Annotated in this window: 54 protein-coding genes (1 of these 54 running past the window's edge); 32 read left to right on the top strand and 22 right to left on the bottom strand. The window is 68.0% G+C overall.

The features are described 5' to 3' along the window. On the bottom strand, window positions 1–2543 hold the 5' portion of the coding sequence (locus ACCD11_RS13710; RefSeq protein ID WP_413314288.1) for a valine--tRNA ligase. Its footprint begins 337 nt before the window's first position; only the first 2543 of its 2880 coding nucleotides appear in the window; its start codon is at window positions 2541–2543; its stop codon lies beyond the left edge, outside the window. A gap of 105 nt (window positions 2544–2648) precedes the next feature. Here ACCD11_RS13710 and yaaA point away from each other — a divergent pair, with 105 nt between their 5' ends. The 10 genes from yaaA (at window position 2649) to ACCD11_RS13660 (ending at window position 12302) form a co-directional block, all read left to right on the top strand. Further along, on the top strand, window positions 2649–3431 hold the full coding sequence (gene yaaA / locus ACCD11_RS13705) for a peroxide stress protein YaaA (protein WP_413314287.1): 783 nt from the start codon (window positions 2649–2651) through the stop codon (window positions 3429–3431). Then, window positions 3431–4273 (top strand): 2OG-Fe(II) oxygenase, encoded by an 843-nt coding sequence (locus ACCD11_RS13700; RefSeq protein ID WP_007830330.1) that lies wholly within the window; start codon window positions 3431–3433, stop codon window positions 4271–4273. Before yaaA ends, ACCD11_RS13700 begins: the two co-directional genes overlap by 1 nt. An 11-nt stretch (window positions 4274–4284) precedes the next feature. Next, window positions 4285–5187, top strand: a complete 903-nt coding sequence (locus ACCD11_RS13695) for an alpha/beta fold hydrolase (RefSeq protein WP_007830331.1) — start codon at window positions 4285–4287, stop codon at window positions 5185–5187. Then, the gene (gene queF, locus ACCD11_RS13690) at window positions 5184–6050 is read left to right on the top strand and encodes an NADPH-dependent 7-cyano-7-deazaguanine reductase QueF (RefSeq protein ID WP_413314285.1); all 867 of its coding nucleotides are present in this window, start codon (window positions 5184–5186) and stop codon (window positions 6048–6050) included. Before ACCD11_RS13695 ends, queF begins: the two co-directional genes overlap by 4 nt. A gap of 124 nt (window positions 6051–6174) precedes the next feature. Further along, the gene (locus tag ACCD11_RS13685) at window positions 6175–7080 is read left to right on the top strand and encodes an SDR family NAD(P)-dependent oxidoreductase (protein WP_007830334.1); all 906 of its coding nucleotides are present in this window, start codon (window positions 6175–6177) and stop codon (window positions 7078–7080) included. Window positions 7081–7159: 79 nt separating this feature from the next. Next, entirely contained in the window at window positions 7160–8050 is an 891-nt protein-coding gene (locus ACCD11_RS13680; RefSeq protein ID WP_413314284.1) for a LysR substrate-binding domain-containing protein, read from the top strand. Between the two features lie 17 nt (window positions 8051–8067). Then, window positions 8068–8955 (top strand): LysR family transcriptional regulator, encoded by an 888-nt coding sequence (locus ACCD11_RS13675; protein ID WP_413314283.1) that lies wholly within the window; start codon window positions 8068–8070, stop codon window positions 8953–8955. 99 nt (window positions 8956–9054) lie between these two features. Beyond that, window positions 9055–10209, top strand: a complete 1155-nt coding sequence (locus ACCD11_RS13670; RefSeq protein WP_413314281.1) for a mandelate racemase/muconate lactonizing enzyme family protein — start codon at window positions 9055–9057, stop codon at window positions 10207–10209. Between the two features lie 82 nt (window positions 10210–10291). Then, window positions 10292–11296, top strand: coding sequence for a Bug family tripartite tricarboxylate transporter substrate binding protein (locus ACCD11_RS13665; protein WP_413314280.1), 1005 nt, complete (start codon window positions 10292–10294; stop codon window positions 11294–11296). A 298-nt stretch (window positions 11297–11594) separates the two neighbouring features. Continuing rightward, window positions 11595–12302, top strand: coding sequence for an arylmalonate decarboxylase (locus tag ACCD11_RS13660; RefSeq protein ID WP_413314279.1), 708 nt, complete (start codon window positions 11595–11597; stop codon window positions 12300–12302). Between the two features lie 6 nt (window positions 12303–12308). On the opposite strand, the gene ACCD11_RS13655 is transcribed toward ACCD11_RS13660, so the two are convergent. Genes ACCD11_RS13655 through ACCD11_RS13645 form a run of 3 tightly spaced genes read right to left on the bottom strand, consistent with a single transcriptional unit; the run spans window position 12309 to window position 15651 of the window. Next, window positions 12309–13670: an MmgE/PrpD family protein gene (locus ACCD11_RS13655; RefSeq protein ID WP_413314278.1), complete on the bottom strand. Its 1362-nt coding sequence runs from the start codon at window positions 13668–13670 to the stop codon at window positions 12309–12311. An 18-nt stretch (window positions 13671–13688) separates the two neighbouring features. Next, window positions 13689–14852 carry an acyl-CoA dehydrogenase family protein gene (locus tag ACCD11_RS13650; protein WP_007830338.1) on the bottom strand — a complete coding sequence of 388 codons (1164 nt, stop codon included), beginning with the start codon at window positions 14850–14852 and terminating at the stop codon, window positions 13689–13691. A gap of 16 nt (window positions 14853–14868) precedes the next feature. Then, on the bottom strand, window positions 14869–15651 hold the full coding sequence (locus ACCD11_RS13645) for a citryl-CoA lyase (RefSeq protein ID WP_413314277.1): 783 nt from the start codon (window positions 15649–15651) through the stop codon (window positions 14869–14871). 107 nt (window positions 15652–15758) lie between these two features. Between ACCD11_RS13645 and ACCD11_RS13640 the strand changes: the two genes are divergently transcribed. Genes ACCD11_RS13640 through ACCD11_RS13630 form a run of 3 tightly spaced genes read left to right on the top strand, consistent with a single transcriptional unit; the run spans window position 15759 to window position 20622 of the window. Further along, the gene (locus ACCD11_RS13640) at window positions 15759–18086 is read left to right on the top strand and encodes an acyl-CoA dehydrogenase (protein ID WP_413314276.1); all 2328 of its coding nucleotides are present in this window, start codon (window positions 15759–15761) and stop codon (window positions 18084–18086) included. A 43-nt stretch (window positions 18087–18129) separates the two neighbouring features. After that, on the top strand, window positions 18130–19116 hold the full coding sequence (locus ACCD11_RS13635; RefSeq protein ID WP_413314275.1) for a Bug family tripartite tricarboxylate transporter substrate binding protein: 987 nt from the start codon (window positions 18130–18132) through the stop codon (window positions 19114–19116). Window positions 19117–19119: 3 nt separating this feature from the next. After that, a complete protein-coding gene (locus ACCD11_RS13630) occupies window positions 19120–20622 on the top strand; it encodes a class I adenylate-forming enzyme family protein (protein WP_413314274.1) in 1503 nt (500 codons plus the stop codon). Between the two features lie 2 nt (window positions 20623–20624). On the opposite strand, the gene ACCD11_RS13625 is transcribed toward ACCD11_RS13630, so the two are convergent. Next, window positions 20625–20759 (bottom strand): hypothetical protein, encoded by a 135-nt coding sequence (locus tag ACCD11_RS13625; RefSeq protein WP_413314273.1) that lies wholly within the window; start codon window positions 20757–20759, stop codon window positions 20625–20627. A gap of 171 nt (window positions 20760–20930) precedes the next feature. Between ACCD11_RS13625 and ACCD11_RS13620 the strand changes: the two genes are divergently transcribed. After that, the gene (locus tag ACCD11_RS13620; protein ID WP_007830343.1) at window positions 20931–21611 is read left to right on the top strand and encodes a hypothetical protein; all 681 of its coding nucleotides are present in this window, start codon (window positions 20931–20933) and stop codon (window positions 21609–21611) included. Here the strand turns inward: ACCD11_RS13620 and ACCD11_RS13615 are convergent. Then, entirely contained in the window at window positions 21554–22741 is a 1188-nt protein-coding gene (locus ACCD11_RS13615; protein ID WP_413314272.1) for a DNA topoisomerase IB, read from the bottom strand. The two genes, ACCD11_RS13620 and ACCD11_RS13615, sit on opposite strands and share 58 nt — an antisense overlap. A 147-nt stretch (window positions 22742–22888) precedes the next feature. Between ACCD11_RS13615 and ACCD11_RS13610 the strand changes: the two genes are divergently transcribed. After that, the gene (locus ACCD11_RS13610; RefSeq protein ID WP_413314271.1) at window positions 22889–23935 is read left to right on the top strand and encodes a purine-nucleoside phosphorylase; all 1047 of its coding nucleotides are present in this window, start codon (window positions 22889–22891) and stop codon (window positions 23933–23935) included. A 6-nt stretch (window positions 23936–23941) separates the two neighbouring features. On the opposite strand, the gene ACCD11_RS13605 is transcribed toward ACCD11_RS13610, so the two are convergent. Both ACCD11_RS13605 and dinB read right to left on the bottom strand, forming a co-directional pair. Further along, window positions 23942–24625 (bottom strand): TIGR02117 family protein, encoded by a 684-nt coding sequence (locus tag ACCD11_RS13605; protein ID WP_413314270.1) that lies wholly within the window; start codon window positions 24623–24625, stop codon window positions 23942–23944. Window positions 24626–24632: 7 nt separating this feature from the next. Continuing rightward, window positions 24633–25850, bottom strand: coding sequence for a DNA polymerase IV (dinB, locus tag ACCD11_RS13600; RefSeq protein WP_413314269.1), 1218 nt, complete (start codon window positions 25848–25850; stop codon window positions 24633–24635). Window positions 25851–25988: 138 nt separating this feature from the next. Here dinB and ACCD11_RS13595 point away from each other — a divergent pair, with 138 nt between their 5' ends. Next, window positions 25989–26828, top strand: a complete 840-nt coding sequence (locus ACCD11_RS13595) for an RNase A-like domain-containing protein (RefSeq protein ID WP_413314268.1) — start codon at window positions 25989–25991, stop codon at window positions 26826–26828. Window positions 26829–26852: 24 nt separating this feature from the next. On the opposite strand, the gene ACCD11_RS13590 is transcribed toward ACCD11_RS13595, so the two are convergent. From ACCD11_RS13590 to ACCD11_RS13580, 3 genes are all read right to left on the bottom strand, one after another. After that, a complete protein-coding gene (locus tag ACCD11_RS13590) occupies window positions 26853–27473 on the bottom strand; it encodes a hypothetical protein (protein ID WP_413314267.1) in 621 nt (206 codons plus the stop codon). A gap of 86 nt (window positions 27474–27559) precedes the next feature. Beyond that, a complete protein-coding gene (locus ACCD11_RS13585; RefSeq protein WP_413314266.1) occupies window positions 27560–29050 on the bottom strand; it encodes a TRAP transporter large permease subunit in 1491 nt (496 codons plus the stop codon). Beyond that, a complete protein-coding gene (locus ACCD11_RS13580; protein WP_413314265.1) occupies window positions 29051–29572 on the bottom strand; it encodes a C4-dicarboxylate ABC transporter substrate-binding protein in 522 nt (173 codons plus the stop codon). It lies immediately after the preceding gene. 2 nt (window positions 29573–29574) lie between these two features. Here ACCD11_RS13580 and ACCD11_RS13575 point away from each other — a divergent pair, with 2 nt between their 5' ends. Next, complete coding sequence (locus ACCD11_RS13575) at window positions 29575–30231, top strand: putative glycolipid-binding domain-containing protein (RefSeq protein WP_413314264.1); 657 nt, start codon at window positions 29575–29577, stop codon at window positions 30229–30231. A 35-nt stretch (window positions 30232–30266) separates the two neighbouring features. Here ACCD11_RS13575 and ACCD11_RS13570 read toward each other — a convergent pair whose 3' ends face one another. Then, the gene (locus tag ACCD11_RS13570; RefSeq protein WP_413314262.1) at window positions 30267–31220 is read right to left on the bottom strand and encodes a GlxA family transcriptional regulator; all 954 of its coding nucleotides are present in this window, start codon (window positions 31218–31220) and stop codon (window positions 30267–30269) included. 109 nt (window positions 31221–31329) lie between these two features. Here ACCD11_RS13570 and ACCD11_RS13565 point away from each other — a divergent pair, with 109 nt between their 5' ends. After that, window positions 31330–32334: an SLAC1 anion channel family protein gene (locus ACCD11_RS13565; protein WP_413314260.1), complete on the top strand. Its 1005-nt coding sequence runs from the start codon at window positions 31330–31332 to the stop codon at window positions 32332–32334. A 3-nt stretch (window positions 32335–32337) separates the two neighbouring features. Here ACCD11_RS13565 and ACCD11_RS13560 read toward each other — a convergent pair whose 3' ends face one another. Beyond that, the gene (locus ACCD11_RS13560) at window positions 32338–33195 is read right to left on the bottom strand and encodes a class I SAM-dependent methyltransferase (RefSeq protein WP_413314259.1); all 858 of its coding nucleotides are present in this window, start codon (window positions 33193–33195) and stop codon (window positions 32338–32340) included. Between the two features lie 78 nt (window positions 33196–33273). On the opposite strand from ACCD11_RS13560, the gene ACCD11_RS13555 reads away from it, so the two are divergent. After that, complete coding sequence (locus ACCD11_RS13555; RefSeq protein WP_007830370.1) at window positions 33274–33699, top strand: helix-turn-helix domain-containing protein; 426 nt, start codon at window positions 33274–33276, stop codon at window positions 33697–33699. Here the strand turns inward: ACCD11_RS13555 and ACCD11_RS13550 are convergent, their stop codons facing one another. Further along, window positions 33700–34482: an IclR family transcriptional regulator gene (locus tag ACCD11_RS13550; RefSeq protein ID WP_007830371.1), complete on the bottom strand. Its 783-nt coding sequence runs from the start codon at window positions 34480–34482 to the stop codon at window positions 33700–33702. A gap of 187 nt (window positions 34483–34669) precedes the next feature. Between ACCD11_RS13550 and ACCD11_RS13545 the strand changes: the two genes are divergently transcribed. From ACCD11_RS13545 to ACCD11_RS13510, 8 genes are all read left to right on the top strand, one after another. Beyond that, entirely contained in the window at window positions 34670–35557 is an 888-nt protein-coding gene (locus ACCD11_RS13545) for an amidohydrolase family protein (protein WP_413314258.1), read from the top strand. Then, on the top strand, window positions 35554–37068 hold the full coding sequence (locus ACCD11_RS13540; RefSeq protein WP_413314257.1) for a sugar ABC transporter ATP-binding protein: 1515 nt from the start codon (window positions 35554–35556) through the stop codon (window positions 37066–37068). Before ACCD11_RS13545 ends, ACCD11_RS13540 begins: the two co-directional genes overlap by 4 nt. Window positions 37069–37085: 17 nt before the next feature. After that, window positions 37086–38123 (top strand): ABC transporter permease, encoded by a 1038-nt coding sequence (locus tag ACCD11_RS13535; protein ID WP_413314256.1) that lies wholly within the window; start codon window positions 37086–37088, stop codon window positions 38121–38123. Window positions 38124–38158: 35 nt separating this feature from the next. After that, entirely contained in the window at window positions 38159–39112 is a 954-nt protein-coding gene (locus ACCD11_RS13530; protein WP_007830384.1) for an ABC transporter substrate-binding protein, read from the top strand. Window positions 39113–39133: 21 nt separating this feature from the next. Then, a complete protein-coding gene (locus ACCD11_RS13525; RefSeq protein ID WP_413314255.1) occupies window positions 39134–40411 on the top strand; it encodes an L-fuconate dehydratase in 1278 nt (425 codons plus the stop codon). An 18-nt stretch (window positions 40412–40429) separates the two neighbouring features. Then, window positions 40430–41206 carry an SDR family oxidoreductase gene (locus ACCD11_RS13520; protein WP_413314254.1) on the top strand — a complete coding sequence of 259 codons (777 nt, stop codon included), beginning with the start codon at window positions 40430–40432 and terminating at the stop codon, window positions 41204–41206. A gap of 29 nt (window positions 41207–41235) precedes the next feature. After that, entirely contained in the window at window positions 41236–41565 is a 330-nt protein-coding gene (locus tag ACCD11_RS13515) for an L-rhamnose mutarotase (protein WP_413314253.1), read from the top strand. 77 nt (window positions 41566–41642) lie between these two features. Next, window positions 41643–42083, top strand: a complete 441-nt coding sequence (locus ACCD11_RS13510; protein ID WP_413314252.1) for a helix-turn-helix domain-containing protein — start codon at window positions 41643–41645, stop codon at window positions 42081–42083. A gap of 85 nt (window positions 42084–42168) precedes the next feature. Here ACCD11_RS13510 and ACCD11_RS13505 read toward each other — a convergent pair whose 3' ends face one another. Together ACCD11_RS13505 and ACCD11_RS13500 are read right to left on the bottom strand one after the other, a co-directional pair. Then, window positions 42169–43326 (bottom strand): alpha-hydroxy acid oxidase, encoded by a 1158-nt coding sequence (locus ACCD11_RS13505; RefSeq protein ID WP_056586547.1) that lies wholly within the window; start codon window positions 43324–43326, stop codon window positions 42169–42171. A 112-nt stretch (window positions 43327–43438) separates the two neighbouring features. Next, window positions 43439–44323 (bottom strand): LysR substrate-binding domain-containing protein, encoded by an 885-nt coding sequence (locus ACCD11_RS13500; RefSeq protein WP_007830396.1) that lies wholly within the window; start codon window positions 44321–44323, stop codon window positions 43439–43441. 119 nt (window positions 44324–44442) lie between these two features. Between ACCD11_RS13500 and ACCD11_RS13495 the strand changes: the two genes are divergently transcribed. Beyond that, entirely contained in the window at window positions 44443–46104 is a 1662-nt protein-coding gene (locus ACCD11_RS13495; protein ID WP_413314251.1) for an L-lactate permease, read from the top strand. Here the strand turns inward: ACCD11_RS13495 and ACCD11_RS13490 are convergent. After that, a complete protein-coding gene (locus ACCD11_RS13490) occupies window positions 46082–46690 on the bottom strand; it encodes a TetR/AcrR family transcriptional regulator (protein ID WP_413314250.1) in 609 nt (202 codons plus the stop codon). The genes ACCD11_RS13495 and ACCD11_RS13490 overlap by 23 nt on opposite strands. 85 nt (window positions 46691–46775) lie before the next feature. Here ACCD11_RS13490 and ACCD11_RS13485 point away from each other — a divergent pair, with 85 nt between their 5' ends. Then, window positions 46776–47210: a DUF1348 family protein gene (locus ACCD11_RS13485; protein ID WP_007830401.1), complete on the top strand. Its 435-nt coding sequence runs from the start codon at window positions 46776–46778 to the stop codon at window positions 47208–47210. A 21-nt stretch (window positions 47211–47231) separates the two neighbouring features. After that, entirely contained in the window at window positions 47232–47675 is a 444-nt protein-coding gene (gene cynS / locus ACCD11_RS13480) for a cyanase (protein WP_413314249.1), read from the top strand. Here the strand turns inward: cynS and ACCD11_RS13475 are convergent. Next, window positions 47669–48427: an SDR family oxidoreductase gene (locus ACCD11_RS13475; RefSeq protein WP_413314248.1), complete on the bottom strand. Its 759-nt coding sequence runs from the start codon at window positions 48425–48427 to the stop codon at window positions 47669–47671. The two genes, cynS and ACCD11_RS13475, sit on opposite strands and share 7 nt — an antisense overlap. Window positions 48428–48676: 249 nt before the next feature. Then, complete coding sequence (locus ACCD11_RS13470; protein WP_007830406.1) at window positions 48677–49270, bottom strand: nucleotidyltransferase family protein; 594 nt, start codon at window positions 49268–49270, stop codon at window positions 48677–48679. Between the two features lie 120 nt (window positions 49271–49390). Between ACCD11_RS13470 and ACCD11_RS13465 the strand changes: the two genes are divergently transcribed. Both ACCD11_RS13465 and ACCD11_RS13460 read left to right on the top strand, forming a co-directional pair. After that, the gene (locus ACCD11_RS13465) at window positions 49391–49951 is read left to right on the top strand and encodes a nucleoside 2-deoxyribosyltransferase (protein ID WP_413314247.1); all 561 of its coding nucleotides are present in this window, start codon (window positions 49391–49393) and stop codon (window positions 49949–49951) included. A gap of 56 nt (window positions 49952–50007) precedes the next feature. After that, entirely contained in the window at window positions 50008–50880 is an 873-nt protein-coding gene (locus ACCD11_RS13460) for an alpha/beta fold hydrolase (protein WP_413314246.1), read from the top strand. 30 nt (window positions 50881–50910) lie between these two features. On the opposite strand, the gene ACCD11_RS13455 is transcribed toward ACCD11_RS13460, so the two are convergent. From ACCD11_RS13455 to ACCD11_RS13445, 3 genes are all read right to left on the bottom strand, one after another. Next, entirely contained in the window at window positions 50911–51246 is a 336-nt protein-coding gene (locus tag ACCD11_RS13455) for a DUF1161 domain-containing protein (protein WP_042672985.1), read from the bottom strand. Between the two features lie 23 nt (window positions 51247–51269). Continuing rightward, window positions 51270–53507: an NADP-dependent isocitrate dehydrogenase gene (locus tag ACCD11_RS13450; protein ID WP_413314245.1), complete on the bottom strand. Its 2238-nt coding sequence runs from the start codon at window positions 53505–53507 to the stop codon at window positions 51270–51272. Between the two features lie 150 nt (window positions 53508–53657). Further along, on the bottom strand, window positions 53658–54614 hold a 957-nt coding region (locus ACCD11_RS13445), incomplete at its 5' end, for a LysR family transcriptional regulator (protein WP_413314244.1).

Below are 54614 nucleotides of genomic sequence, written 5' to 3'. Positions count from 1 at the left end.
GAATCGCGCAGGAAGGCCGCGCCTTCGGCGTCGTCGGCCACCGCGTAGAGCGGCAGTCGCGTGGCCGGCGACACGTTCATCTCGCCACGCAGCGTGCGGCATGCATCGACCAGCGCCTTCAGCCGCGCCACGTGCGCCTCGGCCGCCTCGTCGATCTTCTCGGGCTGGCTCTTCGGATAGGCGGCGACCATGATCGACTCGCCCTCACGTCCTGCAACCGCCGATACCTTCTGCCACAGCTCTTCCGTGATGAACGGAATCACCGGATGCGCGAGGCGCAGCAGCGTCTCGAGCGTGCGGATCAGCGTGCGGCGCGTGGCGCGCTTCTGCGCCTCGTCGCCGGTCTGGATCTGCACCTTGGCGATTTCCAGGTACCAGTCGCAGAACTCGTCCCAGGCGAACTGGTAGATCGCGGTGGCCACGTTGTCGAGTCGGTATTCCTCGAAGCCCCTGGCCACCTCGGCCTCGACGCGCTGCAGCTGCGACACGATCCAGAAATCGGCGCGGCTGAACTTCAGGTAGCCGTGGGCCTTGCCACCCACCTTGCAGTCTTCCTTCGTGTGTTCCAGCAGGCCGCAGTCCTGGCCTTCGCAGTTCATCAGCACGAAGCGCGTGGCGTTCCACAGCTTGTTGCAGAAGTTGCGATAGCCCTCGCAGCGCTTCGAGTCGAAGTTGATGCTGCGGCCCAGCGAGGCCAGCGACGCGAAGGTGAAGCGCAGCGCATCGGCGCCGAAGGCCGGAATGCCGTCCGGAAACTCCTTCTGCGTGTTCTTGCGCACTGCGGGTGCCGTCTCGGGCTTGCGCAGGCCCTGCGTGCGCTTGTCGAGCAGCGCGGGCAACTGGATGCCGTCGATCAGGTCCACCGGGTCGAGCACGTTGCCTTCCGACTTGCTCATCTTCTTGCCATGCGCGTCGCGCACCAGGCCGTGGATGTACACGTCCCTGAACGGCACCTTGCCGGTGAAGTGCTTGGTCATCATGATCATCCGGGCGACCCAGAAGAAGATGATGTCGTAGCCTGTCACCAGCACGGTCGAGGGCAGGTACAGGTCGAGGTCTTGCGTCTTCGCGGGCCAGCCCAGCGAGGAGAAGGGCACCAGCGCCGCCGAGTACCAGGTGTCGAGCACGTCCTCGTCGCGCACGAGCTTCTTGCCCGGCGCCTTGGCCTGCGCGTCGGCCGCGGTCTCGGCCACGTACACATTGCCTTCCTCGTCGTACCAGGCCGGAATCTGGTGGCCCCACCAGAGCTGGCGCGAGATGGTCCAGTCCTGGATGTTCTCCATCCAGTGGTTGTAGGTGTTGACCCAGTTCTCGGGCACGAAGCGCACCTCGCCCGACTTCACCACGTCGATGGCCTTCTGCGCGATCGACTGGCCGTCGGCGCCGGGGCGCGTCATGGCCACGTACCACTGGTCGGTGAGCATCGGCTCGACGATGGCGCCCGAGCGCGCGCAGCGCGGCACCATCAGCTTGTGCTTCTTCACCTCGACCAGCAGGCCCAGCGCGTCGAGGTCGGCCACGATGGCCTTGCGCGCCACGAAGCGGTCCAGGCCGCGGTACTTCTCGGGGGCGTTGTCGTTGATGGTCGCGTCGAGCGTGAGTACGCCGATCATCTCGAGCTTGTGGCGCTGGCCGACGGCGTAGTCGTTGTAATCGTGCGCGGGCGTGACCTTCACCACGCCGGTGCCGAATTCCTTGTCGACGTAGTCGTCGGCAATGATCGGGATCAGCCGGTCGACCAGCGGCAGCTTCACGCGCTGGCCGATCAGGTGTTTGTAGCGCTCGTCTTCCGGATGAACCATCACGGCCGTGTCGCCGAGCATGGTCTCGGGCCGGGTGGTGGCCACGGTCAGCGTGCCGCTGCCGTCTTCCAGCGGATAGGCGATGTGCCAGAGCGAGCCGTCTTCCTCTTCGCTTTCGACTTCGAGGTCGCTCACCGAGGTCTTGAGCACCGGGTCCCAGTTGCCCAGGCGCTTGCCGCGGTAGATCAGGCCTTCTTGATACAGCTTCACGAAGGTGTGCGTGACCACCTTCGAGAGATCGTCGTCCATCGTGAAATATTCGCGGCTCCAGTCCACCGTGTCGCCCATGCGGCGCATCTGCTCGGTGATGGTGTTGCCCGACTTCTCTTTCCATTCCCACACGCGCGCCACGAAGTTCTTGCGGCCCAGGTCATGGCGGCTGAGCTTTTGCTCCTGCAGCTGGCGCTCCACCACGATCTGCGTGGCGATGCCCGCGTGGTCGGTGCCCGGCAACCACAGCGTGTTGTCGCCCTTCATGCGGTGGTAGCGCGCGAGGCTGTCCATGATCGTCTGGTTGAACGCATGGCCCATGTGCAGCGTGCCCGTCACGTTGGGGGGCGGCAGCTGGATCGCGAACGATTCGGCGCCTTCCTTGGGTTGCTGCGTGCCTCTGAAGCCGGCCTTGGCGTAGCCGCGCTTCTCCCATTCGGGGCCCCAGTGCGCCTCGATGGCGGCGGGCTCGAACGATTTGGAAAGGCTGTCCAGGCCAGGCTGGGCGGGAGAAGTGGTGGGTTCGCTCATGGGAATACGGAACGGCCCTTCAGGGAGCCGTGGGGAGGCAGGGTGGGATAGCCCGCGATTTTACCGGCGCGGCCCGGCGTCACGGCAGCCACTGATAATTCCGCCATGCTGTTCCTGCTTTCCCCTGCGAAGTCGCTCGACTACGACACTCCGGTTCCCTCTGAAATCCCCGCCACTCAACCCCATTTCGAATCTCCGCGCGGCCCCTCGGTCGAGCTGATCAGGCTGCTGCGCGAGAAGTCGCCCCAGCAGATCTCCGAGCTGATGCACCTGTCGGACAAGCTCTCCGCCCTGAACGTGGCCCGCTACCAAGCCTGGTCCGGCAAGAGCACCGAGAAGAACGCCCGCCAGGCCGCCTTCGCCTTCGACGGCGACGTCTACGGCGGCCTCGATGCCCGCACGCTCACCAAGGGGCAGTTGGCCTGGGCGCAGGACCACGTCTGCATCCTCAGCGGCCTCTACGGCCTGCTGCGCCCGCTCGACCTGCTGCAGCCCTACCGCCTCGAGATGGGCACGCAACTGGCCAATCGCCACGGCAAGGACCTTTACGCCTTCTGGGGTTCGCGCATCGCCGAGCACCTCAACGAGCGCCTCGCGGCCGACCGCACGCCGGTGGTCGTCAACGTCGCCTCGCAGGAGTACTTCAAGTCGGTCGACAAGAAGGTGCTCAAGGCCCGTGTGGTCGAATGCGTGTTCGAGGAGTGGAAGGGCGACAGGTACAAGATCGTGAGCTTCTTCGCCAAGCGCGCGCGCGGCCTGCTGGCCCGCTGGGCCGTGCAGCACAAGGCGGCGACGCCCAAGGCACTGGAAAAGTTCGACCTCGAGGGTTATGGTTTCGATGCAGAAGCATCGACAGCCGAAAGGCTGGTGTTCAGGAGGAAAGTCTGATGTCGCAACCGATCAGTCCGGAACTGCGCGAGTGGCTGGTGGCCCAGCTCGCGGCCGGGCACTCGGTGCCAGCGCTGCGCGCTTCCATGCGCGCGGCCGGCTGGCACGATGCCGCCGCCGACACGGCGCTGGCCCAGCTCGAGGCCGGATTCCCCAACGTGGAGGTGGCCCTGCCGCCCGTGCGCACCAAAATGCCCGGCCCCGACCTCGACGGTGCGCCGCTGTACCTCGATGCCGGCGACCGCCGCGTGCAGGTGCTGCAGACCATGCGGCATCCGCGTGTCGTCGTGTTCGGCAACCTGCTGTCGGCCGAGGAGTGCGAAGGCCTGATCGCTGCGGCGCGTGTTCGGCTCGCGCGTTCGCTCACCGTGGAGACCCGCACCGGCGGCGAGGTGCTCAACGTCGACCGCACCAGCGACGGCATGTTCTTCGAACGCGGCGAGAACGAGATCGTCGCGCGGCTGGAGCAGCGCCTCGCCACGCTGCTGCGCTGGCCGCTCGAATACGGCGAGGGCCTGCAGATCCTGCGCTACGCCCCCGGCGCGCAGTACCGCCCGCACTACGACTACTTCGACCCCGGCGAACCCGGCACGCCCACCATCCTCAAGCGCGGCGGCCAGCGTGTCGCCACGCTGGTGATGTACCTGCAGGAGCCCGAAGGCGGCGGCGCCACCACCTTCCCCGACGTGGGCCTCGAAGTGGCGCCGGTGCGCGGCTGCGGCGTGTTCTTCAGCTATGACCGGCCCGACCCCGTCACTCGCACGCTGCACGGCGGCGCGCCGGTGCTGGCGGGCGAGAAGTGGGTCGCCACCAAGTGGCTGCGCGAGCGCGAGTTCAAGTAAGCAAGAAGCCGATGAAAGTCACCGCCAACGGCCTGCAGATCGAAGTCGACGACACCGGAGGCGAGGGTCGCCCCGTGATCCTGCTCATCATGGGCCTGGGCATGCAGCTGGTCGCATGGCCCACGGGCTTCGTGCAGCAGCTGGTCGACGCGGGCTTTCGCGTGGTGCGCCACGACAACCGCGACATCGGCCTGAGCCAGGGCTTCGACCATGCGGGCGTGGGCAACGTCGTGTGGGAAACCATCCGCCATCGCCTCGGCCTGCCGGTGCGCTCTGCCTACACGCTGCAAGACATGACCCTTGATTCGCTCGGTGTACTCGATGCGCTGGGCATTGAAAGGGCCCACATCGTCGGTGCCTCCATGGGCGGCATGATCGCCCAGCGCATGGCCGCTACCGCACCGCAGCGCACGACCAGCCTTGTGAGCATCATGAGCTCCAGCGGCGCACGCGGCCTGCCCGGGCCGCGCCGCGAGGTGGCCTCCATGCTCATGCGCCGTCCGGTGGGCCGCGACGAGGCTGCGCTGGTCGCGCACAGCATTCGGCTGCTGCGGCTGATCCAGAGCCCCGCCTACCCGCAGAGCGACGAAGAACTGGCCGCGCGCCTCACCTTCAGCATGCGCCGCGCATACCGCCCGGCCGGGCTGATGCGGCAGATGCTGGCCGTCGGCGCCGATGCCGACCGGCCGCAGGTGCTGGCGCGCATCCAGTCGCCCACGCTGGTGCTGCACGGCGACGCCGATGCGCTCGTGCCCATTGCCTGCGGCGAGGACACCGCCAGGCGCATTCCCGGTTCGCAATTCGTCGCCATCCCCGGCATGGGCCACGACCTGCCGCCCGAGGTGTGCACCATCCTCGCCAACCACATTGCTCCGTTCGCGCATGCAGCGGAGGCCAGAAACGCCACACCATGAGCCACGACCCGAACTCCAACACGCCCGAGCAATCGCAGCTCGGCCGCGCCTCGGCCTGCGCCGACCGCTACGACCCCACGCTGCTGTTTCCCATCGCGCGCGCCACGCAGCGCGAGGCCATGGGCATCAGGTCCGATGCCTTGCCCTTCTTCGGCGCCGACCTCTGGACCGCGTTCGAGGTGAGCTGGCTCAACCTGCGCGGCAAGCCGCAGCTGGCCATCGTGCACTTCACCATTCCGTGCGAGACGCCCAACATCATCGAGAGCAAGAGCTTCAAGCTCTATCTCAACAGCTTCAACAACAGCCAGTTCGCGAGCGCCGACGCGGTGCGCGAGCGCCTGCGCGCGGACCTGTCCGAAGCCGCGTGGCGCGGCAGCGACCAGTCGGCCGGCATCGGCGTGAAGCTGATGGCGCCCGACATGTTCGACCGCGAGCCGGTGCACGAACTCGACGGCCTCGACCTTGACCGCCTCGACATCGAGTGCACCCACTACCAGCCCGCGCCGGAGCTGCTGGGCAGCGATGCCACGCAGGTGCATGTGAACGAAACCTTCACCAGCCGCCTGCTCAAGAGCAACTGCCTTGTCACCGGCCAGCCCGACTGGGGCAGCGTGCAGATCCGCTACAGCGGCCCGCCCATCGACCAGGCCGGGCTGTTGGCGTACATCGTGAGCTTTCGCAACCACAACGAGTTCCACGAACCGTGCGCCGAGCGCATGTTCACGGACATCTGGAGCCGCTGCAAGCCGACCAAGCTCGCGGTGTATGCGCGCTATACGCGGCGCGGCGGGCTGGACATCAATCCGTTTCGCACGAGCTGGCCGCAGGCGCTGCCGGCGAACATCCGCACGGCGCGCCAATAGCCGTCCCCGGGGCCGCGCCGAAGGCCCTCTTCGGAAACCTGAAACCCGCTTTCGCTTCGCCTGTGGCATTCTGAAATATGCCCGCGAACCCGCGGTCGAAAGAACCTCCGGAGCACAGACAAACATGGTTGAAGGAAAAGTGGTCGTCGTCACGGGCGCGGGCGGCGGCATCGGGCGCGACATCGCGCTGGCCATGGCGGCCCACGGCGCGAAAGTGGTGGTCAACGACATCGGCGCCGCGCTCGATGGCGCCGGCGGCAGCGCCGGCCCCGCGCAGCAGGTGGTCGACGAGATCCGTGCGGCCGGCGGCCAGGCCGTGTCCAACACCGACAGCGTGGCAGATGCCGCCAGCGCGGCGCGTATCGTGCAGTGCGCGCTCGACAGCTTCGGCCGCATCGACGCGGCGGTCAACAACGCGGGCATCCTGCGCGACCGCTTCTTCCACAAGATGTCGGTCGACGAGTGGGACTCGGTGCTCAAGGTGCATCTCTACGGCGCCTACCACGTGAGCCGCGCGGCGGCCGTGCACTTCAAGGAACAGAACGCGGGCGCGCTGGTGCACATGACCTCCACCTCGGGCCTGATCGGCAACTTCGGCCAGGCCAACTACTCGGCCGCCAAGCTCGGCATCGTCGCGCTGTCGAAGTCGATCGCGCTCGACATGCAGAAATTCAACGTGCGCTCGAACTGCATCGCGCCCTTTGCCTGGAGCCGCATGATCGGCGCGATTCCCACCGACACCGACGAGCAGCGCGCCCGCGTCGACAAGATCAAGCAGATGACGCCGGCCAAGGTCGCACCTCTGGCGGTGTACCTCGCGAGCGAGGCGGCGGGTGCGGTCAACGGCCAGATCTTCTCGGTGCGCAACAACGAGATCTCGCTCATCAGCCAGCCGCGCCCGGTGCGCTCGATCCACCGCTCCGAGGGCTGGACGCCGCAGAGCATCGCCGAGCACGCCATGCCCGCGATGCGCGCGAGCTTCTTCCCGCTCGACCGCTCGGCCGACGTGTTCAGCTGGGACCCCGTCTGAGGACAAACCCGCAGGCGGGCGCGCACGGCGCCATTCGCCGGACAATGCGCGTTACTTTCCTTCCTCGCGCGCCTGACCGGTGAACCTGCATTTCGACCTGTTCGACCTGAAACTGTTCGTCTACGTGGCGGAGGCGCGCAGCCTCACGCGCGGCGCCGAGAAGGCCTGCATCTCGCTGGCCGCCGCCTCCACGCGCATCAAGCAGATGGAAGAGGCCGTGGGCGGCAAGCTGCTGCATCGCAGCGCGCAGGGCGTGAGCCTCACGGCCGCGGGGCAGGCCGTGCTCTACCATGCCAAGCGCGTGATGCAGCAGATGGAGCACCTGCGCTGCGACATGCAGGACTTCGGCAAGGGCATCAAGGGCCATGTGCGCGTGTTCGCCAATACCACCTCGATCACCGAGTACCTGCCGCAGAAGCTCGCGGGCTTCCTCACGCAGCATCCGGCCGTGCAGGTGGACCTGCGCGAATACCTCAGCGAAGAGATCGTGCGCGCCGTGGCCGACGGCGAGGCCGACATCGGCATCCTTGCCGGCGACGTGCATACCGGCGAGTTCGATGCTCGAGCGTTCGGGCGCAACCAGCTCGTGCTGGTGGTGCCGCTCACGCACCACCTCGCGGGCGCCCCTTCGGTGGCCTTTGCCGACACGCTCGACGAGCAGCACGTGGGCCTGCACCATGGCAGCGCCATCCACCGCTTCCTGCAGCGCCGTGCCGAACTCGCGGGGCGCGGCTTCAACCCGCGCATCCAGGTCAGCAGCTTCGAGGCGATCTGCCTGATGATCGAGGCGGGCGTGGGGGTTGGCGTGCTGCCGTCGTCGTCGGCGCAGCGCCTCGCGATGGCCATGCGCATCTCCATCGTCGCGCTCAGCGATGCCTGGGCCGAGCGCGAACTCAAGCTGATCGCGCGCAACCGCGAGCAGCTGCCGGCCTCGGCGCGCGAGCTGTTCGACCACCTCGTCGCGCCCTGAAGGCGTTGTTGGCCGTCATGTCCGCCGACCTGAAGTCGCTGCGCCTGTTCGTGGCCGTGGCCGACCACGGCAGCATCAGCGAGGGCGCGAAGCGCTGCCACATCGCGCTTGCGGCCGCCAGCAAGCGCATCTCCGACCTCGAGGCCCGCGCACGGCTGCCGCTGCTGGTGCGCCATGCGCGCGGCGTCACGCTGACCTCGGCGGGCCACGGCCTGCTGCTGCATGCGCGCGCCGTGCTCTCGGCCATGGACCGGCTCGGCGCCGAGCTCGACGACTTCCAGAACGGCGTGGCGGGCGTGGTCAGCATCACGGCCAACGCATCGACCATCGCGCAGTTCCTCCCGGCGCAGATCGGCTCCTTCCTGCGCCTGCACCCCGTGCTCAAGATCGACCTGCAGGAGCGCGCCAGCACCGAGGTGGTCAAGGCCGTGCAGGCAGGGCTGGCCGATATCGGCGTGATCGAAGGCAACACGCCGGCCGACGGGCTCGAATGCCTGCCCTACCGCAACGACGAACTGGCCGTGGTGGTTGCGCGCGACCACCCGCTGGCGCGGCGCCGGCGCATCGGCGTGGACGAGGCGCTGCGCTACGACCATATCGTGGTGCGCGAAGGCACGGCGCTGCACCGCGTGCTGCTGGCCGCCGCACTGGAGGCGCAGGCGCCGCTCAAGGTGCGCATGCAGGTCGGGAGCTTCGACATGGTGTGCCGCATGGTGGAGCAGGGCGTCGGTATCGGCGTGCTGCCCTATGCGGCGATCCTGCCGCAGTTGCAGATCCTGCGGCTGCGCTGTCTGAAGCTCGATGCGCCCTGGGCGGTGCGGCGCCACCTGCTGTGCGTGCGCAGGCAGCAAGACCTGACGGTCGCGGCGCGCTCGGTGCTGGAACACCTCGGCCTGCCGGACTGAGCACGAGGCTTCGCGCCGCACGAAGCCTTGCGTCCGCCAAAAACGAATTGTTCTCCCGCGGTGCGCGCGCAAAGATCGCGCAAACCAAAGGAGACACCCTTGAAGATCGTTCGCGTCAGCGCCACGCCGCTGAACATCCCCGTGACCATCGACGTGGTCGGCCTGAACAAGCAGACTTCGCTCTCGCTGTGCCTCACCGAGATCGAGACCGACACCGGCCTCGTCGGCCACGGCATGACCGCCATCACCGAGGAGGAAATCATCGCCGCCGCCGTGCGCGAGGTGGCCGGCCCCGCGCTCATCGGCGAAGACCCGATGACCACCGAGCGCCTGTGGGAAAAGCTCTACTGGCTGCTCTCGCCGCGCGGCCAGACCGGCTATGCCAGCCACACCATTGCCGCGCTCGACATCGCGCTGTGGGACATCAAGGCCAAGGCGCTCGGCCAGCCGCTGTGGCGCCTGCTGGGCGGCGCACGGTCGAAGGTGCCGGTCTACGCCACCTTCGGCTTCGGCTTCTTCGAGCGCGACCAGCTCGCGGCCGCTGCGAAGCTCTGGGTCTCGCAGGGCTTCCAGCGCCTGAAGATGACGGTCGGCAACCACGCACTCGCACGCCGCGACGAGCCGCGTCCGCTCGACGAGGTGATCGCCGAGGACGTGCGCCGCGTGGCCGCCGTGCGCGAGGCCGCGGGCCCCGAGGTGAAGCTCTATGTCGATGCCAACTGCGGCCTCGACCTGTTCCATGCGAGCGAGCTCGCGCGCCGCATCGAGCCCTACGGCATCAGCTTCTTCGAGGAGCCGCTGACGCAGAACGACGTGCGCCAGATGGCCCAACTGCGCACGCGCACCACCATCCCGCTCGCCTGCGGCCAGAACGAAGGCCTGGCCTTCCGTTTTCGCGACTTGCTGGTGAACCATGCGGCCGACGTGCTGCAGCCCAACGTCACCATCTCCGGCGGCTATTCGCAGTGCTTGAAGATCGCCGGCATGGCGCAGGCCTTCAACGTGCCCATCGACAACGGCGGCGCCTGGCCCTTCCACAACATGCACCTGCACGCGGGCGTGTCGAACGGCGGGCTGGTCGAGTACCACTACGTCGCGGTGCAGATGCTCAAGCAGATCTTCGACGGCCTGCCGGTACCCGACCAAGGCTGGCTCACGCTGCCCGAGACGCCGGGCCTGGGCTTCGCGCCCAACGCCGAGCGCGTGCGCGAGCTGGCGAAGCTGCCGACCTCGCACGGCAAGGGCAAGGCCTGAGCCTTCCGGGCAGGCGACACTTTCCTTCACGACCGGGCCGCGACAGACAGCCGGCGATTCCGATCCAGACAACGGAGACAAGATGAAAGCCAGACAAGCGATTCGCCCCGCGCGCCGCCATGCCTTGCGCGCAATGGCGGCCCTGGGCCTTGCGTGCGCGCTCGCGGCGCCGGCGGCGTGGGCCCAGAAATATCCCGACAAGCCGATCCGGCTCGTGGTCGGCTACTCGGCCGGCGGCGGGGTCGATGCGGTCGCGCGCCTGCTCGGCGTGCGCCTGTCGGCGGCGCTGGGCCAGCAGGTGCTGGTGGAAAACCGCACCGGCGCCACCGGCCTCATCGCGGCCGAGTTCGTCGCCAAGGCGCCGCCCGACGGCTACACGCTGATGATGGGTGACAGTGCCTTGCTGATCGCCAAGCTGCTGCAGCCGAAGATCGGCATCGACCCGCTCACGAGCTTCAAGCCGGTGGCGGGCGCCTTCATCTCGCCGCTGATGATCGTCACGGGCAACGACTTTCCGGCGAAGACGCCGGCCGAACTGGTGAAGGAACTCAAGGCCAACGCCGCGCGCTACTCGTACGCGACTTCGGGCGTCGGTACGGTGCAGCACCTGGGCTTCGAGATGCTCAAGCAGGCGACCGGCAGCTCGGTGGTGCACGTGCCGTACCGCGGCGCCGCGCAGATCGTGCCCGACGTGATCGGCGGCCAGATTCCCATCGGCGTGGTGAGCGCCACGGCCGGCATGGCGCAGGCCAAGGCGGGAAAGCTGCGCGCACTGGCGTTGATGAACACGGCCAGGCTCGAAGGCGCGCAGAGCGTGCCGCCGCTGGCCGATGCACTGCCGGGCTTCGACGTGGCGCCGCGAATTTTCGTGCTGGCACCCGCGGGCACGCCTAACGATGTGGTCGAGAAGCTGTCGGCTGCGGTGAAGTCGGTGCTCGATACGCCGGAGGCCGGGACCGCGGCTGCGGCGCAGGGCACGCTGCGCGCCTATGCAACGCCTTCGCAGCTTGGGAAGGACATGGCTGCGGAGATTTCTCGGTGGAAGAAGATCATTTCTGACCAGCACATCGTGGCTGAGGGGAACTGAGGTTTTCTGATCGTGGGGCGCTCACGCCGACGGGGTGCCTTGCTCCGCGAATGTCCTCCGGCCTGCGGCTTCCCCCTTTATTTCGCTGCGCAAGGCACCCCGCCGTCGCGATCGTTCAGCAGAGCGCTCGAACCGCCGACACGGGCAGAGCGCCCACTGCGCACAGGGCATCGGGTGCTCCCCGCAGCGAAATAAAGGAGGAGCCCGAAGGGCGGGGGACATTCGCGGAGGGGAGTACCCGGTGGCCTGTGCACACGCCTCGAACAAAGAGCACTCAACATCAATCGGAGCAACTGAAATGACGCAACCCCACCTGGGCCTGATCGTGCCCCCCGCAGCCGGCGCAGTGCCAGTAGATGGCCCGCTGCTCTACGGCGAACGCATCCGCTTCAGCGCGAGAGGCCTGGGCCTCGGCGAAATCTCCACGCGTGGTTATCTCGACGTCATCGATTCGGTGGTCGAGAAGGCCGTGGCGCTCAAGGACGAGGGCGTCAGCGCGGTCTCGCTCATGGGCACCTCGCTGAGCTTCTTTCGCGGCGCGGCGTTCAACCAGCAGCTCGAAGCCGAGATGGCACGCGCCACTGGACTGCCCTGCACCACGATGAGCAACGCCGTCGTCGGCGGGTTGCGGCATCTCGGCGTGCGGCGCGTGGCGGTGGCCACGGCCTACATTGACGAGGTCAACGTGCATCTGCGGCGCTACCTGGAGCAGAGCGACATCGAGACGCTGGGGCTCGAAGGGCTGTCGATTTCCGATGTGCAGGTCGTGGGGCAGGTGCCTACGCAGGTGCTGGTCGATCTGTGCATCAAGGTGTTCGATGCACAGCCCGGCGCTGATGGGGTCTTGATCTCTTGCGGGGGGCTGGTCACGCTCGACGCGGTGCGCGAAGTGGAGGCCCGGCTGCAGGTGCCCGTGGTCTCCAGTTCGCCCGCGGGCTTCTGGGACCTCGTCGGCACCGCGGGCCTCGATCCGCGCTTGCCCGGCCAGGGGCGCCTTTTCGCCTGATCTCGCTCAGCCCAGCCAGCGGCCCACGCGCGGCGTATCGGCCAACTGCCAGACACGCTCGCACAGCGCCTTCGCCTCGTCTGCCGTCACGCCTTCACCGTAGTGCGCCAGGCGCTGCATCTTGTCCTCGATCTCGGTGCGGCTCAGGCTGTTGCCGGGGTCGCCCTTGGGTTCGTCGACGCGGCCCTGCAGCGTGCGGCCGTCGGCGGTGTGTACGCTGACCTTGCCGATCCAGCGCGCGGGGTAGGCAGTGTCGACTTCGGCGTCGAGCTGCATCGTCACCTTGTCGCGGAAGGCCGAGACTTCGGGCGCGAGAAAGTCGCGGTCGAACTCGCCGAGGCCTGCGCGGCCGTGCACGGCAATGAGGCCCAGCACCGTGCCCATCGAGAACTTGCCCTGGTGCACGGTCGCGGGCACCGTCACGCGGCCCAGCACGTCGATGGCGCCCTGGTGCACGTACGTGGTCACGCGCGACACGTCGGCGGGCTTGAGCTTGTTCTGCGTCATCACCTGCAGCAGCGCGTCGGCGGCGGGGTGGGTGTGGCGGCAGGAGGCGTGGTACTTGAAGGAGGTTTCGGCCAGTGTCCAGCGTGTGCCGAGGCCATCGACGAGCTTCGCCGGATCGGCATCGCTCGACATGCCGACGCCCAGGCCCTGCGCGCCCTCGAGGATCTTCGCCGCGCCGGTGAAGCCGTCCTGCGCAAGGTAGGCCGACATCAGCCCGCTCGCCGCCGCGTGCGCGCAGTGCAGTTGCTTGGAGTCGGCCGCATCGCGCAGGAACTCCCACACACCGGCCGACTGCGTGCCGGCCGAGCCGAAGGCGTGCAGCATCTGCTGCGGCGTGAGGTCCAGCAGGCGGCCGACCGCTGCTGCAGCGGCGAGCGTGCCCGCCGTCGCGGTCGTGTGGAAGGTCTTGTAGTGCGAGCGGCCGAGGAATTCGCCGACTCGGATTCCGACCTCATAGCCCGCCACCACCGCGGTGAGCAGTTGCGCGCCGCTCGCGCCGACGCTCTGCGCCACGGCCAGCGCGGGCGCGATGACGACGGCGGCCGGGTGGAACACCGAGCCGTTGTGCACGTCGTCCTGCTCCACGAAGTGCGAGGCCGCCGCGTTGACGAGCGCCGCGAACACCGGCGAACTGGTGCGGCGCGAGATCAGCAGCTCGCTGGGCCCCTCGGCGGGGCCCATCATCTGCGCGAGTCGTTCGATGCTGCGCACCGGCCGTGCGGTGCGCGCGGCGAGCACGGAGCCCAGCCAGTCGAGCATCAGGTCCTCGGTGCGGCGAAGCACGGGGGCGGGGATGGCGTCGAACCTCAGCTCGGCGGCGAAGGTCGCGAGCACCTTGCTCGGGTGGTCCACAGCGTTCATGGCAATCGCATCCCTCATTTAGAACGAGCGTGGCAGGCCGAGCATGTGCTCCGCCACGTAGCTCAGGATCAGGTTGGTGGAAATCGGCGCCACCTGGTAGAGCCGCGTCTCGCGGAACTTGCGCTCGATGTCGTATTCGCAGGCGAAGCCGAAGCCGCCGTGGAACTGCAGGCAGGCGTTGGCCGCCTCCCAACTCGCCTTGGCCGCCAGGTACTTCGCCATGTTGGCCTGTGCGCCACAGGGCTGGTGCGCGTCGAACAGGCGGCAGGCTTCATAGCGCATCAGGTTCGCTGCTTCCACTTCGATGAACGCTTCGGCAATCGGAAACTGCACGCCCTGGTTCTGCCCGATCGGGCGGCCGAACACCACGCGCTCCTTGGTGTAGGCCGTTACCCGGTCGATGAACCAGTAGCCGTCGCCGATGCACTCCGCGGCGATCAGCGTGCGCTCGGCGTTGAGCCCGTCGAGGATGTACTTGAAGCCCTGGCCTTCCTCGCCGATCAGGTTCTCGGCCGGAATCTCGAGGTTCTCGAAGAACAGCTCGTTGGTCTCGTGGTTCACCATGTTCAGGATGGGCTGCACCGTCAGTCCCTTGCCGATGGCCTCGCGCAGGTCGACGATGAAGATCGACATGCCTTCGGACTTCTTCCTCACGTCGGCCAGCGGCGTGGTGCGCGCCAGCAGGATCATCAGGTCCGAATGCTGGATGCGCGAGATCCACACCTTCTGCCCGTTGATGACATAGCGGTCGCCCTTCTTCACGGCCGTGGTCTTGATCTTGGTGGTGTCGGTGCCGGTGGTGGGTTCGGTCACGCCCATCGACTGCAGGCGCAGTTCCCCGTTGGCGATCTTCGGCAGGTAGGCGCGCTTCTGCGCCTCGCTGCCGTGGCGCAGCAGCGTGCCCATGTTGTACATCTGGCCGTGGCAGGCGCCGGAGTTGCCGCCGCAGCGGTTGATCTCTTCCATGATGACCGAGGCCTCGGTCAGGCCCAGGCCGGAGCCGCCGTACTCCTGCGGGATCAGCGCGGCCATCCAGCCGGCCTTGGTGAGCGCGTCGACGAATTCCGCGGGGTAGCCGCGCGCCTCGTCGATCTTGCGGAAGTAGGCATCGGGAAACTGCGTGCACAGGTCGCGCACGGCGTCGCGGATGTCGGGGAAGTTCTTGTCGTTGGCGTTGTTCATTGTTTGCTGCTGCTCATCAGTCCCGGCGCGGGCCGCCGGCTTCCTTCTCCACGCGCTGCCAGATCTCGACCGCCATCGGATCGTCGATCTCCTCGAGGATGTGGCCCACGAGGCCGATGGCGCGCGCCATCACGCCGAAGCCGCGGATGATCTTCCACGGAAAGCCGAACTCGGCCGCGATCGCGCCGATGGCACCGGTCGCGTTGATCGGTAGCGATTTGCCCGACACGCGCTCGGCTTCCTCCTGCACCGCCTGCATCAGCGCGACATAGTGGCTCGACAAGCCGTTCTCCGCCGCGATCTGGAACAGCCGCGGCGTGCGCGGGTCGATGGGCTTGTGCAGCGGATGGCCCAGCCCCGGCACGATCTGCTTGCGCGCGCGATGATCGGCCACGATGTCCTTCGCCATGTCGGCGAGCGGGCGCGTGGGCTTCTCGCCGAAGGGAATTGCTTCGTAAAGCATCTTCGCCGCGCCCTCGGTGCTGCCGACGAACACCGTGCCCAGGCCGCAAAGACCCGCTGCCACAGCGGCTTGCAGCGCTTCGGGGGCGCCCGCATACGTGAGGCGCGCAGCCAGCGCGCTGGGTGTAATGCCGTGCTCCACCAGCGTGACGACGATGGCGTTGAAGGTGACGGATTCCTGCGGCGTCGGTATGCGGCCCGTGAGTTCCAGGAAGGCCATGTCGCCGAGGTTCAGGTGGCCGAGGATTTCCGAAGGCAGGTCGCGCCCGCGCACGGTGATCTTGTCCGGCGTGCTGTGGCCCAGCTCGGTGTGCAGGGATTTCTTGATCTTGGTCATGGCGCCGAATCTAGCCCTCCATCGCGCGAGGCGGCTGCGTGATTGCAAAACCCTCCCTTCGGCAAATGCGAATGCCGCCCGGCAGGGCCTTCTGTCACGCTGCGGCGATGGACTTCGAATCACTTTCGGCGATGCGCGAAGCGGCGCTCGACTACTTCGTTCGCAGCCGCGCCATCCAGCGGCGGCGCGAGCGTATGGAACAAGCTGATGCCGATGAGGCGCACGGTTGGCGCGCAATCGCCGAGCTCGGCTGGCCCGGCATGCTGGCTCCCGAATCGGCCGGCGGTCTCGCACTGGAGCTCGACGGCGCAGCGGAAATCCTGCGGGCCGCGGGCGAGCATGTGGCACCCGAGCCGCTGCTGGCCGTGGCAGGCCTCAGTGCGCTGCTGCTGGCGCGGCTCGGTACGCCGGGCGCGAACGCCTTGCTCGCCGAACTGATTACAGGCCGCAGCCTGCCCGCGCTGGCATGGCAGGAGAGCGCTGGCGACCTCAGCGCCGTGCCGCTGGCCTGCGGCTGCGAGCCGCGGCCCGGCCACATTGGCGGCGTGCTGCTGCAGGGCGAAAAGCTCATGGTGCTGCCCGGCGCGGCCGCCAGCGGCTGGCTGGTGTCGGCGCGCGGCGACGACGACGCGGTGCTGCTGTGGGTGCCGCGCGGCACCGAAGGCGTGACGGAGGCGCTGGTGCCGCTGGTCGATGGTGGCCAGGCCTCGAACCTGCGCTTCGAGCAGGTCGCCTTGCCGCCGGAGGCCGTGCTGGCCGAAGGGCCGGCTGCGCAGGACGCCTTGCGCCATGCACTCGCGGCCGGCCAGATCCTTCAATCCGCCGAACTGCTGGGTGCGGGGCAGGCCATGCTGGCGCAGACGCTGGCCTACCTGCGCACGCGCTCCCAGTTCGGCAAGCCCATCGGCAGCTTCCAGGCGTTGCAGCACCGTTGCGTCGACATGTTCATCCATCTCGAAGTGGCGCAGGCCACGCTGAACGAGGTGCTGGCGGTGGCAGGGCAGGGGTTGACGGTCGACCGGCTCGAAGCCGAGGCAAGCCGCGTCAATGCGCGCTGCACGGCCGCCGCGCTGCAGGCTTCGCGCACCTCGGTGCAGCTGCATGGCGCCATCGGCTACACGCAGGAGTGCGACCTGAGCCTGTTCTACAAGCGGGTGCTGTGCCTGTCGGCGTGGCTTGGGAATGTCAGTGCGCATCAGCGGCGGCATGCCGTGCTGGCTGGAGATGCCGAAGCGACCACGGGCGCGGCCACCTGGAAAGGCGAGTTCCCGCGCACGGCAGACTGGTCCACCATGCCCGAGGCCGAGTTCCGCCGCATGGTGCGCGCCTTCCTGCAGCAGCGCTATCCGCAGCAGCTGCGCTACCTCTCGCACCGCGCACGCTGGAGCGAGATGCGCGAGTGGTACCTCACGCTGTCGGCGCAGGGCTGGATCGCGCCCGCCTGGCCGCAGGCGCACGGCGGCATGGGCCTGCCCGCCGACAAGCTCATCGCGTGGATCGAGGAGCTGGAGCAGTACGGCGTGGCGCGCGCACCCGACCAGGGCATCGTGATGATCGGGCCGCTGCTCATCCAGCACGGCACGACCGAACAGCAGCAGCGCTTTCTGCCGCGCATCTTGAGCGGCGAGCATGTGTGGTGCCAGGGCTATTCGGAGCCCAACGCCGGCTCCGACCTCGCGGGCCTGCGCACCGAAGCCCTGCCCGCGCGCGATGCACAGGGCGATCACTTCGTGGTCAACGGCCAGAAGATCTGGACCACGCTCGCGCAGGATGCCAACCACATCTTCATGCTGGTGCGCACCGACAAGGAGGCGCGCAAGCAGGAGGGCATCAGCTTCCTGCTGTGCGACCTGCGCACACCGGGTATCACCGTCCGGCCGATCCGCACGCTGGCGGGCGAGCCCGAGTTCTGCGAAGTGTTCTTCGACAACGTGCGCGTGCCGGCCGAGAACCTCGTGGGCAAGCTGCACGGCGGCTGGACCATCGCGAAGGCGCTGCTGGGCTTCGAGCGCATCTTCCTCGGCAGCCCCAAGCAGTCGCAGTACGCGCTGGGTCAGCTCGCGCGGCTGGCGCAGGCGCGGCGCCTGTTCGCCGACCCGGTGTTCGCGCAGCGCTTCGCAGCGCTGCGGCTGGACGTGCTCGACCTGTCGGCGGCGTACACGGGCTTCGCGAACATCGTGCGTGCGGGCAAGCCGCTGCCGGCTTCGGTGTCGCTGCTGAAGATCTGGGCCAGCGAGACCTACCACCGCATCGGCGCGCTGCTGGTCGAAGCGGGCGACGAGCAGGGCGCCGTGGCCGGCGACCAGGTGCTCGACGGCCAGACCTTCAACGTGCTCGCGCCGCTCATCGGCTCCACGGCCGCAATGATCTACGGCGGCACCAACGAGATCCAGCGCAACATCCTCGCGCGGCAAGTCCTCGACCTGCCGGCGTGAGCGACGCAGCCGCCAAAGCAATTCATAACAGGAGACAACGCTCATGACCTCGATCGACTTTTCGCGCCGGCAATGGGTGGCCGCGCTGGCGGGCAGCGCGGCGCTGGCCGCCGTGCCCCATCGCGCCTTCGCGCAGCAGTCCTTGCCGTCCCTCATCAAGCTCGTGGTCGGCTATTCCGCGGGCGGCCCGGTGGACGGCGCCGCACGCCTGCTCGCGCCCGCGCTGAGCCAGGCACTCGGGACGCAGGTCATCGTCGACAACCGGCCCGGCGCCAGCGGCTCGCTCGGCGGCGACGCGGTCGCGAAAGCACAGCCCGATGGCGCGACGCTGTTCTTCGGGGCGAGCCCGACCATCACCATCAACCCGAACGTGCAGCGCCACATGGCCTTCGATCCGATGAAGGACCTGACGCCCATCGCGCCGCTGGTGGACTACACCAACGTGCTCGTGGTCAACAACGAAGTCCCGGTGCACAGCGTGGCCGAGCTGCTGGCCTATGCGAAGGCACGGCCCGGCAAGGTGTTCTATGGCTCGGCGGGCGTGGGCGCGTCCAACCACCTGAGCGGCGCGCTGCTCGAGAAGATGACCGGCGTGCAGCTCACGCACGTGCCCTACAAAGGCAGTGCGCCCGCGCTCGCCGACGTGATGGCCGGCACCGTGACCATGATGTTCGACATCATCGCCACCTCGAAGCCCTTCATCCAGACCGGCAAGGTGCGCGCGCTGGCCGTCACCTCGCGCCAGCGCAACCGCATGCTGCCCGAGGTGCCGACGATGATCGAATCGGGCGTGCCGGGCTACGACGTGGGCGGCTGGTTCGGCCTGTACGGTCCGGCGCGCATGGACCCGGCGCTGGTCGCGCGCATGAACGCCGCCGTGCAGAAGATGCTCGCGCGCGAGGACATCGCGAGCCGGCTGCGCGAGCAGGGCTACGACGTGTGGTCCGGCGCGGCCGACCTGCTGGCGGCCAAGGGCAAGTCCGACCGCCAGCTCTGGGCGACCGCGTCCAAGGGCATCGAGGCGGAATAGCCGATGCGCCGCATCCACAGCCTGCTGGAAGAACGCGCGACAAGCACGCCCGATGCCGTCTTCCTCTTCGAGCCTGCGGGCACGACGACCTATGCCGCGCTGCAGGCGATGGTCGACGTTGCCGCGCAAGACCTGCTGGCCGCCGGTGTGCGGCCGACCGACCGCGTGGTGCTGGTGGCCGAGAACTGCGCGGCGCACATCGCGCTGCTCATGGCCTGCAGCCGCGTCGGTGCATGGTCGTGCGGTGTGAATGCGCGCATGTCGCCGGGCGAGATCGCTGCCATCGCCGAGCGCGCCGATGCCCGTGTCTGCTGCTTCACGGCCGCCGCCTCCGAAGCCGCTGAAAAGCATGCGCAGAGGGCCGGTGCAACGGCCGCGGCGCTCGGTGGCGTGATGCGCTCGGCCGTGCGTGCCGAAGCGCGCACCGAGCCCGATCCGGCATTGGCCGACACGGCCGCCATCATCTTCACTTCCGGTACCTCGGGCACGCCCAAGGGCGTGATGGTGTCGCACCGCGGGCTGCTGCACTTCGGCCGCGTGTCGGCCCAGGTGCGCGCCCTGGGCGAGCGCGACCGCGTCTATGCATTCCTGCCGATGACGCACATCTTCGGCATCGGCACGGTGTTGATGGCTGCGCTCACGGGCGGCGCAGCGCTGGTGCTGCGCGGCAGCTTCTCGCCGGCCGACGTGCTGCACGCGCTGGCGCACGAGCAGGTGTCGAACCTGCTCGGGCCGCCGACGATGTATGCGCGGCTGCTGGCGCACATCGAGGCGGAGGAGGCCACGCCGTGCTTTCCGCAACTGCGCTACGTCTACACCGGCTCCGCGCCGCTCGACCCGGCGCTCAAGCAGCGCGTGGAGCAGCTGTTCGGGCAGCCGCTGCACTATGGCTACGGGCTGTCGGAGTACGCGGGCTCGGTGTTTCTCACACGTACCGAGTCGCCGCGCGCTGACACCGCGGCGGGGTATGCGGTGGAGGGGGGCGAGGCCCGTATCGTGACCCTCGACGGCAACGACGCCGCACCCGGCGCCACCGGCGAGATCTGGCTGCGCGGGCCCGGCCTCATGCTCGGCTATTTCCGCGACACCGCCGCCACGGCGCAGGTGATGCGGCCCGGCGGCTGGTATGCCACCGGCGATCTCGGCCGCTTCGGCGAGGACGGCGCGCTGTTCGTGGTCGGGCGGCTGAAGGAAATGATCATCCGCTCGGGTTTCAACGTCTATCCGGCGGAGATCGAGGCCGTCGTCGGCCGCTTCGACGGCGTGCACCTGTGCGCGGTGGTCGGCGTGCCCGAGGCCGATGGCAACGAACAGGTCGTCGCTTTCGTCGAGCTAAAGGCCGGCGCGGTGCTCGATGAAGCGGCGCTGCGCGCGTACCTCGTCGAACACCTGTCGCCCTACAAGCGCCCGGCCCGCATCGAGGTGATCGATGCAATGCCCACCACCGCCAACGGCAAGCTGCTCAAGCGCGAACTTCAGGCGCGCTGCGGGCCGGCTGCGGGCTGATTTCAGCTGAAGATCGCGGTCCGGCCCTTCTGCGTGTCCATGTACTCGCGCACCCGGGCGATGCGGCCTTCGCGCAGCTCGAAGACGAAGCAATCGTCGTCGTCGCAGTGCCGGCCGCTGGCCAGCGTGGCCTGCATGCGTTGCGGATCGCGAAGGCCTGAAGTTAGGGGCCGGGCCCTGTGCCGGCGCCATCGTAGGCACGCTCCTACACCCGGGGGGGGAGGTGGGGCCGATACTTGTTATTCCCCCTCGTTTCAGGAAGTACCCGTGACCGTGCCGATGAACCCGACGCCCGTGGCCGCTGCGAAATGAAGTCCTCGCCGAGTGCGCGCAGCTGGATTGCCGCCGGTGTGCGCCACGAATTGCTCACGCGCGCGCTGCCCGCCCTGCGGCACGACATGGCGGCACCTGTCTCGGTGGTCCGCATGGCGCTGCTGATGCTCAAGCGGCAGGTCGGCGCAGCCACCATCGACGCCGCCGCCTGCGAAGAGCGCGTGGCGCTGATCGACAACCAGGTGTCCGAACTGGTCGAGGCCATCCGCTCCCTGCGCGACTGGGAGCTGGCCACCACGGATGACGGCATCACCCGCAGCGCGCTGGTGGCGCAGTGCGTGGCCCTGATGCGCTCTGCCTTCGACCTGCACGGCGTGACGCTCGATGCGGACGCCTCGCTGGACCCGCAGGAAGACGAGCATCGCTGGCCCGCCGCGGCTGCGCTGCGCTACCTGTTCCTCGGTGCGCTGGGCTACCTGCACGACGGCGCGGCCGAGGCCGGGGCGATCCGGGTCGAGGCGGACGGCGCCAACGCACTGCGCCTCACGGCCCTGCCGCGCGAACCCGGCGGCACGCATGCCGTGCTCGACGCGCACCGTGCGCCGCGTGCGCTGGCCATCGACGCCGTCGCATTGCAGAACCTGGCCGAAGACCTCGGCTACGCCGTGGCGTTGGAAGGCGACAGCGTGCGCCTCGTGCTCGCGACCGGCAACTGAGCCTTTGCGCGTTTGCGCGCCGCATGGCCGCGCCGCTGCGCGCGCAGGAAGGCCAGCAGCCGGCGCTCGGCCGCATGCAGCCCGCGCGAGGGCTTGGTGGTGCGGTGCGCGGCGATCTTCTCGAACAGCACACCCGTGGCCTCGTCGCCATCCGAGAGCGCGCTGCCCAACGCCAGCACCGCCGGATGCACGTAGGCCTTCTTGCAGACCGCCGGCGTGTTGCCCAACTGCCTGGCGACGGCAGCCAGGATGTCCTTGGCGCTGTAGCGGCTGCCGTCGGCAGCGACGCGGCCCGGTTCGCAGGCCAGCAAGGTGAGCTCCAGCGCCTGCACCGTGCCGTGCCAGGTGCGGAAGTCCTTGGCGGTGAAGCGCTCGCCCTGCGCGGCCTCGTCCAGGTAGTCGTTCACGTCGGTGGACGAGATGCCGCGCAGTTCGCCGTCCTCGTCCTCGTACTGGAACAGCGCCTGCCCCGGCAGCTGCTGGCATTGCCGCACCACCCGGGCCACGCGCGGATCGTCGAGCTTCGCCTCGTGCATCACGCCGCTCTTGCCCCGGAAGCGCAGCCGCAGCGCCTGGCCCTGCACGGCGGCGTGCCGGCTGCGCAACGTGGTGAGGCCGTAGGAGCGGTTGCTGTTCGCGTATTCCTCGTTGCCCACGCGCAGCAGCGTGGTGTCGAGCAGGCGCACCACCGCCGCGAGCACCTGGGTGCGGCCGGGCGCCTTGCGGCCTTTCGTCGACCGCAGGTCGCGCGCCACGCGGGCGCGGATGCGCGGCAGCGCGAGCGCGAAGGCTTCGAGGCGATCGAACTTGGTTTCGTCCTTCATCGAGCGCCAGTCGGCGTGGTAGCGGTACTGCTTGCGCCCGCGCGCGTCGATGCCTGTGGCCTGCAGATGGCCGTTGGGCAGCGGGCAGATCCACACCTGGGTGTAGGCGGGCGGGATGGCCAGCATGCGGATGCGCGCGATCTCGTCCACGTCGCGCAGCCACTGTCCATTGGCGTCGCGGTAGCGGAAACGCTCGCCGTGCTTCAGGCGGCGGATGCCGGGCATGCCGGGGTTCACGTAGACGAGGCCGTTGGCGATGGGCGTCGGCTTCGAAGGCGGCTTGGCAGGAGGGGAAGAGGCCGGCATGGGGTTTGCGTGGTGGCGCGACATCGCGCTTTTGCCAGCATCGACAATCGCCGGTTGTAGGACGCCGCAAGCGCCCTCGGTGCGGCAGGCGCGCTTGTGCGCCTGCGCCGCCTTCTTCTTCTTCTTTCCTCTTGAACGGGTTCCAGAATGACTTCTTCCAGGTCCACTCTTTTCACCGCCCGCTGGCTGGCGGTGCCTGCCGCAGCGCTGTTGTTCACGGCCTGCGCGTCCACCACTTCCACTCCGGCCGCCTCGGCCCCGGGCGCGCCCGTGAAGGTCAAGGTCTTCGTCGCCGCCATGTTCGAGATCGGCCAGAACACGGGCGACCGCGCCGGCGAGTTCCAACATTGGTACGAACGCTACTGGAAGGGCGCCAAGCCCATTGCGGTGCCCGGTGCGCTGCAGCCTGTGTACTGCAATGCCGATGGCGTGTGCGGCGCGGTGCTCGGCATGGGCAAGGTCAACTCGTCGTCGTCGATGCAGGCGATCCTGCTGAACCCGCAGTTCGACTTCTCGCAGAGCTACTACGTGATTTCCGGCGTGGCCGGCACGCCGCCTTCGCGCGGCACCATCGGCGAAGTGAGCTGGGCCACCTGGCTGGTCGACTACGATCTCGGCCACCGCTGGGCCCCCGAGGAGAACAAGCCCGGCGAGCCGACATTCATGCCGCGCAAGGGCTACGAGGAGTACCGCCGCTTCAAGCTCAACCCGGACCTCGTGAGCTGGGCCATGAGGCTCTCGGCCGACACGCCGCTCAAGGATTCGGACGGCGCGCGCAAGTACCGCCTGCGCTACCCCGACGCCGCGGCCCGCCGCGCGCCTTTCGTCGGCACCGGCACGCACATGACCGGCGACACCTTCTTCCATGGCCCCGGCATGTCGAAGCAGGCGCAATACATCGCCGGGCTCTACGGCGCCGACGACTACGTCATCACCGAAATGGAAGCCGCCGCCATCACCCTCGTGATCAAGCGCACGCACGGCACCGACCGCGTGATGAGCCTGCGCGGCGCGGTCAACTTCGACCAGGGCAGCCCGAAGGAAACCACGCTGCAGCACCTGGACCCGGCGCCGGGCGAAACGGCCGGCGGCTTTGCGGAGACGGTGGAGAACATCGAGCTGGTGGGCTCGCGCGTGGTCGATCACATCGTGACCAACTGGCCGAAGTGGCAGGGCGGCGTGCCGAAGCCCTGAGCGGGTTCAGGGCCGTGAAGGCTTCAGGTGCCATGTCACCGTGAAGTCGAACGGCGTCCAGCGGCTGACGGTGACGCCTGCCTGCCGCAGCCCGCGGCCGATCCAGGTGTTGCAGGTCTCGAAGAGGTGATAGCCGCCTTCGGCTTCGTAGAAGGCGTCGTCGTCGCCGTAGTGCGCGCCGGCAATGGGTGAGGCATGGCCCGAGGGCAGGGCGGCGCGCACGTAGCCGACCAGTTGTGCGTACTGTGCGTGCGAGAGCGGCAGGCTGTAGGCCCCGCGCGCCAGCTGTTCGCGCCGCAGGTAGCTCACATGCATCAGCGCGCGGTTGCCGCCCGACAGCGCCCCGAAGGCGCGCGCCGCCGTCAGGTCGCCCCAGGTGGGCGTGTTCAGGTAGAACTCGCGGTCGCCCCAGCCGATGGCGATGAATTCGGCATCGGGCGGCGGCGCCCTGAAGTCTTTCAGCGGAAACACCTGCAGCCAGTCGATGGTGGCCGAGCGGATCGGGAACACGTAGTCGGTGTGCACGCCGTTGCTCAGCACCCAGGCCTGTACGTCGCCCGGTGCATCGCCCGCAGGCCTCGCATTGGCGGGCCAGAACACCAGCGCGCAGGCCACGATCAGGTAGAGGCCTGTCAGCGCGACGAAGCCCAGCAGCGTGAAGGCGATGCGGCGCAGCCAGCGTTTCGCCATGGCGCCGTCAGAACAGCGACGCGGTGGTCGACGCGGGCTCCGGCGTTGCGCGGTGCGCGCCGGTCCCCGTGGGCGCGAGCGCCTCAGGGCTGCCCGCCTTCGCCAGCGCGCCCACGCGCACGCCCAGGAGGCGCAGCGGGCGCTCCAGCGGCACGCGCTTGAGGCACAGGCCGCCCGTGTGGCGGATGGTCTTCGCGTCGGACGTGAAGCGCTCGATGGTCTGGTCGCGCGTGGCGATCTTGAAATCGTCGTAGCGCAGCTTGATGCCGATGGTCTTGCCCACGTAACCCTTGCGCTGCAGATCTTCGGCCAGCTTCTCGCACAGGTGGGTGAAGATCGCGCCCAGCTCGGCGCGGTCGCGCACGGCGTGCAGGTCGCGGTCGAAAGTGGTCTCGCGGCTCATCGACACGGGTTCGCTCTCGGTCACCACCGGCCGGTTGTCGCGGCCCCAGGCCACCTCGTGCATCCACGCGCCCGTGGCCTTGCCGAAGGTGGCAACGAGCCAGTCGCGGTCGCGCGCCGCGAGCTGGCCCACGGTCTCGATGCCGAAGCGCTTGAGCTTCTCGTCGGCCTTCGGCCCGATGCCGTTCACCTTGCGGCAGGGGAGCGGCCAGATGCGCGTTTCGAGGTCGTGCTCGTAGACCACCGAGATGCCGTTGGGCTTGTTGAACTCGCTCGCCATCTTGGCGATGAGCTTGTTGGGCGCCACGCCGATGGAGCAGGTCAGGCCGGTGGCGTCGAAGATGGCGGTCTGGATCAGCCGCGCCAGCGAACGCCCGCCGTCGCGCTGGCCTCCGGGCACGTCGGTGAAGTCGATGTACACCTCGTCCACCCCGCGGTCTTCCATGAGCGGGGCGACCTCCAGGATGATGTCCTTGAAGGCGCGCGAATAGCGCCGGTACTCGTCGAAGTCCACCGGCAGGATGATGGCCTGCGGGCACAGCTTGGCGGCCTTCATGAGCCCCATCGCCGAGCCGATGCCGAACTGCCGCGCGGGATAGGTGGCGGTGGTGATCACGCCGCGGCCCGTGTAGTCCTTCAGCAGCGGAAAGGCCGCGACCGGAATGTCGGCCAGCGTGCCGCCCTCGGGCAGGTCGCGGATGGCCTCGTCCACGCGCCGCCTGCCGCCGCCGATCACCACCGGCAGGCCCTTGAGCTGCGGATAGCGCAGCAGCTCGACCGACGCGTAGAAGGCGTCCATGTCGAGGTGGGCGATGCGGCGCATCGCAGGGGATGTCGGGGGCTCGGAACTCACGTTGACGATTGTCTCGCGCTCCAGCGATGTTCGCCTGCCGGGCGACCGCGTGCAAGAATGCGGCCGATTGCGGATGGACCCTCCGATGGCATGGGAAAGGGAAATGGCATGGATGACGAAGTCGAAGGCTTGAGCATCGCGCTGACGCCGGTGCAGATGGCCGCGGTGCTGAACGGGCAGGACGTGCCCGAATCCGCGAGCTGGAGCAACCGGCTCTGGGGCACCGTGGGGCTGGTGGGCGGTGTCGTGGAACTGGTCGGCGCCGGCGTGCTCTGCGTCGCACCCGAACCCACGATGGTGACCAAGGCCGGCTGCGTGGTGCTGGGCGTGCACAGCTTCGACACCATGGCGACGTCGGGCCGCCAGATCTGGACCGGCACGCCGCAGCGCACGGCCACCGCCGTGACCGCCAGCTCGGCGGCCGAGGCGCTGGGCGCTTCGCGCGACACGGCCGATGGCATCGGGCTTGCGGTGGATGTGGCGGTGCCGCTGGTCGTGGCATCGGCGCTGGGAGCCGCACGCATCGTCGCCGTGATGCGCGGCGGCCGCATCCGGCTGGCCGAGCACGAGGCCGCAGCGGGATCGAGGCTGGGCGGCCACACCATGGCGCGGCATGTCGGGCAGACCGACGCCCAATTGCTGGCCAGGGTGCGAACCGCCACCCGGCCGGGTCCCAGGGCCGTGTCCACCTTTGGCGACCTTGCCACCGCGGAGCGCGCGATCACCGAGACGCTGCGTGTCAACGCCGCCGCGGTGCGCGCGTGGTCGCGCGGGGCGGCCGCGGGCAGCAAGTCGCCGGAGCTGGAGCACGTGCTGAGCTACGTGGTGGGGCGCGGCGTGCAGTTCGGCAGCACGGCCGTCAATGACCTCTCCGGCGTGCGGATCATCCTCAAGATGGAAAGCTACAACGGCAAGCCGTTCTACATCCTCACGGCCTATCCGATCTGAGCGCCGCGGCGCGGCGCAGCAGGCCTACAGGAAAGAAGGGGCTTCGCCCGTCGTCCACACGTCGGCGCCAAGCTCGCTTGCAAGACGGGCCACGAGCTTCGCGGTGCGCTCGCGCAGCGGGGCAATGCGGGCCTGCAGGCCGGCCCTGGGCAGCGCAACGGCCTGGCCGGGTTCTTCGGAATCGGGGTCGCTTTCGCGGATGTAGAGCGTGCCGTTGCGAGCCCAGACCTCCACCGCCCAGCCCTGGTCCTGGTCGTCGTAGATATTGCCCTCGTCGTGCCCGGCCACGGCGACGAGGAAGTGGTCCATGGAAGAGAAGGTGTCGTACCAGGGGAAGGACAGGTGCACGTCCGCCTCCTCGTTGTCGAGCCGCAGGTCCATCCAGAAATACTGGCGCACCTGGTGGAGTTTCAATGCGTGCTGCCGGGCCAGCGCGGCCACCTGGCCGTAGTACGCGGCAAGCTCCGCCTCGTGCCCGATGGCCTCCGAGGTGCGCACCCGCAAGCGCTCGGCACGCTGGAATTCCGGCAATGCGAGCGGCTCGGGCCGCTGGTACGGCGCAGCGTGGAACGCGTCCCACAAATGAAATGCGATCTCGGGCTCCAGCGAGTTGATCGGCTTGGCATCGGCGAACCAGGGTTCCACTTGCGCGCTCCTCTGAATGGTCGAGCGGACGATGTTAGCCCGCGTCGAAGGTCGTGTGCCGCGCGTTGTGCGGCACACCGCGAGTGCTATCTCTCCTCGGGTGGCGCGGTGCTGTCGCCGGCGTCGGGCGGTGCCATCTCGCGCATCAGGCGGTCCACTGCTTCGTCGTTCATCGGCTCGGCAGGCGCGAGCGCGGTGGGCGAGGTGCGCAGCCAGCGCGTGGTGGCCGGCAGCGCCATCACCAGCGCGGTCACGGTGGCCAGCACCGCCAGGTAGGGCGCCAGCGCCCGTGCCACCGCGGCCACTGGCGGGCGCGGCGCAGCCTGCCCACGCGCCAGCACCAGCGCATAGCCGAAAGGCGGCAGCAGGAAGCCGGCCTGCAGCACCAGCAGGGTGAGCGTGGCGATCCACGCCGCGTCGTCGAGCTGCGCGAGCACCGGCGGCATCACGATGGGCACGATCAGGAAGATCAGCTCGAAGGCGTCGAGCACGAAGGCGCATGCCAGCAGCACGGCAAGCACCACCAGGAGTCCGACCATGGGATGCCCCTGAAGCGCCAGCATGAGCCGCGCGATCAGCCCGTCGGTGCCGAAGCCGCGCAGCAGCAGCGAGAAGCTGGTGGCCGCCGCCAGCAGCGCATACAGCGCGCCGGTGAGCGCCATGGCGTCGTCGAGCACCTGCCACAGCACCGGTCGCGTGAGCTGGCGCGACACCACCCCCCAGCCGAGCAGCAGCACGCAGGCGGCGGCCGCGCCCTCGACCGCGCGCACCTTGCCCAGCGTGACCAGCACGAGCAGCGCGCCGATCAGCAGGGGCACGAGCAGCAGCGTCCAGCCTTCGCGCCAATCCATCGGCTCGCGCGGCGCCGCGGGCCGGGGCTTGCGCCGTGCGCCGAACCACGCGACCGCAAGCCAGCCGAGCAGCAACGCCGCCGCCGGCACCAGCGCCGCCTGCAGGATGTCCTGCGTGTTGACGATGCGGTTGGCTGCGCCGGCGGCAGCCGTGGGCAGCGCCAGCGCGCGCGCCATGTTCACGCCCTCGGTGTGGGCGCGCAGCATCGCGTCGCCGAGCAGCAGCAACACCAGCGAGGGCGGCACGATCACGCCCAGCGTGCTGGTCACGGCCACGAGCGCGGTGCGCCGTGCCGCGGGCAGGCCTTCGCGTGCCCAGCCCTTGCCGGCGGTGCGCGCGAGCATCAGCAGGCTGGCGCCGACCGAGCCGTTCATCGGCGCGAGCATCAGGCCCAGCACCATGCCGGCCAGCTCGGGTGCCGCGCGTGGCGCGACGAAGGCCAGCGCCTTGCGCAGGCCGTTGTACAGATGCTCGGCCAGCGCCAGCCGGTTGAGCAGTGCTCCCACCAGCGCATAGAGCGCCAGCGCCTGCAGCAGATCGTGCTCCAGCAGGCCGACGATGCGCCACGGCAGGTTCTGCAGCAACGCGACATCGAACGCGCCCAACGCCAGCCCGGCCGCTGCGCCCAGCGTGCACACGCCGAGCAGCACGGCATAGGTCGGCCAGCCGGTGGTCATCATCAGCGCCAGGGCCAGCGCGAGCAGGGCGAGTCCGAGCCAGGCCATCTATTGCCCGGGCAGTCGACGTTCGTGCCAGAGGTCGAGCACGCTTTGCACCGTCAGCAGCACCGCGAGCAGCAGCAGCGCCACCTTGATCATGAAATAGCCGGGGTTGAAGGTGTCGGGGAACAGTTCGAACGCGGCCACCGCGCGCAGCACCGGCACGGTGCCCGTCGCGATCAGGAACAGTGCCCACGGCAGCACGCACAGCGCCGCGCCGATGCGGCGCAGCCGCGCATAGCGCCCGGCGGTGTCGGCGGCCAGGTCGGGCCGCGCCACCAGATGCGCGCCGCGGCGCCCGGCATGCCGCAGCGCCACGGCCACGTACAGCGCGAACAGCCACTGCGCGAGGTCGTTGGCCTGCGTCGGTCCGTTGCCCGAGCCGGCAAGGTCGCGCAGCGGCCATTGCGCGAACAGCAGCAGCGCGATGGCGATGGCGAAGGGCATCGCCGCGCGGTCGACCCAGTCGAGCCCGCGCGGCACCGGTGGCGCGGGGCGGGTCTCTGGTGTTTCGGCCGGTGGCGTCATGCGTGGCGATCCTGTTCCCCGAACCTGACTTCCACCTGTGGGCGCCGCGGGTCATGGCTTGCGTGGTGGAGCATGCCGGTGCCATCATCCGCGCCATGCAAACCGTCGCCTCCATCCTCTGGCGCAGGCTCGATGTACCCGGCCACGACGCCTGCCGCCTCGAACGCAATGCTTCGGCCTGGCAACTCGATGGTGCGGCCGTGTTCCGGCTGGAAGACGGCCGCAACGGCCAGCTGCACTACCGCGTGCGATGCGACCTGCACTGGCACACCCAATGGGGCACGGTGCGCGGCTGGCTCGGTGATTCGGCCGTCGACCTGTCGATCGCCCGCGATGCGCGCGGCCACTGGAAGCTCAACGACGAGGCGGTGCCCGACCTGTCGCACTGCGTCGACCTCGACCTGGGCTTCACGCCCGCCACCAACCTGCTGCAACTGCGCCGGCTCAACCTGGCGAAGGGCGAGGGCGCCGATGCGCCGGCGGCCTGGGTCGACCTCGACGGCGGCGGCGTGCTGAGCGAGCTGATGCAGCGCTACGAGCGGCGCAGCGACACCGAATATGCCTACGAGGCGAAGCGCTTCGACTATGCGGCGACGCTGGGCGTGACGCAAGACAGCTTCGTGCGCGACTATCCGCGGCTCTGGGTCGCCGAAAAGTAATGCCGGAGCGCGAGTCGCGGTTCGCCTGCTCGTCGTCAGCTGGCGAAGCGCCTGCGGTATTCCACGAGGCTCACGCCCAGGCGGCGGCCGAACGCGCGCCTGAAGCCGTCCACGTTCGCATAGCCCACCGCATCGGCCAGCCGCTTGGCCGGCAGGTCTGACTCCTCGGCCAGGCGGCGGGCGGCGTCGATCCTCGCATTCTCGACAAACTCCGCCGGCGTGGTTCCGGTTTCGCCGCGGAAGATGCGCGCGAAGTTCCGCTCGCTCATGCCGGCGCGCAAGGCGAGGGCCGGCACGGACAGGTCGTCCTTGAGGTTCGCGAGCACGTGGTCCTGCACCTCGCGCATGCTGGAGCGCTCCGAGGTCTGTGCCGCCAGGTGGGCGCTGAACTGGCTCTGGCCGCCGGGCCGCTTGAGGAACATCACCAGCTGGCGCGCCACGCTCAGCGCGAGGTCGCGGCCATGGTCTTCCTCCACCATGGCCAGCGCGAGGTCCATGCCGGCCGTGACCCCGGCGGAGGTGAAGAGCTGGCCGTCCCTCACGTAGATCGCGTCCGCCTCGACGCTCGCTAGCGGGTAGTCCGACGCGAGGCGGCCAGCGAGCTTCCAGTGGGTTGCCACGCGCTTGCCGTCGAGCAGGCCGCTGGCGGCCAGCACGAAGGCGCCGCTGCACACCGAGCCATAACGCCGCACGGTGCGGGCCTGACGCCTGAGCCAATCCTGCAGTTGCATGTCGGTCGCCATGTCTTTCACGCGGGGGCTGCCCGCAACGAGCAGGGTGTCGATGGCGCCGCAATGCGTGGCCACCGTGGAATCGACACCCAGCCGCAATCCGCCGCTGCTCTTGAGCATGCCTTCCCCGGTGCCGATCACCTGGACCTGGTAGGCGCGCGGTTTGCCGAGCTGCTGCGATGCCTCGGCGAAGACGTCGGCGGGCCCGGCCACGTCGAGCAGCTGGAAACGGGGGAAAGCGAGGATGGCGACGCGCATGGCAGACAAGGCCCCGGGATTGGCGGAAAACGCCGTGAGTTGGCAAAAACGACGGTGGGAGTCTGGCGGAAAATACAAACTAATGCAAATCCAGACAAGGGCATCCGACATGCAAAACCAAGCTCTGAATCCTTCTTCACCGGCCATTGCGTCGATCGCGCCTCGCGCGCAAGCCTCCGTGCGCAATCTCCCGGTCAACCTGTTCGCCTCGGTGATGGGCCTTACCGGACTGGCCCTCGCATGGCGGCTCGCGCACGACAGCCTGGGTGCGCCGGCCATCGTCGGCGAGGCCGTCGGGGCGTTCGCGCTGGGCGTCTTCGTGCTCATCTCGATGGGCTACCTGGCAAAGCTCGTGAGGCACCCGCAGGCGGTGCACGCGGAATTCCATCACCCCGTGGCGGGCAACTTCTTCGGCACCATCGCGATTTCCATCCTGCTGCTGTCGGCCGTCGTGGCGCCGTACAGCGCGCCCCTGGCGCACCTCGCGTGGACCGTGGGGCTGCTCGCGACCCTGGTACTGAGCTTCGTCGGCCTGTCGAGGCTGCTGAAGGGGCAGGTGGATGCCTCGCTCGCCGTGCCGGCCTGGATCATCCCGGGCGTGGCCACGCTCGACATTCCCGTCACCGGCGCGCACATGCCGATGGCATGGGCGCCCGAACTCAATCTGGCCGCCGGCGCGGTCGGCGCGGTGCTGGCGCTCGTGCTCTTCACGATGATCATCGGCCGGCTGGTGCATCGCGACCCGCTCGCTCCCGCCATGGAGCCGTCGCTGATGATCCTGGTGGCGCCCTTTGCGGTGGGCTTTCTCGCGTACACCAACATCGTCGGCGAGATCGACCGCTTTGCCTCGCTGCTCTTCTACTTCGGCCTTTTCATGTTCGCGGTGGTCGCGCCGAAGGTGTTCCGCCGCGGCGCCACGTTCTCGCCGAGCTGGTGGGCGATCGGCTTCCCGTTGGCCGCGCTCGCCAATGCCGCGCTGAAGTACGCCGGGTCGCGCGCGAGCGAGCCGCTCTGGGTGATTGCCATGGCGCTGCTGGTCGCGCTCAACCTGGCGCTGGCGGTTCTCACGGTGAAGACCGTGCGGATTGCGCTCAACGGGAAGCTGTTCGCCTGAGCCTCAGACATGGGCGTTCGCCCCGCGCGCAACGACCATCCAGCAGGCCGCAGTCAGGCGGACCTCATCGCCGTGCACGTAGGGCTCGAAGGCGGCGCGCACCGTGTCGATGACCTGCACGCGCGTGCGCTCGTCAGCCTGCTGAAGGGCAAGGCCGACGGGACCGAGCCGGCTCAGGTAGCCGGGCAGCGCCGTCCCGGGCATCGTGCAGGGCACGTCGATGGGCTGGATGTCGATGCCGGCCCAGCCGCTCTCTTCGAGGATCGCATGGACCCGCTGCCTGTCCGCGAAGGCGAACTGGCCTGGCGCGTCCGGCCGGCGGGCAGGGAGGTTCGGCAGCAGTGGTGCGGCGGCGCGCTCCGCGGTCGTCATGAACGGGTTCTCCGCCGCACTGCGCCAGGCGATGAACCGCAGTTCGGCGCCTTCTCTCGCGGCCCGCAGCAGGTTCGCGAAGGCCTGCACGGGCTCGTCGAAGAACATGACGCCGAAACGCGACATGATGCGGTCGAAGCTCGCGGGCTCCAACGCGTGGGTCTGCGCATTGGCGCAGACGAAGCGTGCCGGCGTGCCTTCGCGTTCGGCGCGGATCCGGGCGGCGGCGATCATCGGCTCCGAGATGTCGATGCCGACACAGCCGCCTTCGCTGCCCTGCCGCCGCGCGACGGCGAGCGTGGTGCTGCCCGTGCCGCAGCCAACGTCGAGCACACGGCTCGCGGGGTTGGTGGACACTGCTTCGACGAGCAGGTCTTCGAACGGCTGGAACAGGTGATCGAGCGTGGCCTGCGCGTCGACCCAGGCGCGCCCGGCCAGGCCGTTCCAGAGCCTGGCCTGTTCGTCGCCGGGCTGTTGTGTGGCTTCCATGGTCGTTTCCTTGTGCTTGCCTTCGGGAGGCGGAAACCGCACTATGCAAGTTCAAGTCGACTTGAGGTCAAGAGGGTGATGAAGCATCTGGATATCGGCGAGGTCGCGCAACGCTCCGGCGTGCCCGCCTCCACGCTGCGCTACTACGACGAAAAAGGCCTCGTCGCCTCCACGGGCAGGCAAGGCCTGCGCCGCCTGTTCGATCCCGGCGTGCTGGAGCGGCTCGCGCTGATCGCGCTGGGGCGTGCCGCCGGCTTTTCGCTGGACGAGATCGCGCGCATGTTCGGGCCCGACGGGCAGCCGCGCATCGACCGGGTGATGCTCACGGCCAAGGCGGACGAACTCGACCGCACGATCCGCAGCCTGAGCGCCATGCGCGACGGCCTGCGGCACGCCGCTGTGTGCCGCGCGCCCAGCCACATGGAATGCCCGACCTTTCGCCGCATCCTCGAGGCTGCGGCGTCCGGGGCCATCGGCGGGCGAAGGAAGAAGGCCCCGAAGTAATCAGGCCGCGTTCGCCATCAACGACAGGTCGCGCGCCGCCTGCAGCATCAGCTCGCGCGCGCGGTCCAGCGACGGGATCGCATGGCGGTCGATGCGCCGGATGTACGGCGTGGTGAGCACCGCCAGCGCATGCCCGTGCGGGCCGAAGATGGGGCACGAGATGTCGATCACGCCGAAGTACTGCAGGCTCTCGCGCTGCCGGTAGCCCGTGGCGCGCACGGCCTCGAGCATGTGCTCCAGCTCGTCGGGCGGGATCTGCACCTCGCCGTCGAGCGCCACGTGCTCGGCCACCATCTGTCGGCGCCGCTCGTCCGATTCGCAGGCCAGCAGCACCTGGCCCGAGCCGGTGTCGAGCAGGTTCACGCGCGTGCCGGGCCGCACCGTCATGCTGCTCGCCGCCGGGCTGTTGACCTGCGCCACGATCTGGACGTTGCCCCGGTCGTACACGCCGAGGTGGCAGGACTGCTCGGCTTCCTTCACGTAGCGGTCCATCACCGGCAGCGCCTGCGTGACCAGCCGGTGGTTCGGCGGGTAGCGGTGCGCCAGGTCGAACATCTTCAGGCTCAGGCTGTAGCGGTCGCCGGCGAGCGAGCGCAGCACGTACTGGCGCGCCACCAGCCGTTCGAGCATGCGGTAGATCTCGCTCGGGCCACGGTCCAGCGCTTTCACGATCTCGCCGCGCGTCAGGCCCTCGGGTTGGTCCGCCAGCAGTTCGAGGATGTCCAGGCCCTTGTCGAGCGCGGGTGCGCGGTAGCGGTCCTGGTCTTCGGTCGGCTTGCTCAAGATGTCTGGATGGATAGATTTGTTCACGTATGAATTTCAACAGCAGACCCATCTTTTTGCAAGTTTGGTTCTACGGGTAAGCACTCATCAAGTGGGCTTGACGTCAAAAGTTCGTCTGTAAATACTATGTTCACAAATGGACTAAGAGGCAAGACCTTCGGCAGGACTCCCGCTGCCCGCGACCCACATGATTCAGCGCATCGACTCGCATCAGCATTTCTGGCGGCCCGCGCGCGGCGACTACGCGTGGCTGCGTGCGGACGTGCCCGCCCTGGCGCCGCTGGTGCGCGACTTCCTGCCCGAGCATCTCGTGCCGCTGCTGCAAGCACATGGCATCGGGCGGACCGTGCTGGTGCAGGCGGCCGACTCGGAAGCCGAAACGGATTTCATGCTCGAACTGGCTGCTGCGCACGACGTGGTTGGCGGCGTGGTCGGCTGGGTCGACCTGAGCCGGGCCGAGTCCGTCGCCTCGCTGGAGCGAATGGCGGCGCAACCCAAGTTCAAGGGCGTGCGGCCGATGCTGCAAGACCTGCCCCAAGACGACTGGATCGCGCACGCGCCGCACCCCGACGTGCTGCGGGCCATGGTGCGCCTGGGGCTGCGCTTCGATGCGCTCGTGACGCCGCGGCACTTGGCGCCGCTGCTGCAGTTCCTGCGCGAATGGCCGCAACTGCCGGTGGTGATCGACCATGCGGCCAAGCCGCCCGTGGGCAGCGCCGATGGCGAAGCCGTCGCTGCGTGGCGCCGTCAAATGCGCGAGATCGCGGCGCTGCCGCAGGTCTGCTGCAAGTTCTCGGGCCTCTGGACCGAGGCGCCGCCCTCCATGCACCGCGATGCGGATGTCGTCACCTACGCCGTGCGGCCGCTGTGGGAGCACCTGCTCGAATGCTTCGGCCCCGATCGCCTCATGTGGGGCAGCGACTGGCCAGTGCTCACGCTGGCCGGCGACTACGCGGGCTGGATCGCCCTCAGCGAGGCCTGCATCGGCGGCCTCGCGACCGGCGAGCAGGCCCACGTGTGGCACGGTACCGCACAGCGCTTCTACAACCTGCCATTGCATCGGGAAATCCCATGACGCAACCCATCGTCGTCCTGCGCGACCTGAGCAAGTCCTTCGCCGGCGTGCGCGCGCTCGACAAGGCGCAGTTCGACCTGCTGCCCGGCGAGGTGCATGCACTCATGGGCGAGAACGGCGCGGGCAAGTCCACGCTGATGAAGGTGCTGGCGGGCGTCTACCGCAAGGACTCGGGCGAGGTACTGCTCGACGGCCAGCCCGTGGACATCTCGAGCCCGCGCGCGGCCCAGGCGCTGGGCATCGGCATCATCCATCAGGAGCTCAACCTGATGAACCACCTGAGCGCCGCGCAGAACATCTTCATCGGCCGCGAGCCGCGGGGGCGCCTGGGCCTCTTCATCGACGAGGAAGCGATGTGCGCCGAGACGCAGCGCATCTTCGAGCGCATGAACCTGCGCCTGGACCCGCGCACGCCCGTCGGCGAGCTCACCGTGGCCAGGCAGCAGATGGTGGAGATCGCCAAGGCGCTGTCCTTCGACTCGCGCGTGCTCATCATGGACGAGCCCACCGCCGCGCTGAACAACCAGGAGGTGGCCGACCTGTTCCGCATCATCGGCCAGCTCAAATCCCAGGGCGTGGCCATCGTCTACATCTCGCACAAGATGGACGAGCTCAAGCGCATCGCCGACCGGGTGACCGTGATGCGCGACGGCCAGTACATCGCCACCGTGCCGATGGCGGCAACGCCGATGGACTCGCTCATCGCGATGATGGTGGGCCGCCAGCTCACCGAGGTGGAGAACGACTTTCCCGACACCACGGGCAACGAGATCGTGCTCGAGGCGCGCGGCATCACGCGCGGCCCGATGGTGCGCAACGCGAGCTTCGTGCTGCGCCGCGGCGAGATCCTCGGCTTCGCGGGCCTCATGGGCGCGGGCCGCACCGAACTCGCGCGCGCCGTGTTCGGCGCCGACCGCATCGACGCGGGCGAGGTGTTCGTGCACGGCAGGAAGGTGCACATCAAATCGCCCGAAGACGCGGTGGCCTGCGGCATCGGCTACCTGTCGGAAGACCGCAAGCATTTCGGGCTGGCCACCGGCATGGACGTCGAGACCAACATCGCGCTGCCGAGCATGAAGAAGTTCTTGTCGATGGGCCTGTTCATCGACCAGCGCGCCATCGAGGCGGCCGGCGAGCGCTACGTGAAGCAGCTCAGCATCAAGACCCCCTCGGTGCGCCAGCAGGTACGGCTGCTGTCGGGCGGCAACCAGCAGAAGATCGTGATTGCCAAGTGGCTGCTGCGCGACTGCAGCGTGCTGTTCTTCGACGAGCCCACGCGCGGCATCGACGTGGGCGCCAAGGCCGAGATCTACCGCCTGCTCAACGAACTGGCCGCGCAGGGCAAGGCCATCGTGATCATCTCTTCGGAGCTGCCCGAGATCCTGCGCGTGAGCCACCGCGTGCTCGTGATGTGCGAAGGCCGCATCACCGGCGAACTCGGGGGGCGCGAAGCCTCGCAGGAAAAGATCATGCAGCTCGCCACCCGGCGCGAAGCTGCCGCCACCGCATGACGACTGGAGACAACCCCTTGACGACCCCCACCGCCACCACCGCCGCGACGACCACCGATGCACCGGGCTTCTCGCTGAAGGCGCGGCTCTTTCGGCCCGCCACGCGCCAGAAGCTGCTGGCCTTTGCCAGCCTCATTGCGCTGATGGTGTTCTTCAGCTTCGCGTCGCCGCAGTTCCTGCAGACCGACAACCTCGTGAGCATCCTGCAGTCGACCGCCGTGAACGGCGTGCTCGCCATCGCCTGCACCTTCGTCATCATCGCCGCGGGCATCGACCTCTCGGTGGGCACGCTGATGACCTTCTGCGCCGTCATGGCCGGCGTGGTGCTCACCTACATGGGCATGCCGCTCGCGCTCGGCATCGCGGCCGCGATCTTCTTCGGTGCGCTGGCCGGCTTCGTCTCGGGTGTGCTGATCGCCAAGCTCAAGATCCCGCCCTTCATCGCGACGCTGGGCATGATGATGCTGCTCAAGGGCCTGTCGCTCGTGATCTCGGGCACCAAGCCGATCTACTTCAACGACACGCCGGACTTCCCGGCGATCTCGCAGGATTCGCTCATCGGCTACTTCATTCCGTCGCTGCCGATCCCGAATGCGGTGCTGATCCTGTTCCTGATAGCGATGGCCGCGAGCCTCGTGCTCAACAAGACCATCCTCGGGCGCTACACCTTCGCGCTCGGCAGCAACGAGGAGGCGGTGCGCCTGTCGGGCGTGAACACCGACTTCTGGAAGATCGTGGTGTACACGGTGAGTGGCGGCATCTGCGGCATCGCGGGCCTGCTGATCGCCTCGCGGCTGAACTCCGCACAGCCCGCGCTCGGGCAGGGCTACGAACTCGATGCGATTGCGGCCGTGGTCATCGGCGGCACCTCGCTCAGCGGCGGCACCGGCACCATCGTCGGCACGATCATCGGCGCCTTCATCATGAGCGTATTGACCAACGGCCTGCGCATTCTCTCGGTCGCGCAGGAATGGCAGACGGTGGTCACGGGCGTGATCATCATCCTGGCCGTGTACGCGGACATCCTGCGCCGCCGCGGCAGCGGCAAGCAGTGAACCACCCGGATTTCCACAACCACAGGAGACTTCGCATGATCCAGAGAAGAGCAGTCGCAACCACGCTCGGTGCAGCCCTCATCGGCCTGTCGGGATTCGCACAGGCACAGCAGGCGCAGGAGATCTACATCCCGCTCGTGTCCAAGGGCTTTCAGCACCAGTTCTGGCAGGCCGTGAAGTCGGGCGCCGAGCAGGCTGCCAAAGACCTGAAGGTGAAAGTGAGCTTCGAGGGCCCCGAGACCGAGGCCATGGTCGACAAGCAGATCGACATGCTCTCGGCCGCGCTCGCCAAGAAGCCGCAGGCCATCGGCTTCGCCGCGCTCGACAGCCAGGCCGCGATTCCGCTGCTGAAGAAGGCGCAGGCCGCGAAGATCCCGGTGGTGGCGTTCGACTCGGGCGTGGACAGCGACATTCCCGTGACTACCACCACCACCGACAACAAGGCCGCCGCCGCGCTCGCCGCCGACAAGATGGCCGAGCTCATCGGCAAGAGCGGCGAAGTCGCGCTGGTGGTGCACGACCAGACCAGCCGCACCGGCGTCGACCGGCGCGACGGCTTCGTCAACCGCATCAAGTCGACCTACCCGAACATCAAGATCGTGAGCGTGCAGTACGGCGGCGGCGACCAGTTGAAGTCGACCGAGATCACCAAGTCGATCCTGCAGGCCTCGCCCAACCTCAAGGGCATCTTCGGCGCCAACGAAGGCTCCGCCATCGGCGTGGTCAACGGCGTGAAGGAGATGAAGCGCAACGGCAAGGTCGTGATCATCGGCTACGACTCAGGCAAGCAGCAGAAGAACGCGATCATGGAGGGCAGCATGGCCGGTGCCATCACGCAGAACCCCGTGGGCATGGGCTACAAGACGGTCGAGATGGCGGTGAAGGCCATCAAGGGCGAGAAGCTGCCGAAGGTGGTCGACACGGGCTTCTACTGGTACGACAAGACCAACATCGCCGACCCCAAGATCGCCTCGGTGCTGTACGACTGATCGCCTGCCCGCGAAGACCCCATGACCATTGTTCGCTCCATGCGCGTGCTTGACGTGCGCTTTCCGACCTCGCAGCATCTGGACGGCTCCGATGCGATGAACCCCGACCCGGACTACTCCGCGGCGTATGTCGTGCTCGAAACCGACCAGCCGGGGCTCGAGGGCCACGGGCTCACCTTCACCATCGGCCGCGGCAACGAGATCTGCTGCGCGGCCATCGAGGCGATGCGCCATCTGGTGGTGGGGCTGGACCTGGCATGGGTGGCGGAGGACATGGGGCGCTTCTGGCGGCACGTTACTTCCGACAGCCAGCTGCGATGGATCGGTCCCGACAAGGGCGCGATCCACCTGGCGACCGGCGCCGTGGTCAACGCGATGTGGGACCTGTGGGCCAAGTCCGAAGACAAGCCCGTGTGGCAGCTCGTGGCCGACATGAGCCCCGAGGAACTGGTGCGCTGCATCGACTTTCGCTACATCACCGACTGCATCGGGCCCGATGAAGCACTGGCGCTGCTGCGCGAGGCCGCCGCTGGCAAGGCCGAACGCGTCGCCACGCTGCAGGCCGAGGGCTACCCCTGCTACACCACCTCGGCCGGCTGGCTCGGCTACTCCGACGAGAAGCTGCGGCACCTGGCGCAGGAGGCGGTCGACGCGGGCTTCAACCACATCAAGCTCAAGGTGGGCCGCGACCTGCAGGACGACATCCGCCGCCTGCGCGTGGCGCGCGAAGTGCTCGGGCCCGAGCGGCACCTGATGATCGACGCCAACCAGGTCTGGGAGGTCGGCCAGGCCATCGACTGGGTGCGGCAGCTGGCGTTTGCCAAGCCGTGGTTCATCGAGGAGCCCACCAGCCCCGACGACGTGGAGGGCCATCGCAAGATCCGCGAGGGCGTCGCGCCGGTGAAGGTGGCCACGGGCGAGATGTGCCAGAACCGCATCATGTTCAAGCAGTTCATCATGCGCGGCGGCATCGACGTGGTGCAGATCGACGCGTGCCGGCTCGGCGGCGTGAACGAGATCCTCGCGGTGATGCTGATGGCCGCGAAGTACAAGCTGCCGGTGTGTCCGCACGCCGGCGGCGTGGGGCTGTGCGAGTACGTGCAGCACCTGTCGATGATCGATTACCTCTGCATCTCGGGCACGCGCGAAGGCCGCGTGGTCGAGTATGTGGATCATTTGCACGAGCACTTCGTCGAGCCCTGCGAGATCCGCAACGCGGCGTACATGCCGCCGAAGGGTGCGGGCTTCTCGATCACGATGAAGCCGCAGTCGCTCGACCAATACCGTTTTCGCGGATAGAGAAAGGCACCGCGCAACATGGACCTGAATCTGAAAGACAAGGTGGTGATCGTCACCGGCGGCGGCAGCGGCATCGGTGCAGCCGTTTCGATGACGCTGGCGCAAGAGGGCGCGGTGCCGGTGATCTGCGGGAAGAATCGGCTCGACGCACCGTTCGAGGAGGCGCTGCGCGCCCTGCAGCCGCGCGCGCGCTTCTTCCAGTTCGAGCTGATGGAAGAGGCCGCCTGTGCCAAGGCCATTGCCGACACCGCCGCGGAGTTCGGCCGCATCGACGGCCTGGTCAACAACGCGGGCGTGAACGACAGCGTGGGACTGGAGGCGGGGCGCGAAGCCTTCGTCGGTTCGCTCGAACGCAACCTCGTTCACTGCTACGTGATGGCGCACTATTGCCTGCCGCACCTGAAGGCGAGCCGCGGCGCGATCGTCAACATCTCGTCGAAGACGGCCGTGACGGGGCAGGGCAACACGAGCGGCTACACCGCGGCCAAGGGCGCGCAGCTGTCGCTCACGCGCGAGTGGGCTGCATCGCTGTTGGAAGACGGGGTTCGCGTGAATGCGGTGATTCCGGCCGAGGTGATGACGCCGCTGTATCAACGGTGGATTTCCGCATTCGACGAACCCGACCGAAAGCTCGCCGAGATCACCGACAAGATTCCGCTCGGCCGCCGCATGACCACGCCGCAGGAGATTGCAGACAACGTCGTGTTCCTGCTGTCGGAGCGGGCCTCGCACACCACCGGGCAATGGGTGTTCGTGGACGGCGGGTATACGCACCTGGACCGGGCATTGACCTGATCTATTTCCTGATTTGACCGGAGCGACCCATGCGCCACTTTCTGGCTCTCGATTTGAAAGACGATCCTGCATTGATCGCCGAATACGAGGCTTATCACCGCGACATCTGGCCCGAGGTGCGAGCGCATCTGCATGCGCACGGTGTAACGGGCATGGAGATCTACCGGCTCGGCACGCGAATGGTGATGTGGATGGAAACTGACGATGCGCGCTACGACGCCCGGGCCATGGCGCTTGCAACGCAGAACAATCCAAAGATTCGGGAATGGGAAGAACTGATGTGGAGGTTTCAGGCACCCACGCCCTGGACACCTGAAGGAGAGAAGTGGACGGAGATGGCCAGGATCTTCTCGCTGTAATCAAAAGATTCAAGTTTTGATTCCGAGGAACTTAATAATCTTTCCCGCCGCTTACATTTGGTCGGCACAATGCCGCCATGCCAAATATCGCGTCCATCCTTAAATCCGAAATCTCCCGCGTCGCCCGCAAGGAAGTCCGCGCGGAAATCGAAACCCTCAAGAAGGCATCCGTCCATCACCGGTCCGCCATCGCCGCGCTGCGCCGGCAAGTGGTTGCGCTGGAAAAGGAGCTGCGCAACGTAGCCAAGGGCACCGCCCGTGGTGCACGTGCAAGCGAGCCCGATGAAGAGGGAGACAGCGGGCCGAAGCGCCGGTTCAGCGCTGGCCGATTGGCTGCGCATCGCACGAAACTCGGTATTTCCGCCGCGTCTTATGGGCAGCTGGTGGGTGTGTCCGGCCAGACCATCTACCACTGGGAACAGGGCAAGGCCCGCCCGAGGGCTGCGCAGCTGGAGAGCCTGGCTGCCGTGCGCGGGATGGGTCGGCAGGAAGTGGCGCAGCGGCTGGAATCCAACTAGCTGGCGGGCCCTTTCTTCAGGGCTTGGCAGGTCACGGTCACCGAATAGGCTTCAGGGGAAGTAGGCGCAAGCCATTGCAGGAGGCTCAGAAAGTGCCCGGCAGCAGGATGCTCGAATCGACCTCGTCGATGTTCGTGCGGCCACAGAAGGCCATCGTGATATCGAGCTCCTTGTGGATGATCTGCAGCGCGCGCGTCACGCCTTCCTGTCCGTAGGCGCCCAGCCCGTACAGGAAGCTGCGGCCGATCATGGTGCCGCGCGCGCCCAGCGCGCGGGCCTTGAGCACGTCCTGTCCGCTGCGGATGCCGCCATCCATCCACACCTCGATCTCGCTGCCCACGGCCTCCACGATGGCCGGCAGCGCGGCGATGGACGAAGGCGCGCCATCGAGCTGGCGCCCGCCGTGGTTCGACACGATGAGCGCATCGGCGCCGCTGCTCGCCGCGAGGCGCGCATCTTCCACGTCCATGATGCCCTTGAGGATCAGCTTGCCGCCCCAGAGCTTCTTGATCCACTCGACGTCCGCCCAGCTCAGCGCCGGGTCGAACTGTTCGGCGGTCCACGACGACAGCGACGACAGGTCCTTCACGCCCTTGGCATGGCCCGCGATGTTGCCGAAGGTGCGGCGCTTCGTGCCCAGCATGCCCATGCACCAGCGCGGCTTGGTCGCGAGGTCGATCAGGTTCTTGATGGTGGGCTTGGGTGGCGCGGTCAGCCCGTTCTTGATGTCTTTGTGGCGCTGGCCGAGAATTTGCAGGTCGAGCGTGAGTTGCAGGGCCGTCACATTGGCCGCCTTGGCGCGCTCGATCAGGCGCTCGATGAAGTCGCGGTCTTTCATCACGTAGAGCTGGAACCAGAACGGATGCCGGTCGGTGTTGGCGGCGATGTCTTCCAGCGAGCAGATGCTCATGGTCGACAGCGTGAACGGAATGCCGAAGGCCTTGGCCGCGCGGGCCCCAAGGATCTCGCCGTCGGCATGCTGCATGCCGGTGAGGCCGGTGGGCGCGATGGCCACAGGCATGGCGGTTTCCTGGCCGACCATGGTGGTGCGGGTGGAGCGGCCTTCCATGTTCACGGCCACGCGCTGGCGCAGCTTGATCTTCTGGAAGTCGCTTTCGTTGGCGCGGTAGGTGCCCTCGGTCCATGCGCCGGAGTCGGCGTAGTCGTAGAACATCTTCGGGACGCGCCGCTTGGCGATCACCCGCAGGTCTTCGATGCTGGTGATCTTGGAAAGGTCTGACAAGGGCTGTCTCCTGAGCGTTTCTTGTGGGGGGCGAAGCGAATCGGCCATTATCTTCAGGCACCCCGACACGCCATCTGAAAAAAGCCGGCCCCGCTGCTGAAAAAATTTCAGTTCAGTCGCGCAGCGCCTCGCGCAGCCATTCGACGAAGGTTGCGCACTCCCGGCGCTCCATCGCGCCGGGCCGCCAGCACAGGAAGTAGGCGTTGGGCGAGGGTACGCTGCGCGGCGACAGCCGCACGAGCCGCCCGCTGTCCAGCCATGCGCTGCCCAGCCGCAGGTGCATCAGCACCACGCCGAAGTCTTCGGCCGCCGCGTCGAGCGCCAGCCCCAGGTCGTTGAACTGGTGGCCCGTGGCCGGCTCGGGCAGGCCCACGCCGCAAGCCTTGAACCACGTGCGCCATGACTCCAGCGGCGTGCGCAACAGCTGGGCGCGCAACACCTCGGCATCGGTGGCGAAGCCGTCGAAGGGACCGTGGCGCTTCAGGTAAGCGGGGCTGCACACCGGCGAGACCTCGTCGGCCAGCAACTGGAAAAACTCGCGGTCGTGAAAGGGCCCGGTGCCGAAGCGCAGCTCGATGTCGGCCTCCTCGACCGTGGTGTTGCGCACCGGCGTGGTCACCTGAAGCATCAGCTCGATGTTCGGATACGCATCGCGAAACCGTGCGAGCCGCGGCAGCAGCATCTGGCGCGAGAAGGTCGGCGTGACCGCCACGCGCAGCCGTCGCACCTGCGACTCGGGCTCGCGGCCGGGCACCTGCTGCAGCGCTGCGATGGCCTCGCGCACGCGCGCCAGGTAGGCCATGCCGTCGGCGCTGAGGCCGAAGTCGCCGCCCACGAAGAACTTGAGGCCCAGCAGCAGTTCGAGCTGGCGGATGCGATGGCTCACCGCGCTGGGCGTCACGCTGAGTTCGTCGGCGGCCAGGTTCACGCTGCGAAGGCGCGCGACAGCCTCGAAGGCCTGCAGGCCCTGGGTCGAGGGGAGACGCGGAGAAACCATCTTTTGTTGGCGGAGGGAGGGGGTTAGGATGGTAGCGAACGCTCTCGGTCACTCCTGGCGGACTCGCTTTGCCTCGCGTTGCCGGCTCAAAAAGATTCCAACAACAAGGAGACAAGCGCATGGTCTGGCAACAGGTTTACAACCCGTTCGGCAACATGATCGTATCGACGGCACTGGCCGCGATACCGGTGGTGGTGATGCTGGTGTGCCTCGGGCTGCTGCACGTCAAGGCGCACTACGCGGCGGGGCTGGGCCTGCTGAGCGCGGTGGTCATCGCGGTGTTCGCATTCGGCATGCCGGCCGACATGGCAGGCAAGGCGGCCTTTCTGGGCGGGCTCTCCGGCCTGCTGCCCATCGGCTGGATCGTGCTGAACATCATCTTCCTGCAGCAGCTCACGCAGCAGAACGGCAGCTTCCAGATATTGCAGGACTCCATCGCCGGCATCACCGAAGACCGGCGCTTGCAGCTGCTGCTCATCGCCTTTGCCTTCGGCGCCTTCTTCGAGGGCGCGGCGGGCTTCGGCACGCCGGTGGCCGTCACCGCCGCCATCCTCATCGGGCTGGGCTTCTCGCCGCTGGCGGCCTCGGGGCTCTCGCTCATCGCCAACACCGCGCCGGTGGCCTTCGGCGCATTGGGCACGCCGGTCATCACGCTGGCCAAGGTGCATGGCTACGACCTGATGGCGGTCACCGCGATGATCGGGCGGCAGCTGCCGTTCTTCTCGCTGCTGGTGCCGTTCTGGCTCATCTGGGCCTTCGCGGGACGCAAGGGAATGATGGAGGTGTGGCCCGCCATCCTGGTGACGGGCGTGTCCTTCGCGGTTCCGCAGTTCCTGGTGTCGAACTACATCGGGCCGGAGCTGGTGGACATCATCGCGGCCATCGTGTCGATGGTGTGCCTGGTGCTGTTCCTGCGTGTGTGGAAGCCGAAGAAGATCTGGACCTCGGTGTCGCTCAAGGGGCACGAGACCGACGGCGGCGAAGCTGGTCCGGCCGTGGCGCCCACGAAGCATGCGAGCGCGGCGGTGATCCGCGCCTGGACGCCGTGGCTCATCCTCACCGTGTTCGTGTTCATCTGGGGCCTGCCGGTGGTGAAGGCCTGGCTCAACGGCATCTTCGCGCCGAGCTTCCCCATCGACGGTCTGCACAACATGATCGAGAAGGTGGCGCCCGTGGTGCCCAAGCCCACGAAGGAGGGCGCGGTGTACCAGTTGCTGCTGCTCTCGGCCACGGGCACGGGCATCCTTGTCTCGGCCATCGTGGGCGGGCTGATCATGAAGTACAACCCCATCCAGCTCGTGGCCGCCTACGGCCGCACGCTGTGGCTGGTGAAGTTCTCGCTGCTCACCATCGTGCTGATGCTCGCGCTGGGCACGCTCACGCGCTACTCGGGCCTCGACACCACGCTGGGGCTGGCCTTTGCCAACACCGGCATGTTCTATCCCTTCTTCGGCACGCTGATGGGCTGGCTGGGCGTGGCGCTCACGGGGTCGGACACGGCATCGAACGTGCTCTTCGGCGGCATGCAGAAAGTGGCGGCGGACCAGCTGGGCCTGAGCCCCAACCTCATGGGCGCGGCCAACAGTTCGGGCGGCGTGATGGGCAAGATGATCGACGCGCAATCGATCGTGGTGGCCTCCACCGCCACGCGCTGGTTCAACCACGAGGGCGAGATCCTGCGCTACGTGTTCTTCCACTCCATCGCGCTGGCCTGCCTCGTGGGCCTCTACGTGACGCTGCAGGCCTACGTATGGCCGTTCACGGCGATGGTCGTGAAGTGATCGAATCGCCCAGCGCCTGAAGCAACCGGCGCAGGTCGCCGACCGCTTCGCGCGCCACCGCCGCATCGCCCATCTGCGCCTTGACGATGGCGCCGTCGACACCCAGCGCGGCCGCCTGCGCGATGGCCATGCGCCGCGGCCCTCCAAGCGTTTCCGGCAGCAGGCCGGCGATCACATCGACCATCTCGCGCTTGTGGCCCCGCGCGATGTCGCTGGCGCCCGCCACGCTCGTGCCCACCTCCACCACCGAGTTGATGAACGCGCAGCCGCGGAACACCGGGTCGGCGAACCACTCGGCCATGACGTCGGCCAGTATCTCCAGCGCCTGACCGTCGCCGATGCGCCGCTGCGCCCCGCGGCGGCCGAGCGCATCGACGAACCACGCCATCCACAGGCCATGCCGGTGGTCGAGAAAGGCGCGCACCAGGTCGTCCTTCGACGGGAAGTGCCGGTAGAAGGTGACCTTGGTGACGCCCGAGGCGGCAATGACGCGGTCGATGCCGGTGGCGCGGATGCCGTCTGAGTAGAAAAGGTCGTGCGCGGTGAGCAGGATGCGCTCGCGTGCGGGCAGTGCGGAGATGTCCATGGCGCGATTGTAGGCATGTAGACAGTTCTGTCTACATGTGGCACATTGCGGCGCATTCCCTTCACCACAGCACTGAAAGATCTCCATGGAATCCCGCCCGCCGCTGCCGCCCTTCACCCTCGAATCCGCCACCCGGAAGGTGCAGGCCGCCGAAGACGCCTGGAACTCGCGCGACCCCGTGCGCGTGAGCCTGGCCTACACGCCCGACACCGAGTGGCGCAACCGCGCCGAGTTCGTCAACGGCCGCGAGCAGGTGGTGGAGTTCCTGTCGCGCAAGTGGGTGCGCGAACTCGACTACCGGCTGAAGAAGCAGCTGTGGGCCTTCACGGACAACCGCATCGCGGTGCGCTTCGAGTACGAATGGCACGACGACGCGGGCCAGTGGTATCGCAGCCATGGCAACGAGAACTGGGAGTTCGCGGAGAACGGGCTGATGCAGAGGCGCTTTGCGAGCATCAACGACCAACCCATTGCCGAGTCGGATCGCAAGTTCCGGTGGGCACGCCTGTTGCTTGCCTGAGCCCATTCAACAGGAGACCGCATGAACCGCAACGACGTCACGGAAAAAATCATCACCGTCAAGGTAAGCAAGGGCATCCAGTGGGCCGACGTGGCAAAGAAGGTCGGCCTCTCGAAGGAGTGGACCACCGCCGCCTGTCTCGGCCAGATGACGCTCGACGAGAAGCAGGCCAAGGTCGTAGGCAAGATCTTCGGCCTCACTCCCGAGGAGCAGAAGTGGCTGCAGGTGGTGCCCTACAAGGGCTCGCTGCCCACGCCCGTGCCGACCGACCCGCTGATCTACCGCTGGTACGAGGTCGTGAGCGTGTACGGCACCACCATCAAGGAACTGATCCATGAAGAATTCGGCGATGGCATCATGAGCGCCATCGACTTCAGCATGGACATCCAGCGCCAGGCCGACCCCAAGGGCGACCGCGTCAACGTGGTGCTGTCGGGCAAGTTCCTGCCGTACAAGGCCTACTGAACGTACACCGCCGGGTGCGGCCTCTGCGCACCCGCCGGCCGCATCGTGCGGGCCGTGATGCCGTAGCCCTCGATGGCCCCGGCGATCGATCGCGCCACGGCATCCACGGGCACCGCGATGCGCCGGTTGGTGCGCATGCGCTCCCGGGCGTACGTGGCGGCGATGCGCTCTGCCAGCGGGTCGCCGGGGCCGTTCACGTCGGGGCTCACCACCGTCACGTGCAGGCGGCCGGCATGCTCCTGCCGCAGGCCTTCGGAGATCGCGTTCACCGCGTACTGCGTGCCGTGGTACACGGCCGAACTCGGCGACACGCCCTGCATCGCCACCGGCGCCACGTTCACGATGTGACCCCAGCCCTGCTCCTGCATCGCCGGCAGCACGGCCGCGATGCCGAGCAGCGCGCCGCGCAGGTTCACGTCGATCATGAGTTCCCACTCCTCGATCTTGCGGTTCCACAGCGGCGACATCGGCATCACGCCCGCCGCGTTGACGAGCACGTCGATCTGCTCGTGCGTCTCGAGGGCGAACTCGGCAAAGGCTTCCATGTCGGGCCGATGCGTCACGTCGAGCCGCTGGAAGCTCGCGGTGCCGCCCGTGGCCTCGATCTCGGCCGCGAGTGCCGCGAGCCGGTCGGTACGGCGCGCACCGAGCACCACCTTGGCGCCGCGCCGCGCGAGCAGCCGCGCGGTTGCTTCGCCGATACCGCTGCTCGCGCCGGTGATGAGAACGACTTTTTCCTGGATTGCGCTCATGATGAAACTCCTCGTGCTGGTCGGTTGCCGTGGGGCGCACACAGAAGAGGGTGCACCGGGCATGGAGAGAAGTTTCGCGTCCGAGGGCCCCGAGGCGGTATCCGAATCGAACTCGGTTTTTGCCTGATCCTGCAAAACGCAAGGGCGGCGGGCACTTCCTACGGCGCGGCGTAGTGCTTTGGCTTTCGCGATGTAGCCACTGTGGCTTCTTGCTCAATCCACCGGCTGTCGCGCAGAGCGGGCGGTGCTTCAGGGCTGTGCGGCGAGGATCTCGACCTTGGGCCAGCGTCGCGCGAATTGCTTCTGCTCCACGCGCTGCCGGTACGTAGCGGCATCCGCGCGCACGGGGTTGTGCCGAACGCGCAGCCCGAACAGATCTTCCAGGCCGTGCGGCGCCAGCACGCGGATCGAGTCGTCGGCAGCCAGGGACACACCGACGCAGGTCGCGAACTCCGGCCATGTCGCGATGCCTTCCTCCAGCGAGGTCAGCGCGGCCACGACCTGTCCAAGGCTTTCCCGAAACCAGTGATGCACATGCGCCTGGTTGGTCACTTCCCAGCGATGCTCCGGCATCCGCATCGACAGCTGTTCCTGCAGGGCGGCCTCACCGAGCCGCGGCGGCTCGTCGGCATTGAAGTACACGACGTCGATGTCTTCCAGGGCCGAGGGCTCGCTGAATCCATGAAGCGAATCCCAGACCAGGCTGCGCACTGCCCCCGCACCGATGCACCACGCGCCGAGGTCCAACTCGCGCACCGCCGCCAAGGCGGCCATCAGACAGGGCGCGCCGCGCACCAGTTCGACGAGTCGCTGCGCGTGGCCGGGTGAAGAGGTGCGATGCATGGGCCGGCGACTGTAGCTCACCGCGGCGTGTGCGCCGGCGCCGATCCATCGATCGGAAAATCTTCACGCATCGTGCTGGTGCATCTTGAGCCGAATCCAAAAAGCGAGGATGCTCGGCCGATGGAAAACAACCCCGATCCCTCGAGGCGCCCGCAGATCTATCTCGCGGGACCGGACGTCTTTCGTCCTGACGCGAGAGACCATTTCGTTCGGCTCGCCGCGGCCTGCGACGCACTCGGCCTCTGCGCACTGCTTCCGGCCGACGGCAACGAGGAGCCTGCGCCCGAAGCTCCGGAAATGCAGATCTGCAAGGCCAACATGCAGCGCCTTCGCAGCGCCGACGGCGTCGTCGCCAACCTCGCCTGCTTCAGAGGGCTGGAGCCCGATTCCGGCACGGTGTTCGAGGTGGGCGCGGCGGTCGCGCTCGGGATTCCGGTGGTGGCCTACGGCGTGCCCGATGGGAGCTATGCGGACCGCGCGCGGGCGGCACTGCCGTGCGAAGCCGATGCGAACGGCGTGCTGCGCGAGAGCGGCTCCGGTATTGCCGTCGAAGACTTCGGCCAGCCGCTGAACCTGATGCTGGCCTGCTCGATCCACATCGAGCCGACGCCGGAAGCGGCGTTGAAGAAGATGGGTGAGGTGTTGGCTGTCCTCCGTGCGACAAAGGCTGGAAACTCCTGAGCGAAACTCCGGCCGCCAACCCCTAGGATGGCGTTCCCCTTTCACCGGAGCACCGCATGCCGACCACCGAGACGCACTTCGAATTGACCGCCAACGACGGCGTCACGGTGGAATCCCATCGCTGGCAGGGCGCGACGCAGCGCGCGGTCATCCAATTGGCGCACGGCATGGGCGAACATTCGCTGCGCTATCGGCACCTGGCGGACGCGCTGGTGCAGGCCGGCTACGTGGTGTATTCGAACGAGCATCGCGGCCACGGCAAGGGCGCCTCGGCGCGCGGCGAGCTGGGGGAGTTCGGCCCGCGCGGTTTCGCCGGGCTGGTGGACGACATGGCGCTGCTGAGCCGCCACGTGCGCGGCGTGCATCCGGGCCTGCCGCTGATCCTTGTGGGCCACAGCATGGGCTCGTTCGCCACGCAGTACTACCTCCTCGAGCACAGCGCACTGCTGGCGGGCGCCGCGCTTTCGGGCACTTCGGCGCTTGATCTGCTGGGCGCGGCGTTGCAGTCCGGCTTCAAGCTGGAAGACATGAACGCCGCATTGCCGGACGTTCGCACGCCCTTCGACTGGCTCAGCCGCGATCCGGCGCAGGTCGATGCCTACATCGCCGATCCGCTGTGCGGATTCACGGTCTCGGCCGAGGGCCTGGGGTCAATGTTCGCGAAGCTGGCCGAGCTGGCGCCGGACGCGATGCGAGGGCGCATCCGCCCCGAGCTGCCGCTCTATCTGTTCGTGGGCGACCAGGACCCGGTCAGCAACAAGGCCGAATGGTTCTACCCGCTGGTGCAGCGCTACCGCGAGGCGGGGCTGCGCGATGTGTCGTGCCACGTGTTCGGCGGCGCGCGCCACGAGGCGCTGAATGAAGTCAATCGCGATGAGGTCGAGGCGGTGCTGCTCGCGTGGATCGCACGGGTGGTGGGCAAGGGCTGAGCGCCGTTGCCGTCACCCCGTTGGCTGCTGCTACTTCCTGCAGTCGCCGCCGACGGACACGGTGCCGTCCTTGCACTCGGTGAGCATCGGCTCGCCCGGCCTGGGTGCCGGGGCCGAGCCTGCGCCGGACGCGGGCCCGGCGTCCTTCAGGTAGACGATCTTCTTGGTGCCGAGCTCGCAGCTGCCCACCACCTGCCCGTTCGCCGATGCGTTGGCATCGACGACGGTGACGGTGAAGCGCGCCACGCCGGCCGCAGCGATCTTCGACTCGATGCCGGTGCGCAGGGCCTCGCAGTCTTCGGCCCCGTGGGCCGCGCCAGCCAGCAGGGCGAGCGCGGCGGGGAGCATCGTGAACCAAGGCTTCATGGCTGCCACCCGCTCGATGCCCATCAGCCCTGGGCCGACGCCAGCGCCGCGTTGAGCGTGGGGCTCGGGCGCATCACGGCTTCGAACTTGGCGGGGTCCGCCAGGTAGTAGCCGCCGATGTCCACGGGCTTGCCCTGCACGGCGGCGAGCTCGTCGACGATCTTCTGCTCGTTGCTGGCAAGCGTGCCGGCCAGCTTCACGAACTGGGCCTGCAGTTCCTTGTCTTCCGTCTGTGCGGCCAGTTCCTGTGCCCAGTACATGGCCAGGTAGAACTGGCTGCCGCGGTTGTCGAGCTGGCCGGTCTTGGGCGACGGGTTCTTGTTGTTGTCGAGCAGCTTGCCGGTGGCGGTGTCCAGCGTCCTGGCCAGGATGGCGGCTTTCTTGTTGCCGGTTTTCAGGCCCAGGTCTTCCAGGCTCACGGCCAGCGCGAGGAATTCGCCCAGCGAGTCCCAGCGCAGGTGGTTTTCCTCCACCAGCTGCTGCACGTGCTTGGGGGCCGAGCCGCCCGCGCCGGTCTCGTACATGCCGCCGCCGGCCATCAGCGGAACGATGGACAGCATCTTGGCCGAGGTGCCCAGTTCCATGATGGGGAACAGGTCGGTCAGGTAGTCGCGCAGGATGTTGCCGGTGGCGCTGATGGTGTCCAGGCCGCGGACCACGCGCTCCAGCGTGTAGCGCATGGCGCGCACCTGGCTCATGATCTGGATGTCCAGGCCCGTGGTGTCGTGCTCGTGCAGGTACATCTTGACCTTGGTGATCAGCTGCGCCTCGTGCGGACGGTAGGCGTCGAGCCAGAACACGACCGGCATGCCGGAGTTGCGCGCGCGGTTCACGGCCAGCTTCACCCAGTCGCGGATCGCGGCGTCCTTGACCTGGCACATGCGCCAGATGTCGCCCTTCTCCACGTCTTCGCTCATCAGCACTTCGCCGGTGTCCAGGTCGGTGATGTTGGCGACGCCGTCCTCGGGGATCTCGAAGGTCTTGTCGTGCGAGCCGTATTCCTCGGCCTTCTGCGCCATCAGGCCCACGTTGGGCACGGTGCCCATGGTCTTGGGGTCGAAGGCGCCGTGCCACTTGCAGAAGTTGATGATCTCCTGGTAGATGCGGGCGAAGGTCGACTCGGGCATCACGGCCTTCACGTCCTTCAGGCGGCCGTCGGCGCCCCACATCTTGCCGCCGTTGCGGATCATCGCGGGCATGGAGGCGTCCACGATCACGTCGTTGGGCGAGTGGAAGTTGGTGATGCCCTTGGCCGAGTCGACCATCGCCAGCTCGGGGCGGTTTTCGTGGCAGGCGTGCAGGTCGCGCTTGATCTCGTCCTGCGTGCTCTGCGGCAGCGTGGCGATCTTGTTGTAGAGGTCGACCATGCCGTTGTTGACGTTGATGCCCAGCTCGTCGAACAGCTTGCCGTGTTTCTCGAAGGCTTCCTTGTAGAAGATCTTCACGCAGTGGCCGAACACGATGGGGTGCGAGACCTTCATCATGGTGGCCTTGACGTGCAGCGAGAACATCACGCCGGTCTTGCGCGCGTCCTCGATCTCCTTTTCATAGAAGGCCAGCAGCGCCTTCTTGCTCATGAACATGGAGTCGATGACCTCGCGGTCCAGCAGGGCGACCTTGGGCTTGAGGACGATGGCTTTGCCGCTCTTGGTGAGCAGTTCCATCTTGACGTTGCGCGCGCGGTCCAGGGTCATGGACTTCTCGCCGTGATAGAAGTCGCCGCCGTGCATGTGCGAGACGTGCGAGCGCGAGGCCTGGCTCCAGTCGGCCATGCTGTGCGGGTTCTTGCGCGCGTATTCCTTCACGGCCTTGGGTGCGCGGCGGTCGGAGTTGCCTTCGCGCAGCACGGGGTTCACGGCGCTGCCGGTGCACTTGTTGTAGCGCGCGCGGATGTCCTTGTCCTCGTCCGTGGTCGGGTTCTCGGGGTAGTCGGGGATCTTGTAGCCCTTGCCCTGCAGTTCCTTGATGGCGGCCTTGAGCTGGGCCACCGAGGCGCTGATGTTGGGCAGCTTGATGATGTTGGCCTCGGGCTTGAGCGTGAGCTTGCCCAGTTCGGCCAGGTTGTCGGGCACCTTCTGGTCGTCGCCGAGGAACTCGGGGAACTCACCCAGGATGCGGGCCGCCACGGAGATGTCGCTGGTGGCGACGTTGATGCCGGCCGGGTTGGTGAAGGCGCGGATGATGGGCAGAAACGCGTAGGTCGCCAGCAGGGGCGCCTCGTCGGTGAGGGTGTAGACGATGGTGGGTTGCTTCGAGCTCATGCGCTTGCTTCCGTAGATCCTGGGTTGTCGGGTTGGCTGGAACTTCCGGCAAGGACGAGGTGGATGCGTTTTCGCCGGAATCCCCGATTGTCGCCGGACCGGGAGCCGGTTCCGGCCCGGCCGGCCGGATGTCCCGGCTCGGCGGGCGTCTTAGCCGGGAAGCGAAGGCGCATGGCCGCCGGTTTCGGCGCTCTTCTCCAGCATTTCCCGCGCCAGGTCGACGAAGGCGCGCAGCTTGGGCGCCTGCGCCGCGCGGCGCGGAAAGTACAGGAACAGGCCCGGTTCCCCGAAGGCCGAGCACGGCAGCAGCTGGCGCAGGCGGCCCTCGCGCAGATCGGCACGCACCAGCGGCTCGAAGATGTAGGCGATGCCCACGTCAGCCAGCGCCAGGTCGCGGGCATAGAGCGCGTCGGTGACGCGCACCGTGCCCGGCACCTCGACCGAGACGTGGGCACCTTCCTTGTCGCGCAGGTCCCAGGCGTACACGCCGCCCGAGGTCACGAAGCGAAAGCCGATGCAGTTGTGCTGCTGCAGCGACTCGATGCTGTGCGGCTCGCCGGCGGTGGCCAGATAGCGCGGCGTGGCCACCATGATGGCCTCGAAGGGCGGCGTAAGCCGCACCGCCACCATGTCCTGCGCCACGGTGTGGCCCAGCCGGACGCCCGCGTCGTGGCCGCTGGCCACGATGTCGGCCAGCCCGTCATCGCAGGTGATCTCTATCACCAGCCCGGTATGGCGCAGCGCCATTTCGGCCACCAGCGGCGTCATTGCCAGCGGCAGGGCCACGTGGGGCGCGTTGATGCGCAGCACGCCGCCCACGCGCCCGAGCGCTTCACCGAAACGGTCCACCGCATCGCCGATCTCGCCCATCGCGGGTGCCAGCACGCCGACGAAGCCGGCGCCCGCCTCGGTGAGCCGTACGCTGCGGGTGGTGCGCGCGAAGATCGGCTGGCCCAGGTGGTCTTCAACGGCCCGCACCGCGTGGCTCACGGCCGAGGCGCTCATGCCGAGTTCGGCCGCGGGGGGGGGGGCGCCCCCCCCCCCGGGGGGCCCCCCCCCCCGGGGGGGGGGGGGGGGGGGGGGGGGGGGGGGGAGATGGAAGGTTTT

Origin of the sequence: Variovorax sp. Varisp36 (assembly GCF_047304235.1) — a bacterium.
Lineage (GTDB): Bacteria > Pseudomonadota > Gammaproteobacteria > Burkholderiales > Burkholderiaceae_C > Variovorax.
Note: the sequence above shows the minus strand (reverse complement) of the source record. Positions and strands in the feature narration are given on the sequence as shown.

What these genes read in the sequence shown, in the direction of transcription:
- ACCD11_RS13470 (WP_007830406.1), bottom strand. Translation starts at nt 49,270, where the DNA reads ATGCATCGCACCTCTTCACCCGGCCACGCGCAGCGACTCGTCGAACTG.
- ACCD11_RS13630 (WP_413314274.1), top strand. Translation starts at nt 19,120, where the DNA reads ATGCGCCGCATCCACAGCCTGCTGGAAGAACGCGCGACAAGCACGCCC.
- ACCD11_RS13650 (WP_007830338.1), bottom strand. Translation starts at nt 14,852, where the DNA reads ATGAACAACGCCAACGACAAGAACTTCCCCGACATCCGCGACGCCGTG.
- ACCD11_RS13460 (WP_413314246.1), top strand. Translation starts at nt 50,008, where the DNA reads ATGCCGACCACCGAGACGCACTTCGAATTGACCGCCAACGACGGCGTC.
- ACCD11_RS13700 (WP_007830330.1), top strand. Translation starts at nt 3,431, where the DNA reads ATGTCGCAACCGATCAGTCCGGAACTGCGCGAGTGGCTGGTGGCCCAG.
- ACCD11_RS13495 (WP_413314251.1), top strand. Translation starts at nt 44,443, where the DNA reads ATGGTCTGGCAACAGGTTTACAACCCGTTCGGCAACATGATCGTATCG.
- ACCD11_RS13675 (WP_413314283.1), top strand. Translation starts at nt 8,068, where the DNA reads ATGTCCGCCGACCTGAAGTCGCTGCGCCTGTTCGTGGCCGTGGCCGAC.
- ACCD11_RS13565 (WP_413314260.1), top strand. Translation starts at nt 31,330, where the DNA reads ATGCAAAACCAAGCTCTGAATCCTTCTTCACCGGCCATTGCGTCGATC.
- dinB (WP_413314269.1), bottom strand. Translation starts at nt 25,850, where the DNA reads ATGCGCCGCATCGCCCACCTCGACATGGACGCCTTCTACGCGTCGGTC.
- ACCD11_RS13540 (WP_413314257.1), top strand. Translation starts at nt 35,554, where the DNA reads ATGACGCAACCCATCGTCGTCCTGCGCGACCTGAGCAAGTCCTTCGCC.
- ACCD11_RS13525 (WP_413314255.1), top strand. Translation starts at nt 39,134, where the DNA reads ATGACCATTGTTCGCTCCATGCGCGTGCTTGACGTGCGCTTTCCGACC.
- ACCD11_RS13465 (WP_413314247.1), top strand. Translation starts at nt 49,391, where the DNA reads ATGGAAAACAACCCCGATCCCTCGAGGCGCCCGCAGATCTATCTCGCG.
- ACCD11_RS13610 (WP_413314271.1), top strand. Translation starts at nt 22,889, where the DNA reads ATGACTTCTTCCAGGTCCACTCTTTTCACCGCCCGCTGGCTGGCGGTG.
- ACCD11_RS13510 (WP_413314252.1), top strand. Translation starts at nt 41,643, where the DNA reads ATGCCAAATATCGCGTCCATCCTTAAATCCGAAATCTCCCGCGTCGCC.
- ACCD11_RS13695 (WP_007830331.1), top strand. Translation starts at nt 4,285, where the DNA reads ATGAAAGTCACCGCCAACGGCCTGCAGATCGAAGTCGACGACACCGGA.
- ACCD11_RS13485 (WP_007830401.1), top strand. Translation starts at nt 46,776, where the DNA reads ATGGAATCCCGCCCGCCGCTGCCGCCCTTCACCCTCGAATCCGCCACC.
- ACCD11_RS13660 (WP_413314279.1), top strand. Translation starts at nt 11,595, where the DNA reads ATGACGCAACCCCACCTGGGCCTGATCGTGCCCCCCGCAGCCGGCGCA.
- ACCD11_RS13625 (WP_413314273.1), bottom strand. Translation starts at nt 20,759, where the DNA reads ATGCAGGCCACGCTGGCCAGCGGCCGGCACTGCGACGACGACGATTGC.
- yaaA (WP_413314287.1), top strand. Translation starts at nt 2,649, where the DNA reads ATGCTGTTCCTGCTTTCCCCTGCGAAGTCGCTCGACTACGACACTCCG.
- ACCD11_RS13605 (WP_413314270.1), bottom strand. Translation starts at nt 24,625, where the DNA reads ATGGCGAAACGCTGGCTGCGCCGCATCGCCTTCACGCTGCTGGGCTTC.
- ACCD11_RS13570 (WP_413314262.1), bottom strand. Translation starts at nt 31,220, where the DNA reads ATGCGCGTCGCCATCCTCGCTTTCCCCCGTTTCCAGCTGCTCGACGTG.
- ACCD11_RS13455 (WP_042672985.1), bottom strand. Translation starts at nt 51,246, where the DNA reads ATGAAGCCTTGGTTCACGATGCTCCCCGCCGCGCTCGCCCTGCTGGCT.
- ACCD11_RS13520 (WP_413314254.1), top strand. Translation starts at nt 40,430, where the DNA reads ATGGACCTGAATCTGAAAGACAAGGTGGTGATCGTCACCGGCGGCGGC.
- ACCD11_RS13475 (WP_413314248.1), bottom strand. Translation starts at nt 48,427, where the DNA reads ATGAGCGCAATCCAGGAAAAAGTCGTTCTCATCACCGGCGCGAGCAGC.
- ACCD11_RS13530 (WP_007830384.1), top strand. Translation starts at nt 38,159, where the DNA reads ATGATCCAGAGAAGAGCAGTCGCAACCACGCTCGGTGCAGCCCTCATC.
- ACCD11_RS13490 (WP_413314250.1), bottom strand. Translation starts at nt 46,690, where the DNA reads ATGGACATCTCCGCACTGCCCGCACGCGAGCGCATCCTGCTCACCGCG.
- ACCD11_RS13450 (WP_413314245.1), bottom strand. Translation starts at nt 53,507, where the DNA reads ATGAGCTCGAAGCAACCCACCATCGTCTACACCCTCACCGACGAGGCG.
- cynS (WP_413314249.1), top strand. Translation starts at nt 47,232, where the DNA reads ATGAACCGCAACGACGTCACGGAAAAAATCATCACCGTCAAGGTAAGC.
- ACCD11_RS13555 (WP_007830370.1), top strand. Translation starts at nt 33,274, where the DNA reads ATGAAGCATCTGGATATCGGCGAGGTCGCGCAACGCTCCGGCGTGCCC.
- ACCD11_RS13580 (WP_413314265.1), bottom strand. Translation starts at nt 29,572, where the DNA reads ATGACGCCACCGGCCGAAACACCAGAGACCCGCCCCGCGCCACCGGTG.
- ACCD11_RS13620 (WP_007830343.1), top strand. Translation starts at nt 20,931, where the DNA reads ATGAAGTCCTCGCCGAGTGCGCGCAGCTGGATTGCCGCCGGTGTGCGC.
- ACCD11_RS13635 (WP_413314275.1), top strand. Translation starts at nt 18,130, where the DNA reads ATGACCTCGATCGACTTTTCGCGCCGGCAATGGGTGGCCGCGCTGGCG.
- ACCD11_RS13665 (WP_413314280.1), top strand. Translation starts at nt 10,292, where the DNA reads ATGAAAGCCAGACAAGCGATTCGCCCCGCGCGCCGCCATGCCTTGCGC.
- ACCD11_RS13685 (WP_007830334.1), top strand. Translation starts at nt 6,175, where the DNA reads ATGGTTGAAGGAAAAGTGGTCGTCGTCACGGGCGCGGGCGGCGGCATC.
- ACCD11_RS13515 (WP_413314253.1), top strand. Translation starts at nt 41,236, where the DNA reads ATGCGCCACTTTCTGGCTCTCGATTTGAAAGACGATCCTGCATTGATC.
- queF (WP_413314285.1), top strand. Translation starts at nt 5,184, where the DNA reads ATGAGCCACGACCCGAACTCCAACACGCCCGAGCAATCGCAGCTCGGC.
- ACCD11_RS13640 (WP_413314276.1), top strand. Translation starts at nt 15,759, where the DNA reads ATGGACTTCGAATCACTTTCGGCGATGCGCGAAGCGGCGCTCGACTAC.
- ACCD11_RS13655 (WP_413314278.1), bottom strand. Translation starts at nt 13,670, where the DNA reads ATGAACGCTGTGGACCACCCGAGCAAGGTGCTCGCGACCTTCGCCGCC.
- ACCD11_RS13645 (WP_413314277.1), bottom strand. Translation starts at nt 15,651, where the DNA reads ATGACCAAGATCAAGAAATCCCTGCACACCGAGCTGGGCCACAGCACG.
- ACCD11_RS13615 (WP_413314272.1), bottom strand. Translation starts at nt 22,741, where the DNA reads ATGCCGGCCTCTTCCCCTCCTGCCAAGCCGCCTTCGAAGCCGACGCCC.
- ACCD11_RS13585 (WP_413314266.1), bottom strand. Translation starts at nt 29,050, where the DNA reads ATGGCCTGGCTCGGACTCGCCCTGCTCGCGCTGGCCCTGGCGCTGATG.
- ACCD11_RS13545 (WP_413314258.1), top strand. Translation starts at nt 34,670, where the DNA reads ATGATTCAGCGCATCGACTCGCATCAGCATTTCTGGCGGCCCGCGCGC.
- ACCD11_RS13500 (WP_007830396.1), bottom strand. Translation starts at nt 44,323, where the DNA reads ATGGTTTCTCCGCGTCTCCCCTCGACCCAGGGCCTGCAGGCCTTCGAG.
- ACCD11_RS13560 (WP_413314259.1), bottom strand. Translation starts at nt 33,195, where the DNA reads ATGGAAGCCACACAACAGCCCGGCGACGAACAGGCCAGGCTCTGGAAC.
- ACCD11_RS13595 (WP_413314268.1), top strand. Translation starts at nt 25,989, where the DNA reads ATGGATGACGAAGTCGAAGGCTTGAGCATCGCGCTGACGCCGGTGCAG.